The sequence below is a fragment of the Seonamhaeicola sp. ABD4_340 genome (genome assembly GCF_056312135.1).
Genome location: NZ_CM149981.1, coordinates 2,133,848 through 2,191,518 on the forward strand (window position 1 = coordinate 2,133,848; position 57,671 = coordinate 2,191,518).

Genomic DNA, 57,671 nt, shown 5'->3' on the forward strand with positions numbered 1-57,671 from the left:
TTTTCAAATGAAACTATAATTTATGTTTACTGGAGGTTGCCTAAAAACAGCTCAAAAATACACTATTTAATGCGTTTAATTTTTCTTGATTTCTTAATTTTCTCAAAAAAATAAACATCAAGGCTATTTTACAAGCTATTTTAGGTGTTTCTACCAATAATGTTATAAAAAATGGCTTATAATAAAAGTAAGCATCTATTTTTGTTTCTTTAAAAAAACAACTAGGTTACATGTTATCAAAAAACCAAATAAAATTAATAACGCGTTTAAAGCAAAAAAAATATAGATTAGAATTAGGTTTTTTTGTTGTTGAAGGTGTTAAAACAATAAAAGAGCTCCTGCATTCTAACCTAGAGCTATACATGTTATATACCAAACAAAGCTTCAACTTTAATGCCAAAAAAGAAGTGTTGATAACAGAAACTGAATTAAAAAAAATTAGTTTTTTAAAAACACCTAATACGGCATTAGCCATTTTTAAAATGCCTAAAGCAAAAGCTATTGATACCACGCAATTAATTGTGGCTTTAGATGATATTAGAGACCCTGGGAATTTAGGAACTATTATAAGACTTTGTGATTGGTTTGGTATTACAGATTTAGTGTGTAGTAACCAAACTGTAGACTGTTTTAACCCAAAGGTAATTCAGGCAACAATGGGTTCAATTACCCGTGTAAATATAAATTATGTAGATTTAGAAGCCTTTTTAAATAACGTTGAATTGCCAAAATATGGCGCTTTTATGGAAGGTGATGATGTTTACAAAGCTACTTTGCCAAATAAGGGTGTTTTAATAATGGGTAACGAAGCTAATGGTGTAAGTAAAACCATTGAAAATTTAGTAACCAATAAAATTTCAATACCAAGGTTTGGTAAATTACAAGCTACTGAAAGTTTAAATGTAGCAACCGCAACCGCTATTTTATTAAGTGAATTTAAAAGAGGTTAAATTTCTAACAAAACAACAATAATACATAAAGCATTGTTATGTTTATTGAAACGTAAAGTTTACAAAAACGCCTCTTGTTTTCATGCTGTTTATATTACTTGTCCAAGGGCTGTTAGGGTCTTCGTCTCTAACCAATTCGTCATTTAAACCAAATACACCGCGTATTGAAGGTGTAAATTTAAAGTTGTACAAATACAAATCAATACCAAAACCAAGTTCATAAAACAAAGCATTTTTTTTGGTTCTAAATTGGCCGTTACTATTATCTTCTGGGTTGTCTTCGTTACTAGATAAATTTAATGCAGTAGAAACCCCGCCAACAATAAAAGGCTTAAAATTGTTAATACGTTTAGTTGAAACTTTTAAAAGTAAAGGCACATGTATGTATGTAGATTTTATTTCTCTAACCAAATCGTTTTGGTTTATTGTCATACCTGTAAAGTAGGTTTGGCTGTAATGCAATTCTCTACTTGTAATAAACAAACCGGGTTCTAAACGTAAGTCTAAAAAGCTGTTAATACGTAAATTACCAATAAGTCCAACGTTAAAACCTGCATTACGTTTTACATAAATATCACGCAAATCTTGGTTGTAATCAAAATTAAAATCATACTGACTAAAACCTAAAAAATACCCCCAACGCAATAAATTATTATCTGTAGAGCCTCGGCCTTGGTTGGCATCATAGGTTACTTTTTCTTTTTTAAAAAGTTGTGCGTTAGTGGTTTGTATAACTAGTAAAAATGATATTAATGCAAAAAACTGCTTCATATTATTACTTAGATGATTTATAAATTGTTGCCACGCCAAATGTTTGCGGAAAATCTTCAACATTAATAAACCCCGTTTTACGTAAAATATTGTTTAAAGCTTCACCATAAGGAAAAACAGAGGCAGATTCGCTTAGGTATTTGTAAGCACTTCTGTCTTTTGAAAACATTTTGCCAATTAGTGGTAAAATATTTTTGGTGTACAGCTTATAGCCTTGTTTAAAAGGTGTTTTGGTAGGTACAGATGTTTCTAAAATAACAAATGTGCCATTAGGTTTAAGCACTCTGTGAATTTCTTTTAAGCCGTTTTCTAAATTTTCAAAATTCCTTACACCAAACGCTACCGTAATGGCATCAAAAGTATTATCATTAAAAGGCATATTTTCACTATCGCCTAAAACCATTTCAATTTTGGCATCTAAACCTTTAGTTTTTATCTTTTGCTTACCAATTTCTAGCATGCCGCTACTAATATCTAAACCAGTAATTTTTGAAGCATTGGTTTGTGCTAAATTTATAGCCAAATCGCCAGTGCCAGTGGCAATATCTAAAATAGAGTCTGGATTGGTACTTTTTATAATGTTAACAACTTTTTTTCGCCATTTAACATCAATTCCAAAAGATATAACACGGTTTAAGCCATCATAATCGCCAGAAATAGTGTCAAACATTTTGGTAACCTGTTCTTTTTTACCTAAATCGCTGTCTTTGTATGGTTTTATTTTTGACAAATCAATATTTTTTAGCAAACCTACATAATTTATTCTTACTATAAAACACTAGCAATGTAGAAGTAACTAAATATTATAATAATGTAATATTAATGCATCTGTGTATAAATTAATGTATATTTGCATCACTTTTTATGATTATTAAGAAATGAAAATAATTATTGCAGGAGCTGGTGAAGTAGGGTTTCATTTGGCCAAATTATTGTCTTACGAATCTCAAGAAATTACCTTAATAGACCCCAACAAAAAAAGTTTAGCATACGCTGATTCTCAATTAGATATTAGAGTTGTTAAAGGAGATGCCACGTCTATTTCAGTATTAAGAGACGCAAGAATAGACACTGCAGATTTACTTATTGCGGTAACATCAAGCGAAACTACAAATATTACCATTAGCGTATTATCAAAACAACTAGGAGCAAAAAAAACCATTGCCAGAATTTCAAATACAGAATTTATTAGGTATAAAGATGATGTTGGATTTACCAAATTTGGCATTGATGAGTTAATTTCACCCGAAGCATTAGCTGCTTCAGAGATTGAATTATCACTAAAACAATCATCATTTAAAGAAAATTATGAGTTTGAAAACGGTGCTTTAACCATGCGAGGTTTAACGCTTTCAAGTACAGCATCTTTTGTTGGTAAAACCGTAAAAGAAGCCGCTCAAATATTTCCAGAAATTCATTTTGTGCCCATAGCCATGCAACGTTTTGGCACACAAAACACCATAATTCCAAGAGGCGATACGCAGTTTAGAAGAGGTGATACCGTTGTTTTTGTAACATCTGAAGGTGGTGCCGATGAACTTTGCAGACTAACAGGAAAAGCAAAAGCCGATATTAAAAATGTAATGGTTTTAGGAGGTACAAAAATAGCCTACAAAACAGCCCGAAACTTAAGTGAAAACGGTATAAATGTTAAGCTTTTTGAAGGTAATAGAGATCGTGCTTTTGAAATAGCCGAAGAACTAGATAGAGTGTTGGTTATAAATAGCGATGGTAGAAATGTTGATGTTTTAGAAGAAGAAAACATAAGCGAAATGGATGCTTTTATAGCTGTTGGTCCAAACTCTGAAACCAACATTATGTCTTGTTTATTAGCCAAAACTAAAGAGGTTAAAAAAACCATAGCGCTTGTTGAAAATATGGATTATTTTGATTTATCACATTCCATAGGTATTGATACACTAATAAATAAAAAGCTACTAGCCGCCAACAATATTTTTAGATACATTAGGCGTGGCGAAGTTGTAGCAATGACCAAGCTTAGCAATTTAAATGCTGAATTACTTGAGTTTGAAGTGAAATCATGCTCGGCGGTGTGTAATAAATCAATTAAATCTATAGACTTTCCAAGAACAGCCATTATTGGTGGTGTGGTAAGAAATGGCGAAGGTATTATTGCATTAGGAGATTTTGTTATAAAAGAAGGAGACCGCGTAGTAGTTTGTAGTTTACTAAAATCTATTAAGCGTGTTGAAAAATTATTTTTATAACATAACTTCATGAAACTTAACTACAAAATTATATTTCAATTTTTAGGTTTATCAATGGTGTTTAATGGTGCTTTTATGCTATTATCTGCCTTGGTAAGTTTTATTTATAATGATGGTGTAACCAATCAAATACTTTTAGCAGGTCTATTAACTTCTGTTTTAGGTGGTATTGCAATGCTTGCTACTAGAAAGCATAAAAAAGAAATTAATAAAAGAGATGGTTATGTAGTTGTAACTTTTGGTTGGTTAGTGATGTCTTTTACAGGCGCAATGCCTTATGTTTTTACCCAAAGTATTCCAGATTTTACTAATGCTTTTTTTGAAACCATGAGTGGTTATACAACCACGGGTGCTTCTATTTTAAATGACATTGAAGCAGTGCCAAAAGGCGTGTTATTTTGGCGAAGTTTAACACACTGGATTGGAGGTATGGGCATAATTGTTTTAGCAATAGCTATTTTACCATTGTTAGGTATTGGTGGTATGCAGCTTTTTGCAGCCGAAGCACCTGGGCCTAGTGGAGATAAATTGCACCCTAGAATTACAGATACAGCCAAACGTTTGTGGCTTATTTATTTTGGTTATACTGCCGCCGAAACTATTTTGTTGCAAGTTGCAGGTATGTCTTTTTTTGATGCTATAAACCACGCACTTTGTACACTATCTACAGGAGGTTTTTCAACTAAAAATGCCAGTGTTGCCTATTGGAATGATAAACCAATAATTCAATACATTATTATTGTTTTTATGTTTTTAGCAGGAACCAATTTTGTTTTAAGTTACTTTGCTTTTAAAGGAAAGGTTCAAAAAATAATTCAAGACGAAGAGTTTAAACTTTATTTTAAATTTATAGCTACTTTTACAATAGTTGCTGCACTTTTAATTTATTTTAAAGCCGATGTTAGTAAATCTTCTATAGCACACCCAATGGTTTGGGGTAAAGCCGAAAGTGCTTTTAGGCATTCTCTATTTCAGGTATTAGCCATAGTAACAACTACAGGTTTTGTAACCGCAGACTATACACTATGGACACCCTTTTTGGTGGTGTTTTTCTTCGGGTTAATGTTTTTAGGTGGTTCAGCAGGTAGTACATCGGGTGGTGTAAAAGTAGTGCGTCATTTAATTTTAATTAGAAATGGGTTTTTAGAGTTTAAGCGTACATTGCACCCTAATGCAATAGTGCCTGTGCGTTATAATAATAAAGCTATTAACAGGTTTATTGTATTTAATGTATTAGCATTTTTTATTCTTTATATGCTATCATTTATAATTGGAGGCTTAGTGTTTTCAATGTTTGATATAGATTTTAAATCGGCTATAGGTTTAGCAGCATCTACTTTAGGAAATGTTGGTCCTGCTTTAGGTGAATTTGGGCCGGTTAATAACTACGCAGCATTACCACCTTTAGCTAAATGGTGGGCTTCTTTTTTAATGCTTATAGGCCGTTTAGAACTATTTACAGTACTTATTTTATTCACACCGTTTTTCTGGAGGAATAGATAATTTATATTAAATTAAACCTAATTTTTTAGCGCTTTTTACAAGGTTGAAACCATTGTTAGAGTCTTTGGTGTCTAACAATGTTTTTAGTTTATTTTTTCTAACCTCAATAGCACGCGTTGAAAGTGGGATAAATTTTGTTAAGTCTTTCGTTTTTTCTCCCATTGATAAATGGTAGAGTATTTGCCTATCAAAATCATCAATAATTGAATCATTAAATACAGCTTTACTCACATAGTTTTCAATGGTTTTACTGTAATATGTTTTATTGTTTACAACATTAATAACAGCTTCTTTTAATTCTTTAGATTCAATATCAGATTTTATCATAAAGCCTTCAGGATGTATTTCTTTTATAATGCTAGATATCCTGTTTTGATCTGTTAGAGATGTGAGTATAATTATTTTAGCATTTGGTAGTTTTTCTCTAATTAACAAACTTAAATCTTCACCAGATAAAAAACGTTCGTTTGTTGATATTGGTAATTGTAAGTCTAAAATAAAAAGATCATTTTGCTCTTTTGAAATTTTTGAAACGGCATCATCACAATTTGCCGCAAAAGTAAAACTGAAATTAATTTTGGGTATTTCAGTTAAAATATTTTTGTATGCTTGGGCTATAATTTGATGGTCTTCAATAATTAAAAGCTTAATACTTTGTTCCCTCATTAACTATTAATTTTCTCAGCTCTATTTGAATAAAAGATAAGCAAAAATATAGATTGTTTTACGGTTTTGCATTATCGTAAGAAAAATATGTGGTAAAACCACATAGTATGTACGCTTTTTAATTATTTCTTTGCAAATGGTTGTTTTTATTTATCAATAATTACATTAAACTGCTGTTTTAACAGCAAATAAGAGAGAGAGAAAGCCGCTTTTAGCGGCTTTTTTTTTATAAAACTTTTTAAGAAAGGTATACTATAAAGTTTACAGTTAATTATCATGAATACATTTTAAAATTTTATGAAACACTTCATTGTTTTCATACACACCAGTAAATAGGTGAGATTTTGGCCCGTAAGCAAAAATAGGAACCATGGTACCCGTATGATCATGCGTTGTGAAATCGCCTTCAATGGAATGGTTTTTTAAATTACCTTGCGGAATACTAAATCCTGATGTTTCATGGTCTGCCGTTATTATTACAAGTGTATCATGATGATTATCAGCATATTTTAAAGCTTCAGTTATAGCTCTATCAAAATCTATAGTTTCAGTAACAATGCCGGCAGTGTTGTTGGCATGACCAAATGAATCTATCTTAGCAGCTTCTACCATTAAAAAAAATGGCTGTTGTTTTTTATTAAAAAAGTTCAAACTATTTTTTGTGGTTTCAGATAGTAAGGTGCCTCTTCCATCAGTAATAGAGGGAACGCTACCACCTGTAAAAAACAACCCTATGTGATTACTGTTGGCTGAATTAATGGCTTTTATAGATTTTAGAATTTTAAAATTATTTTTTAAGCCAGAGTTTTTAAAAAACACGCCGCCGCCGCCGGCAAATAGGTTAAGTTTACTTGAAAGTAAATTTGTTGAAATACCATTGATATTTGATCTATCTACTTGGTGAGCGTAAAAAGACGCAGGAGTAGCACCTGTAATTAAATCGGTTGTAATACACCCTGTAAGGTATCCTTTATCGTGTAAAATTTCGGTTATATTTTTAATAGGTTGTCCATTTACATTAGTGCCAATTGCTCTATTATTAGTTTTTTCGCCTGTTGCTAAAGCAGTAGCAGCTGCGGCTGAGTCTGTTGTGAAATCATCAGCCGATTGTGTTTTTATTAAACCAATACTTTTAAGTTGCGTTAAAGATAATGCACCATTATTTGCAAGAACTGCTGAAGAAATTTGAGTTAATCCATTACCATCACCAATTAGTAGAATAATGTTTTTAACCTTTGTATTTTTTTGATCTGAAGCAAATGTAGGTTTATAAACTTCAGAAAATATTTTGTTAGTAAACACTCTGTTTTTTAATGATTTTGTATACTGAACACATTTTGAAGGAACATCTGTGTTTATAATATTAACACCCATATCAATAAATGCTTTCCAAGCTGTTTTAGAATCTGGTGTAGCCCAAAAACGAAATGGTTTTTTAAAGGTTTTGGCTTTGTTTATAACAGATTTTACGCGTTTAAAGTCCTCATGCGTTAATCTGCCTTTGCCATTCCATTGAGATAATTTTTTAAAACCAGTGCTAACCATAGCCACTTTGTTTAGGCTTTCTTTAGATAATGAAATGTCTAATTCTTGATGATCAAAGTAGATGAATTTTGGATATTTAGTGTAGTCTTCCGGCAAAGGTCTATTGCCCGATATTACTATTTTTATTTTAGGATGTTGAATGATTTTTGGATACTTTTTTAGAACTTTTATAAGTTTTTTTAAAGTAGAGTAAGCTTCTGTTTTTACATCAACTAGCAGTATAATATCTTGAAAATTAGCTTTCTTTAAATTAATAACATTTTGTAATGGATTAAGATATAGTACATCTATTGTGTTTTTTAATTCTATTTCTTTTTCCGTATGAGCTACAAAAAGTTTTTTGTTTTTTAAAAAAACATCTACTTCAATTGAATTAGCACCGTTTGAAAAGGCATTCCAAAAAGGAAAATTTTGTAAATAATCGTTATGCGAATGTATTAGTTGTTGGTTATTGTTTTGTGAAGCTATCTTGTTAATTGCTAATACAATTAATAGTATAGTTATAATTGATTTTATATTATTAAACATGTTTATAATATTATGTTTTAATGTAATTGATGGTTAATGTAAGTAGATAAATAAGGGAGTTAAACTTAACTCCCTTATAACTAATTGAAAAAACTAACTATCAATCAAACTCAAAAATGATGTTTTTACCAGCCTTTGTTTTGTGAAATTCCTGATGATTCTAAGGCTGTATTAGGTATTGGCCATACGTGGTTTACGTTTGGATCAAAATTTCTAGCGGGCCAAATAACTTCAGAATTATACGGAGAGTCTGGGTTGGCTCTATCAGTATGAATTCTACCATGTAACGGTTGGGCATAAACGGTTTGAGCATCACCCCAACGCACTAAATCAAAATGTCTGTTAGCAAATTCGCCTGCTAATTCTACGCGCCTTTCGTGTTTTAAATCATCAATAGTAGCATTAGATATTGGCGCTAAACCAGCTCTGTTTCTTACTAAGTTTAGTGGAGCATCACCGTTTTGTCCTTGCATAATTAAGGCTTCGGCTTTTATTAATAATATTTCGGCGTATCTTAGTAACGGAACATTGTATGCTGTTGTTGGGTTATCTCCGTTTGTGTTTACCGTTGTACCAATGGCGCCTGCTTCTCTAAATTCATACATGTATTTATTAAATTGAAAACCAGATAATGAGTTTTCAGATTGGTACCTTCTTGTTTCACCAAAATATTGAAACTCATCACCAAATTTTAAAATAGTTACAGCTCTTCTGGCATCGCCATCTTCAAATTCGTTATATAATTCTTCAGTTGGTTGGAAATAGCCCCAACCGTTGTAAGAACCCCAACCTTTGTTTTCTAACATAACACCAGTTAAAATACTACCGCCATCTGCACTAGAGTTAACAGACCATATATATTCACTGTCCCATTCTTTTACGGCACTGTGTAATAGTCTGTAGTCTTCTGCCGGATTATCTGTGTCAATTAAAGCTCTACCAGAGCCAGAGTTTGTTACAGCATCACAGTACGTTACGGCATCAGCGTATTTAGTGCTGTCATATTGTGCCCAGTATAGGTAGGTTTTAGCAATATATGCTAAAGCGGCATCTTTATGTGCTCTACCTTTATCTGCATCACCATAGGTTGAGAATAGAGGTAATAAATCGGCAGCAGCTTTTAAATCTTCAACTATTTGAGCATAGTTTTCTGTAACACTTGTAGGTCTTTCAAAGCTACCAGCTGGAGCATTCATGTTTTCAACAGTTACAATAGGTACACCACCGTTAGTGCCATTATCTCCATACATATGAGCTACCCAAAAAGCACTAAAACCACGCATAAAGTAGGCTTCTCCTAGAATTCTATTTTTTAAGTCTTCGTTTATATTCATGCTAGGTACATTAGCTAAAATAAAGTTGGCTCTTCTAATAACTTTATAGCAATCTCCATACATGTTTTTGTATGAACCTTCATCACCGTTCATTATAAAGTTTTTAGCATTATCAACATCGGCTCTAATTCTACCAGTAACCATGTCATCAGATACGTTTAAGTACCAAAAGAAGCCACGGCCAAATAGGTTTTGAGCTTGCATTTCATGATATAAACTATTTGAGGCTTGTACAGCGTCTGCTTCAGATTTCCAGAAGTTACCTGTAGATACACCTCCAATTGGTTCTAAATTAGTAAATTCATCTGAACATGAGTTTACGGTTAGCATTATACTAGTTGCTAGCAAAGTGCTTTTGGTTAATTTTATAATTGATTTTATCATTTTTTTAATTTTTGTTTTATAGTTTATACTATAATTTTAAAGATAAACCTGTTGTAAAGGTTCTAGATAATGGGTATCTGGCAACATCTAAACCATAGCCACCTACTTCTGGGTCTATACCGCTATAGTCTGTAATTGTAAATACGTTTTCAGCAGAAACATAAATTCTTAATTGTGAATTTTTAATAAGCTTGTTCATAGCGTTTGCAGGTACATTATAGCCTAATGTTATGTTTTTAAGTCTTAGGTATGACGCATCTTCTAAATACCAACTAGAGTTTGTGCCAAAATTGCTATTGTTGTCTTTGGTAGATACTCTAGGAATGTTGGTGTTTGTGTTAGTACTTGTCCATGCGTTTAACACTCTATTGTCTAGGTTGTAACCTTGAAGTGAAGCATTGTAAGTAGAGTATTTATATGCGTTAAACACTTCAGAGCCACTTACGCCTTGAAAAATCATGTTTAAATCAAACCCTTTATAATCTAGATTTAAACCAATGTTGTAAGTGAAATCTGGCTGATAGCTACCCATTAAAACTCTATCATCTGGTGTTATTTTACCATCATTATTGGTATCTGTAAATTTTAAATCACCAGGTACTGCATTAGGTTGAATTAAATTACCATTTAAGTTATGAGCATTAATTTCGTCTTGGTTTTGGAAAATACCTTCATAAGGTACCAAGTAATATGAAAATGGTTCTTGGCCAACCTGGGTTCTAAAAGGCCTAATTACTTGTCTTGCTGTGGTTTCATCAGTTTGAGGAATATTATAAACTTGTGTGTTGCCATTTAAGCTTACTAATTCATTTTTAAATAAAGAGAAAACGTTAGCATTAATATTAAAGTTAAGATCTCCTATGTTGTTTTTGTAGTTTAGGGCAATTTCAAAACCTGTATTTAAAACTTCGCCACCATTGATTACACCAGAGCTTAAGCCAATGTGTGTATCACCATCATCAGGTAAAAGCATGTCTTTTGTGCGTTTTTCAAAATAGTCTGCAATAACAGTTAAAGAGCTATTAAATAAAGCAAGATCAATACCAATGTTTGTAGACTCTGATGTTTCCCATGTTAAGTTTGGGTTAGATTTAATTCTCTCAAAAACAGATCTGTTTGTTCGGTCTCCGTTACTACCAATAATTTCTAAACCGCTACTTAAAGGAATATCAAAAGAGTAAGACTCTACAGAATTAATGTTTCCTAATTGCCCAAAGGAAGCCCTTAATTTTAAGTCGTTTATTACTTCGCTATTAAAAAAGTTTTCATTTGAAATTCTCCAAGCTAAAGAACCAGAGAAAAACTCATCTTTTTGGTTTGTTTTAAAGAGTCTTGAAGATTCATCTTGCCTATAACTAAAGCTTGCATAGTATTTACTATTGAAATTATACATAGCTCTACCAATAACAGATTTTAAAGCACGCTCAAAGGCGTTTGAAAATGGATTTCTAATAACAGATGCATTTTCTAAAAACTGATTGAATGGAGCTTCGCTACTAAATATTTCACCTCTTTGAGATAGAGATTCATACTTTTGATTTTGTGCAGAGTGTATGGCCGTTAAGTTTACATTATGGTTGCCAAAAGACTTAACGTAGGTTAATTGATTATCCCAAATCCAAGTTCTATTATTAGAGTTACTTTGGTCTAATGCGTTTGTTAGGTTTGTTCTTCCTAATTCTGGTCTTGTGGGTGTAAATGTTTTAGATTTATTATGCGTAGTTGCATAAGAAAAATTAGTTTTAAAGTTTAAACCTTCAATAATTTCATAATTTAAATAAGCATTTGCATTAATGTAAGTTGAAGGTCTAGTTCTTGTTGGGGCTAATAATAAAGCCATTGGGTTATAAACATCACCGTAAGCTCCAGCAAATTGAGCTAAGTTAAAAGGTACAACTCCATGAAAAAGACCGTTTTCATCCTTTACAGGGGCAGCAGAAGGCATGTAAATGGCGTTTATTATAGCTCCAGAATATCCGCTAGAAGTGTTTGTTCCTAATGCTTCGGTTTGAGAGAAATACACATTTTCGCCAATGGTTATTTTATCAGACAAATCAAAATCAGATTTCACTCTAAATGAATAACGTTCAGAACTTGTTCCTTGTAAAACACCTTCAGTAGTATTGTAGCTAAACGATGTTAAATAGTTATAGTTATTACCTGCACCACTAATGTTTGCGTTAACATTTGTTGTAGCTGCAGACCTAAAAATAGCATCTACCCAATTGGTTCTTGTTGTTTGGCCCCATGGGTTTTGGTCTGCATCATGGGCAGATTGTCTTGGGTCACCAGCATTATCTGTGGCTTGGTTATAAACAAACGCTTGTTGCTGTGCATTTAAAGCTGTTGGTAAATTGGTAGCTTTTTTAAATCCGGTGTAGGTGTCTATGTTAATTCTAGGTTTTCCTTTTTTTCCTTTTTTAGTTTGAATTACAATAACACCAGAGCTAGCAAGTGCACCATAAATAGAGGCTGCAGCACCATCTTTTAATACAGAAACAGATTCAATATCATTTGGGTTTATAGCGGGCCCATAGTATGGTACGCCATCAACTACAGTTAATACATTTTCAGAATTTGGATTAACAGAACCAATACCTCTAATAACTACCTTACCGCCACTTGTTGGGTCTCCGCCATTTTGTAAAACAGTAACACCAGGTACATTACCTTGTAAAAAATCGGTTAAATTGTTTACAGGGCGGCTAGCAATACTTTTAATGTTTTCAACTTTAGAAATTGCCGAAGTTAAATCGCCTTTTTTAGAAGAACCATAACCAATTAAAACAACTTCATCTAGAGTGCTAGCTTCTTCTTCTAAAGTAATTTGAATTGTTTGGCTACCATTATAATTAATTTCTTTAGTGGCGTAGCCTAAATAAGAAAATTTTAAAATACCTTTTTCTTGTTTTAAAGATAAGGTGAAGTTGCCATCAAAATCTGTACTTGTACCAGTGTTTGATTGGTTGTTAGCAACAATGGTTACACCAGGAATTGGTATGCCATCTGAAGCAGATTTTACAGTTCCTTTAATAGTTGTTTGAGCATTAGTAAAGGTTACAAAACCTATACTAAACAACAACAAAAAGTAAATTTTATTAATCATGTTTTTAATTTTTTGTTTGTGTTTCAAAACTATTTTAAAGGTGTTATTTTAGGGTGTAAAAATGTTTCGGTAGGGTGTGAAAATGTTTCAATTTTTGTGTTTTAATTTTGAAAAAAACACCACTTTTGTTACAGTAACAATAGGGTAACACTAGAGTAATCTGGCATTAACAGCTTGTTTAATTATTTTGTTTTTTGAATGCTTTAGGGCTAACGTTGTATGTTTTTTTAAATAAACGACTAAAATATTTTGGATCATTATAGCCACACTCAAAACTAACTTCAGATATGTTGAGGTTTTTATTTTTTAATAAATAACAGGCTTTTTCTAAGCGAAGTTTAATTATGATATCTGATGGAGACTGATTTAAATTTTCTTTAAACACTCGGTAACATTTTATTCTAGAAATTTCTAAAATGTTTATTAGTTTTTCAACGTTAAAACTGGTGTCGTGAAGATTGTTTTTTATAATCTGTAAACTTTTTTTAATTAATTTCTCATTAGGTGTATCCAGATCATTTTTATCGGTTAAAATTCTAAAAATTTGTTGTTGTAGCTTATTGTTATTTTTATTGCTTTTTTGATTTATAAAAGCAGATATTTTTTTGTTAATGTAGGTTTTAGTAGCAGGTAATTGAATAACAGTATCTATACCTAATTCAATAGATTGTTCTTGTAAATTATAATCTATAGTTTCAGAAATATATAACTTAGGAATGTTTTGCGAAGCTAAATCCTGTTTCAAGGTATTTAAAAAAGAAACTAATTTGCTGTTAATTGGGGTTTGGTAAAGTATTATGGTGCTAACAATAATATTTTTTGTAACAGCTAATGCGTTAGTTACTTCGTTTTCAAAAATTAAATTATAAGAATTGTTTGAAAGTAACTGGTTTGCAACATCAAAATTATTTTTATTGGTAAAAATAAGTATGTTGTTATCTTTTTCTAAAATAGTTTTAGAGGCTGCATTTAAGTGTTTCCATGATACTGTTTGTATTACTTGTGCATTAGTATCTACCTCAGTAACAGGTATGTTAATATAGTTTTTAAATAAATGCTCTGTGTTATGTGTTATGGTGGCGTTTAAATTTTTTATTAAGTTTTTTGAAGCTTTAAAGTATGGGCTGTAATGCTCAATATTGTACCAGTTATTTCTTAGCGTTTCACTGTTAGATTCTGTAATTATTGTTATGGCATTATTTTTATAACCAATAACTGTATTTAATTGCGTTTCAGCATCAGAGTATTTAATAATATCATGAAATATATACTTTAATAGTAGTTTAAAACGTAAAACATCTAATTCTACCCAAGGAATTTTTGAGTTTATTTCACAATTAAAATTAATGTTGTTTTTTTGAAGTAGAAGCTTTTGCTTTTCTATAAAACTTTCAATTAACGGCTGAATGTTTATTGATGTTCTTTTGGTTGGCCCTAAATCTTTTACGTGGTCTAGATAATGCCACTCAGAAATCAAGTTTATAAGTTTACTACTTTGTTTTAAAATGTTTTCTTTTATTTGAGGTAAGGCTGTTAAGTTTTGTGTGTTTTTTATTATTTCAGAAACCGGCTCTTTGAACTCTGATAATGCAAAACTTTTAAATTTTTCAATTTCAAAAGCTTCACTTTTTAAGTTATTGTGAAGCTTTAAAAGCTTTTCTTTTTGTAAGGATATTTCTTTGTTTTTTTCGTCTAATTTATTGTTTGCTAAAACTAAATGCTTTTTTTGCTGTTCAATTTCATGTGTTCTTAATGCTATTTGTTTTTCTAGTTTTTTGTTACGACGTTTAATATTTCTATGACGATTAAATGAGGTGTAGCCAATAATACCTAAGCATAAAAAAGCAATTAATATGTAAAAAGTAAAAGTATTATAAAACGGTTTATTTATTTTTAAAGTTAAAACTTTAGTTGCTTTAGCGTTTAAATTGCCTTTTTTTATTAGAAATTGATAGTAGCCAAACGGCAAGTTTTGGTATTTAATAGTGCTGTTTTTAAGTTTATGCCATGTACTATCTAGGTTGTTTAATTTATAGTAAATTGGAAAGTTAGAATTACTAGGAAATATTATGGAATTAACAGAAACATTTAAATTATTGTTGTAATAGGGTTTTACAAGGGTGTCACTGTTTACAGGTGAGTTATCAACTAGTATATTAATATTTGGCTCATTTTTATTGAATTTAATGGTATTTGGATGAAAAAAGTTTAAACCTCTAATACCACCAAAATAAATTAAGCCTTTGTTATCTTGGTAATAAGCACCTTCAGAAAACTCTGCAGCTTGCCAGCCTTCCTTAGGGTTGGTGGCATGTACTTTAAACGTGTTTTTATTAATAGCAGCAACACCTTTGGAGGTACTAACCCATATGTAATTAAGGTTATTTACCAAACTGTAAACCATGTGGCTTGGTAGGCCATTTAACTCTGTAATGTTGGTAATTATTCCTTTTTTTTGGTTGTAAACACTTACGCCACCCAAAGAGGCAAACCAGAAATTATTAGTTTTTTCATCAAAGTAAATTGAAAATATACTATTGCCAAGTATGCCATCTTTTGTAGTAATGGTTTTGTAAGTGCCACTTATAGTATTAAAAATAATAACGCCATTATTTTCTGTTGCAATAACTAAATTGTTGTTACTTATTACAACGTTTCTAATATTATAACCAGATAGTGATTTTTGGCTTTTAAAGGTTTCAAATTGTTTTGTTTTAAGGTTGAAATTTGCTAAACCGCCCCAACAAGCAATCCAAATATGGTTATTGTTTTCACAAAAATTATAATGTCTATTGTTAGGAATTTCAGGAATGTTTTCTGCTGTATATAGTGTATAATTATTGTTTGTAATTTTTATGATACCTGCATATGTGCCAACCCAAATAGAACCATCTGATGCTGTAAATAAAGCTCTTATTCTGTGCCAATTAGGGTTTTTTGTGGCTTCTTTTATTTCATATTCTAGGTAACAATTTGTTTTTTTGCTAAACTTATATAGTCCTTTGGTGTAGTAGCCTAACCAAATATTACCGTTATCATCTTTGGTAACAGCTCTAATGGTTTCATTGGGTAAGTGAGGGAACTTTTTAGGATGAAAAGCTACGGTTTTAATGTTTTCTGAATTTGAAAAAGCCATACTTAAGCCACCATCTTTATGCCCCAACCAAACATTTCCAAAAACATCTTTATGTAAAGTATTTATTTCATTACTTTTAAAACTATAGGTTGAATAAATATCACTTACGTAATGGTCAATTTTAGTATTATTAATATTTTCTGGAGTATTAGGTAGAATAAATAAGCCGTTTCTTCTTGTGGCATACCAAATATTACCGTTGTTATCTTTTAGAATATCATTTATAATAACATCAGGATGTTTTTTTAATAGAATTTCTCTAAAAGAAGATAAATTAGTGTTATTGTGTGGTTGTTGCTGAGTTGTTTTAAATGTATCCTTTTCAAAAATATATTTAGAATTGGCTGTTTTAACAATTATATTTTTTTTAGCATCTGTATATATGTTAAGTACAGGATTGGTAAAGGTGAAATTTTGAAAGATGCCATTACCTTTATATCTACCTATTTTATAGTCTTTGGTAAGCAGCCATAAACTATTGTTATTATCTTTAATTAGTTTAATGATGTCGTTACCTGGTAGTGAATTGGCATCATTTTTTTTATGTTTAAAAACAGTAAAGTTTTCACCATTGTAATAATTAAGTCCGTCCCATGTAGCAATCCATAACCCGCCGTTGGCATCATTTTCAATATCGGTTATGGAGTTATTTGATAAACCCGAGCTTGTTTCAAAAGTTTCAAATTTTAGATTTTGAGACCAATGAGATAAACTAAAAATAAGTAATGAGAGCGTGAATACTTTTTGTAACATTTTAATAAAAATAACTAGCAATATTAGCTGTAATTTTTTTTTCAAATGTTACTAATTAATTAACTATAGGTTACTGTTTTGTGGTTTTAAAGGCTTTTTTTAATAGTTGTGTAGGGAAATGTTTATATAAAAAAAGCCACTGTAATTACAGTGGCTTTTTTGATGTGTTTGTGCTAATGTTAGTATAATTTTAGCTAACAGCTTCCTTTATTCTTTTAATAGCTTCTTTTATTTGTTCTTGTGATGCAGCATAAGAAATTCTAATACAATTAGGGTTTCCAAAAGCATCACCAGTAACAGTTGCAACTAAGGCTTCTTCTAATAGGTATAGTGAAAAATCTGTAGCATTGTTAATAGTTTTACCTTTTAGTGTTTTTCCAAAGAAATAAGAAACATCTGGGAACACATAAAAAGCACCATCAGGTGTATTGGTTTTAAAGCCTTCAATATCATTTAATAAATTTAAAATCATATCTCTACGTACATTAAATTCATCAATCATGTATTTTATGCGTGAAGGCGATTCATTTAAAGCAGTAATTACTGCGCGTTGTGCAATACAGTTAGCGCCACTAGTTGTTTGCCCTTGTAATTTATTACATGCTCTTGCGATTTTTTCAGGAGCACCAATAAACCCAATACGCCATCCTGTCATAGCATAAGCTTTAGAAACGCCGTTTACGGTAATTGTTCTATCGTACATTTCATCAAACTCCGCAATACTTGTGTGGCCTTTTCCGTAGTTAATATGTTCGTAAATTTCATCTGAAACCACGTAAATATTTGGGTGTTTAGCTAAAACATCAACCAAAGCTTGCAGCTCTTCTTTACTGTAAACAGAGCCACTTGGGTTACATGGTGAGCTAAACCACATCATTTTGGTATTAGGTGTAATGGCTGCCTCTAGTTGTTCAGCAGTCATTTTAAAATCAGTATCAATAGAAGTTTTTACTTCAACAGGAACACCACCAAAAAGTTTTACAATATCGGCATAACTTACCCAGTATGGGCATGGTAAAATAACTTCATCGCCATCATTTAACATAACGCCAGCTACATTAAATAACGCTTGTTTAGCACCTGTTGAAACTACAACTTGAGAAGGTGTGTACGTTAAATTGTTATCGCGTTTAAATTTTGTTATGATGGCATCTTTTAAATCGGCATAACCATCAACAGGTGTGTATGAGTTGTAGCCTTCGTTAATGGCGTCAATTGCTGCATCTTTAACAAAATCTGGCACTTTAAAATCAGGCTCTCCAAGGCTTAAGCCAATAATGTCTTTGCCTTCGCCTCTTAATTCTCTTGCTTTTGCAGCCATGGCTAAAGTTGCAGAAGTAGCCATGTTTAAAATTCTATCAGATAGTAAGTTCATTCTTTAAGTTAATAGTGGTTGTTAGACTTGTAAAGCTGGTTTTACGCCCATTTCTTTTAAATGTTTAAAATGCGCTATTATGGCTTTACGTGTAGTTTTGTATTCGTTGTATGGTAAATTAAATTCTTTAGCAGTTTCTTTAACTATTTTTGAAATATTAGTGTAATGAATGTGGCTAATATGCGGAAAAATATGGTGTTCAACTTGATGGTTTAAGCCACCTGTAAACCAGTTTACAATACTGTTTTTTGTACTAAAATTAATTGTGGTTTTAAGTTGATGTACTGCCCAAGTGTTTTTCATGGTGCCATCTTTTTCGGGTAAAGGCATTTCGGCATCTTCCATTACATGTGCTAATTGAAAAACAACACTTAAAATTAGGCCAGCTGTATAGTGCATTACAAAGAAACCAATTAAAATTTTCCACCAAGCAATATCTAAAATAAGCATTGGTAAAACTATCCAAACAGATACGTATATTATTTTTGAAATAACAAGTTTACTCCAGTTCCAAACAGGATTTGGGTATTTGCCGTAAGATAATTTACGCTTCATGTAACGTCTCATTTGTTGCCAATCTGTAGTAATGGCCCAATTTATAGTTAGTAAACCGTATAATAAAATAGAGTAGTAGTGCTGAAATTTGTGGTACCATTTCCATTTAGAGTGTTTTGTAAAACGTAAAATTCTACCAGCATCTAAATCTTCATCGTGCCCATGAATATTTGTATACGTGTGGTGTAAAACATTATGTTGCACTTGCCAGTTATAAACGTTACCAGCCAATATGTAAATACTGCTTCCCATTAAACGGTTTATCCATTCTTTGTTAGAAAATGAACCATGGTTACCATCATGCATAACATTCATACCAACACCAGCCATACCAACACCCATAACAATGGTAAGTAAAAAGTTAACCCAATTAGGGAAATTAAGTGTTAAAATTAAAAAGTATGGCGCCAAAAATATTGAAAACATTACAATGGTTTTTACCCAAAGTTTCCAATTACCGGTACGTTTTATGTTATTGTCTTTAAAATAGCTGTTTACACGTTTGTTTAATGTTCTGAAAAATTTTGCAGAGTCTGTTCGTGAAAATGATAGCGTTTGTTTAGTCATAACTGTATTTTTCTTACTAAAAATTAGTTTAGTCTTTGCTTTTCAACGGGCAAAGATAGGCATAAACCTTATGAACTAATAACGATTTAATGTAAAAATATGTACATAAAAAGTATATTTTTGTTGAAAATTTAACAGATTTAAATAAGTGTGATAAAAAATTGAATTTTAAATGAATTCATTAACCTTCTTATTGTATTTATTTTTTTGAAAATGTAAAAATTAATGGAACTAATTTTAAAGTATTTCCCAAATTTAACTGAAGATCAAATAACTAAATTTGAGAAATTAGAGGCTTTATACCAAGATTGGAATTTGAAAATAAACGTGGTTTCTAGAAAAGATATTGATGAATTGTATTTGCGCCATGTTTTACACTCATTGGCCATAGCAAAACTTATAAATTTTAAAGATGGTACAAAAATTATGGATGTTGGTACTGGTGGCGGTTTTCCTGGTGTGCCATTAGCAATTATGTTTCCAAATTGTTCGTTTCATTTAGTAGATAGTATAGCTAAAAAATTAAAAGTAGTTAATGAGGTTGTTGATGGTTTAGGTATTACAAATGTGAAAACTACACATACACGCGTTGAAGAAATTAATGATACTTATGATTTTATTGTGAGTAGAGCCGTAGCAGCAATGCCAACTTTTGTACATTGGACTAAAGGTAAAATTGATAAAAAGCAAAATAACAGTTTAAAAAATGGCATTATTTATTTGAAAGGTGGCGATTTAACCGATGAGCTAAAAGAATATACAACGGCTAAAATTTATAACCTAACAGATTATTACACTGAAGATTTTTTTGAAACCAAGAAATTAGTGCATTTACCTCAAAAGTTTAAGGGTTAATTTTTTGTTGCTTTTTCTAAAGCGGTAATGTTATTTATAAAAAAATAATATTGGTTTTGCTGCCAGTACGTGTTTTCAAAAACTTCAGAAGGTAGTAAATCTTTATTAGGGTTTAGTATGCCTTTAGCTTTGTTAAGGCTTTCGGTAGCTTTTTCAAAATTGTTCATTTTAAAATAGGTTAAAGCCAAACCTAAAAGTGCGTCAAAATCTAAAGAATCTAAGGCTAGAGCATTATTAAAATCATCAACGGCATTTTCGTATTTACCAAGTAATAAAAACGAAGCGCCTCTATAAAAATGAGCAAAGGTATTATTACTATTTAGTCTTATAGATTTAGTTAAATCTCTATTTGCTTTTGCGTAATAGTTTATATCCATGTAAAATACACCACGGTTGTAAAATGTATTGGCATCTGGTGAAATATAAATGGCTAAAGAGTAATCTTCTAATGCTTTTTTAGGTTTGTCTAGCGCTTTGTAGCAAGCAGCTCTAAGCATATATACGTTAGGAAAATTTGGGGCTGCTTTTAAAATTTTATCAAAATCTGCTATGGCGTTTTTGTAATCTTCTAAATCATATTTTACACAAGCTAAACTGTAAAGGGCGTCAATAAAACTAGGGTCTAGTTCATAAGCTTTTTCATAGTCACTTTTGGCTCCAACAAGATCTTTCAGGCTAAACCTTGAGTTACCTCGATTAAAATAACTATCGGCATCAGGTTTGTTTAAAATTATTTTTGAATAATCTACAATAGCACCGCTATAATCGCCAATATCATTTTTAGTAATGGCTCTTAAAAAATAAGCATCTAAATGATTGGGGTCTAGTTTAATAACTTGGTCTAATAAATTTAGCTTTTCATTTAAGTCTGTGGCTCTTGCCGCTTGCCTGTATAGCTTGTTTGCTTGACTAAAAGAAAGCAATGGAACTATGGCGCAAAAGATTAATAGAAATTTTTTCATATGCTTGAAACAGCAAATAATATGCCGTAATTTTTAACCGAAAGATAATTAATTTTGAAAACATAAATGATGTCGTTTTTCAAAAAAAATATTGAAACAAAAAAGCGAGCTTGTTAAAAGCTCGCTTTTCAGTTTTATATAAAAAGAGTTGTTAGCCTAAAAACGGATATCTGTAATCTGTAGGTGTAACAAACGTTTCTTTTATTAGCCTTGGAGATACCCAACGTAATAAGTTTTGTGCGCTTCCTGCTTTGTCATTTGTTCCAGAGGCTCTTGCTCCACCAAATGGTTGTTGGCCAACTACGGCACCTGTTGGTTTATCATTAATATAAAAGTTACCAGCACTGTTTTGTAATAGTTTAGTGGCTTCAACAATTGCGTATCTGTCGGCAGCAAGAATAGCACCAGTTAAGGCGTATTCACTTGTATTATCAACAAGTTTTAAGGTTTCGGTGTAATCATCATCTTCATATACATAAATAGTTACTACAGGGCCAAAAAGCTCTGTACACATGGTTGTATATTTAGGGTTTTTGGTTACAATAACCGTTGGTTCAATAAAATAGCCTTTACTTTTATCGTAATTTCCGCCAGCAATAATTTCGGCATCATCATCGGCCTTAGCTTGGTCTATGTATTTTGCTAATTTATCAAAAGAACCTTCGTGAATAACAGCAGTGATAAAGTTGCTCATGTCTTCAGGTGACCCCATTTTAAACGATTTTAAATCTGCTAATAAATGGTTTTTAACGTCTTCCCAAATACCTTTTGCTACGTAAACTCTAGAAGCGGCGCTACATTTTTGACCTTGGAATTCAAAGGCACCACGAGTAATAGCGGTAGCAACTTGTTTAGCATTAGCTGTTTTGTGGGCAACAATAAAATCTTTTCCACCAGTTTCGCCAACAATTCGTGGGTATGTTTTATAGTTGTGAATGTTTTCTCCAATTTGTTTCCAAAGTTCTTTAAATACAAATGTTGAACCTGTAAAGTGTAACCCTGAAAAATCTGGACTTGCTAAAACGGTATTTGTAATCATTACCGGATCTCCAAACACAACATTAATAACACCGGCAGGAACGCCAGCTTCTTTAAACACATCCATAATTACTTTGGCAGAGTAAATTTGGCTATCGCTTGGTTTCCAAATAACAACGTTACCCATTAAAGCCATACAAGCAGGTAAGTTACCAGCAATAGCAGTAAAGTTAAATGGCGTTACAGCATAGGTGAAACCTTCTAATGGGCGGTATTCTACACGGTTCCAAGCATCACTTGTGCTTTCGGGCTGCTCCATGTAAATATCGCTCATAAATTGAACGTTAAAACGTAAAAAGTCTATTAATTCACAAGCCGAATCAATTTCTGCTTGGTGAATATTTTTAGACTGCGCAATCATTGTGGCAGCGTTAATTTTAGCTCTGTATGGGCCAGCAATAAGTTCGGCAGCTTTTAAAAATATAGCAGCACGTTGTTCCCAAGGTGTATTTGCCCAATTATTTCTTGCCTGTAAAGCTATTTCTATAGCGTCTTCAACATTATTTTGTTCAGCTAAATGATATGTTCCAACAATATGTTTATGATCATGAGGAGGTGATATTTGTCTAGTATTTCCTGTTGTTACATCTTCACCGTTAATATATAGAGGCACATCAACTTTACTGTTAAACATGTCTTTATAAGTTTTTAAAACTGCTTCGCGCTCCGGTGATCCTGGAGCGTAACTTTTTACGGGCTCGTTTACCGCAATTGGCACATTAAAAAAGCCTTTTCCCATGATTTTTTAGTTTTTATTAAAAATATTTCATTGAATTGGTCGCAAATTTAAGAATTATTAAATGATTTAGTTGAATATAGCTTTATAAAATAACGTTAATTTTTATTTATTTTTTGTAAGTTGCCCCTTTGTATTTAGACTACAATTTGCATGTGTACAGTTACCCTTATTCCTACTAGTAATACTAATTTTATTTTAACCTCTAATAGAGACGAAGCTCCTAACAGAACATCTTTAGCTCCAGAGTTTTACAGTTTTGATGGTGTGAAAACATTATTTCCAAAAGATGAACAATCTGGCGGAACATGGGTTGGTGCAAGCCAAAAGAACAGAGTAGTTTGTGTTTTGAATGGGGCATTGAAACCCCACCAAAGAAAACCGCAATACCGAAAGAGTAGAGGTTTAGTGGCTAAAGATTTTATGATTGCTGATGATATAGTAAACACCATTGAAAATTATAATTTAATAGACATTGAACCATTTACAATTGTTATAGCCGATTGGAATACAGGTTTGACATTTTTTGAATTAATTTGGGACGGTAACCAAAAGCATTTTAATAAATTACCATTAGTGCCTAAAATATGGTCTTCATCTACATTATATAATGATGTTATGAAACAAGAACGCCATACGTGGTTTGATAATTTTACAAAAACACATGCTTTAACTGCCGATAATTTGTTGGAGTTTCATAATGAAGCAGGTAAAAACAAGCCAAATTATGGTGTTGTAATGGATAGAGGGTTTGTTAAAACCACCAGTATTACTCAAATAGAAAAGCAGGACTCTATGTTGCATATGGCTTATGAAAACCTTCAAGATAAAACAGTAGCAAACCAAATATTTAATTTACCTTAAATGAGTAACACAGGTATAATTTTAACATTGGCTTACCCGGAAACTATTGTAATGGTGGCAGATGAGTGGTATTCGCCATTTTTAAAATATTTGGGAATTGGTAAAAAAAATTATTTACGAGCAGGACACGCTGCGTTGGTTTTAATTAATAAAGAAACAGGTGTTTTAGAATACCATGATTTTGGACGATACATTACTTCTGAACCTAACGGAAGAGTTAGAGGTGCAGATACCGATAATGAACTTCACTTTCCTGTAAATGCCATTATTAAAAATGACGAAATAAAAAACCTTAATGAAATTTTAAAATTTTTAGCAACTCACCCAAAGTTAACGCATGGCGATGGCAAATTAGTAGCCTCGGTTTGTAATGCTGTTAATTATGAAAAGGCTAGAGCACATATTAGCCAAATGCAAAACAAACAATTTATAAGGTATGCCGCATTTATTAAAAATGCTTGTAATTGCGCACGTTTTGTTACCGATAGTTTAATTGCTGGCGTTACCAATTTGCGAATTAAAAAAACGCTACAAAAATCTAAATGGTTTACACCAAGCACTGTTGGAAATGTGTTATTGGCAGATACAGAGAATTACCCTTATGAAGTGTCTGAAAATGGTGTAATTTCAAAGTTTACAGGTTCGCAAAAAAGTGAAAATTTACGTTGTTTTTTAGATAAACTTAAAAATCATGAGGTGAATTTAGTAGGAACTTTACAGCCCAAACCAGTTGATGTTACCTATGAAAATGCACAATGGTTATCTGGTATTGCTGCTGGGGCATGGTTTGAATTGCATGAAACTGAAAATTTTTCAGAATTTAAATTCAGACGAATTTCTCCTTACGGAAATATTGATTGTGATGCTATTTTTAAGGTTGAAAATAGTGCTTTTAATTTTAGTGAAGGTTATAAGTTTGTGCATTATTCTAATTGTAAATTTTTTCATGTTGAACAACGTGGTGTTGTTTACAGGTTTGATAGAATTTAAATGTTTGCTGCGTTTGCGTTAGGGATTGAGGCGGCATCCTTTTTGAGGCACGAGAAAAGATATAGCTGAAAGCCCGACCCGATAGGGAAACGCCCAAAAAAAAATTAATTTATGGCAAACGGTGCGCTTAATTTAAATGTGGGGATTTCTACTGTAAATTTTTGTGTAGTTGTGAAGTTTACCATGGTGTAATGGCCATACATGGCACCAAATGGCGATGTTAAAAGGCATCCTGATGTGTAGGTGTGAGATTCACCTGGTTTTAAAACGGGTTTTTGGCCTATAACGCCTTCGCCATCAACTACTTCGGTGTTGTTTAAGGCGTCTAGTATTTGCCAGTGGCGCCATTGTAGTTGTACAGAGTCTTTGCTTTGGTTTTCAATGGTAATTTTATAACCAAAAGCATACTGTATTTTGTAGTTTCTGAAATAAGAGCCTTCAAAAGTAGTTTCAACCGAAATTTTTATGCCTTTTGTTACTTGTTGTACCATATTAAGTGCTTGTAAACAATGTGTTTATACTGCAAAAATAGTGATTTTTTAAATGATGTTTAAAAAAAGTGGTTAAAATGCGTGTTTTAGTTACTAATGTTTATTGAGCTTGTTTCGCCTAAACCTATTATTTTATCGTAACGAGCACCTAAATCTCTGTAGTAAACTAACACTTTATAGTTGTTTTCTGTTTGGTAGAAGTTGCCACTTATGGCGCCTTCGTTTACCATATCATTTTGTAATGTTACAAATTTATAGTTGTAAAAACCTTGTTTTAAAAGTATACTAGCGGTGTAAATGCCTTTGCTTTCATTAAAAACCATTTTGTTGGTTTGGTTTAATGCGTAGTTGTTATAATTACCGTATACAAAAACGGTTGTATTGGTATTGAATGATGGGTTTGGTTTTAATGAGAAATGTACCCAAACGTAATCTGATTCTATACTAACATCTCCATTATTTACATTGGTTATAAGGTATGTGCCGTTAATATCTGGGTTGTAAGTATAGGGTGTTTTACTACGTTGAATATTTGTGTATAAATAATTGTGATATAATGTTTGTAAATCTATGCTTTGTACACCCGTGCTAGCGGCTCTAGCATCTTTGTTTTCAAAATAAAAATACTCATTACCGCCCCAAAAACTAGCTTCGATGTCATATTTGTAAATTAATTGATTGCCAACTGTGTACTGTGGTTTTAGGTTGTTAATGGCAGTATTTAAGTTGTTGTTTTGTACTATTAGTGTTTTTACGGTTTGTGTTGGGTTGTTTAGTTGTAAACTTTTGGAGTCAATTATAATTTCAACACGTTGCTTTTGGTTTATAAATTTAATATCTCTTGAGCGTTTTATGCTAAGGCCAACGTTGGCTTTGTTTTCATAAATCATAAATTTTCTTGAAAACACAAGTTCATCATAACTGTTGTAAATACCCATTATATAATTACCAGATTTTTTTAAGCCTCTTGTAAATTGATTGGGTATTGTTAGTTTGTAGTTGGAAAATATTTGAAGGGTGTTGTATGAGTTTTCGTAATTACGTATGCGTTGGTTATCAAAACCGTTTAAATATTCAGATTTTGCTAAAACTGAAGGTGTCCAATCAAAATTACAGTGTTGTATTTTGTAGTAGTAATCATCTTCATTGCCATTTAAAACATCAAACTCAAGTATAAGCGGCGTTCCTAATTTTATAATAGGTAGCTGTGTTTCGGGTGTGCTGCTTTTAAAATTTATGGTTTTAATGTATTCGGGTGGATTTACTTCAGTAATTTGACCAGAGACCGATAATGTAAAGGTTAAAAAAATAAATAAGAAACTAAACTTTGTTAACATATAGCGTTGTTTTGGGTAAATATAAACAAAATTAATGCCTAAGTGATTTTAGCTATTTAGAATTAGTATAAATAATATAACGTTAACTAAATTAAATTAAGAAATGTGTTATTAATTTGTACTTTTGCCTCGATTTTTAGACAACTAATTTCAATAAAAAAAATATGTCAAACGACATTCGTATTAAAAAAGGTCTAGACATAAAACTAAAAGGTGCTGCTGTAAAAACTCTAGATACAGCAATTGTAAGCAATTTTAGCACTATTAGACCTGAGGACTTCCACGGCGTTATACCAAAATTGATATTAAAAGTTGGATCTAAAGTAAAGGCAGGTGAAGCTGTTTTTTATGATAAATCTAACGAAAATGTAAAATTTGCTTCTCCTGTTTCTGGTGAAATAGTTGAGATTGTTCGTGGTGAAAAGAGAAAAATTTTAGCAATTAAAATTCAGGCAGACAAAACGCAAGAATACCAAGATTTTGGTAAGTTTGATGTTGATGCTGCAAAAGCAGAAGATGTGAAAACACATTTATTAGCTGCAGGTTGCTGGCCATTTGTAAAGCAACGTCCTTATGACGTTATTGCAAAACCAGAAAAAACACCAAAAGCTATTTTTATTTCTGCCTATGCAAGTGCTCCTTTGGCTGCAGATTTAGATTTTACATTGCAAGGAAAAGAAGCTGAGTTACAAGCTGCAATTACTGCACTTGGAAAACTTACCGATGGAAAGGTTCATATTTCCGTAGGTAAAAATTCTAACTCTCCGCTAGCTTCTGTTTCTGGAGCAACAATTCACAAGGTTTCAGGGCCGCATCCATCAGGGAATGTTGGTACGCAAATAAATAAAATAGATCCCATAAACAAAGGTGAAGTAGTGTGGACGGTAAGTGCACAAGACCTTGTTATTATAGGTGAATTATTATTAACAGGTAAATTTAATGCAGAACGCATTGTAGCCATGGCAGGTTCATCAGTTGAATCACCAAGATATTTTAAAACTAAAATAGGAAGCGAAATATCTACAATGGTTTATGATAAAGGCATTGCTAAAAATGCTAATGTGCGTATTATTTCTGGAAATGTACTTTCTGGTAAAGAAGTGAAACCAGACGGCGAACTTGGTTATTACAATAACGTAATTACAGTGATTCCAGAAGGTGATGATTATGAATTTTTTGGTTGGAATAAGCCAGTTTTCAATAAAGTGTCAACTTCAAGAGCTTTAACATTTTCTTGGTTAAACCCTAAAAAAGAATACTATTTAGATACAAATACTAACGGTGAGCACAGAGCATTTGTGGTTACTGGTGGTTATGAAGAAGTATTTCCTTTAGATATTTATCCGCTACAAACCTTAAAAGCTTGTATGTATAAAGATTTAGATGAAATGGAAGCTTTAGGTATGTACGAAGTAGCTCCTGAAGATTTTGCGCTAACAGAATTTGTTTGTGTTTCTAAACAACCACATCAAAAAATAATTAGAGAAGGATTAGACTTAATGCTTAAAGAGATAGGATAATGGGTTTAAAACAAAATTTACATAATTTTAAAGAGAAGAATAAAGATAAAAAGTGGCTTCCAGGATTTAATGCCCTTTTTACCTTCTTATACATGCCAAATGAAACCACGCACAATGGTACACATATAAAAGCGGCAGATGATTTAAAACGTACCATGAACACAGTAATTATTGCATTAATACCGTGTTTAATATTTGGTATGTTTAATGCAGGTTACCAACACTACTTAGCGCAAGGTTTAATAGAATCTGCAAACGGATTTTTAGGAGCCTCTTTCTGGACTTGGGATAACCTAGTTATTGGTCTGTGGCAAGTGTTACCACTTGTTGTAGTGTCTTATGGAGTTGGTCTTGCTGTAGAATTTATTTTTGCAATTATTAAAGGGCATGAGGTTGAAGAAGGTTACCTAGTAACAGGTATGTTAGTGCCATTAATTGTTCCTGTTGATATTCCACTTTGGATGTTAGCTGTAGCAGTAATTTTTGGTGTAGTAATTGGTAAAGAGGTGTTTGGTGGTACAGGTATGAACATACTTAACCCAGCACTAACAATACGTGCATTTTTATTCTTTGCATACCCAACATGGATGTCTGGAGATAAAGTATGGGTACACGGTGCGGTAGAGCGTGCAGAAGAAATTGCTGGCGGAGCTAATTTAGATGCCATTTCTGGTGAGACTTTATTAGGCGCATATGCACAAAATAGCTCTTTAGCTGGTATTGATTATTGGGATATGTTTTGGGGCCTAATACCCGGCTCGGTAGGTGAGACTTCAAAATTTCTAATTATCATAGGCGCTTTGTTTTTAATTTTCACCAAAATAGGTAGTTGGAGAATTATGTTAAGCACCGTGGTTGGGGCTTTAGTAATGGGCTTAATTTTTAATGGCGTTGTAGATGCAGGTTGGATTGGTGAATCTAGTAAGTTTTATGGCTTAATGAGTGTACCTTTCTGGCAACATTTAATTATAGGTAGTATTTTATTTGGTGCGGTTTATATGGCAACAGATCCTGTTACTGCTGCACAAACCAATAAAGGAAAATGGATTTACGGGTTTTTAATTGGTTTCATTTCAATAATGATTCGTGTATTTAACCCGGCCTACCCTGAAGGTGTATTTTTAGCTATTCTATTAATGAACGTATTTGCACCAACAATAGATCATTACGTGGTACAAGGAAACGTTAAGAAAAGAATGAAACGTTTAAAAGTAAAAACAGCTTAAAAAGATGAGTAATAAAACAGATAGTAACGTATACACTATATTATTTGCCATAGGAATGGTAGTAGTAGTAGGCGCCTTATTAGCTTTTACAGCAGCGTCTTTAAAGCCAAATATTGCAGAAAATGTACGTTTAGAAAAGCAACAAAACATTTTATATGCTATGGGTGTTAATGAAAACGATGAAAGTTCAGCCGTTTTTGTTGATAAAGCCGAAGCTCCAGAATTGTTTAAAAAATACATTACTAAACAATTAGTAATTAAAGGTGGTGATGTTTCTGAAAATAACGAAGCTTACCTTATAGACATTAAAAAGCAAAAAGTAATTGGTAATGATAACCCAAGCGAGCGTAAGTTACCTTTATTTGTTGGTGAAAAAAATGGTAAAACATTTTACGTAGTGCCAATTTACGGTAAAGGTTTATGGGATGCCATTTGGGGGTACGTGTCTTTAAATAAAGATATGGTAGTTCAAGGTGCTTATTTTGACCATAAAGGTGAAACACCAGGTTTAGGTGCTAACATTAAAGAACGTTTTTTTATGGACGATTTTATTGGTGAGCATTTACTAGATGAAAGTGGATATTTTAAAGGTATTGATGTTGCCAAGGGTAATGCAGACCCAAAAAATGAAAATAAAACCGATAACGAGGTTGATGCTATTGCAGGAGCAACTATTACAGGTAATGGTGTAACTGCAATGATTAAGAGCGATCTTAAATTGTACAAGCCTTATTTCGATAATCTTAAAAACAATTAAACATATGGGACTTTTATCAAAAAAAGATGCCAAGTTAATAACAGACCCGTTAGCAGATAACAACCCAATTACTATTCAAGTATTAGGTATTTGTTCTGCACTAGCAATTACTGCAGAGCTTAAAGCATCTATTGTAATGGCTATATCGGTATTATTTGTATTAGGTGTTGGTAACGTTGTGATTTCTTTAATGCGAAATATTATTCCATCAAAAATCAGGATTATCGTTCAGCTTACAGTAGTTGCTGCTTTAGTAATTATTGTAGATCAAGTACTAAAAGCATTCGCTTATGAGCTAAGTAAAACATTATCAGTTTTTGTAGGTTTAATCATTACAAACTGTATCATTATGGGACGTTTTGAAGCTTTTGCCTTAGGTAATGGCCCATGGAAATCGTTTTTAGATGGTATTGGTAACGCTTTAGGTTACGGTGTTATACTTATAATAGTAGGTTTCTTTAGAGAATTATTAGGTTCTGGTACTTTATTAGGATTTAAAGTTTTAGGAGATCCTATTGAAAAAACAGGTTTGTACGCCATAGGGTATGAAAACAATGGTTTTATGCTATTATCACCAATGGCATTAATTGTTGTAGGTATCATTATTTGGGTGCAACGTAGTAGAAATAAAGACTTAATAGAAGACTAAGAAAAATGGAACATTTAGAATTATTTTTCAAATCAATATTTATAGATAACATGGTATTTGCTACATTCTTAGGAATGTGTTCTTACCTAGCAGTATCTAAAAAAGTAAGTACAGCCGTAGGTTTAGGTGCTGCAGTAGTTTTTGTACTAGCAGTAACAGTACCAGTTAACTGGTTGTTAGATCAATACATTCTTCAACCAGGAGCATTACAATGGCTAGGTGAAGAATATGCAGATTATGATTTAAGTTTCTTATCATTCATCATGTTTATTGCAACCATTGCAACCATGGTACAATTAGTAGAAATTATTGTTGAAAAATTTGCACCTGCATTATATAATTCACTAGGTATATTTTTACCACTAATTGCCGTAAACTGTGCAATTTTAGGAGGCTCACTATTTATGCAATCTCGCGAAATTCAAACTATTGGTTTAGCCTTTAACTATGGTATTTCTTCTGGTATTGGGTGGTTTTTAGCAATTTTAGCTATCGCAGCAATACGCGAAAAAATCCGCTATTCAAATGTGCCAGCACCTTTAAGAGGTTTAGGTATTACTTTCATTATTACAGGTTTAATGGCCATTGGTTTTATGAGTTTTGGTGGTATGCTAACAGGTGGTGATGATGAGAAAAAAGAAGAAAAAACAGCTAAGGTAGAAGAAGATAAAGCAAGCAAAGAAATAGCTGATAACACAATAAAAGCAGTAAAATAACATGGTATTTTTAGCAGCTAGTACAACAGGAACAATTATAGCAACTGTAGCAGCGTTTTTAGTTTTAACACTTGCTTTAGTTGGCTTACTATTATTTGTAAAGCAAAAATTAGCACCGTCTGGTCCTGTAAAAATTAAGATAAACGGTGAAAAAGAAATTGAAGTACCATCAGGAGGTAGCTTACTATCTACTTTAGGAAATCAAAAAATATTTTTACCATCAGCTTGTGGTGGTGGTGGTACATGTATTCAATGTGAGTGTCATGTATTAGAAGGAGGAGGCGAAGCACTTCCAACTGAAACACCTCATTTTACACGTAAAGAATTACAACACGGTGCACGTTTAGCTTGTCAAGTAAAAGTTAAACAAGACATGAATATTACCATTCCTGAAGAAGTTTTTGGTATTAAAAAGTGGGAAGCTGAAGTTGTACGTAACTACAACGTAGCATCGTTTATTAAAGAATTCGTTGTTCGCATTCCTGAAGATATGAATTACAAAGCTGGTGGATATATTCAAATTGAAATTCCTAAATGCGAAATTAAATATGCTGATATTGATATAACAGCTCACCCTGAAGAGCACGAAACACCAGATAAATTTCAAGCAGAATGGGATAAGTTTGGTTTATGGCCTTTAGTAATGAAAAATGATGAGATTGTAGAGCGTGCTTATTCTATGGCTTCTTATCCAGCAGAGGGAAGAGATATTATGCTTAACGTACGTATTGCAACTCCACCATGGGATAGAAATAAAAATGGTTGGATGGATGTAAACCCAGGTGTTGCGTCATCATACATTTTTTCTAGAAAACAAGGAGATAAAGTAACCATTTCTGGTCCTTACGGAGAATTTTTTATTAATGAAAGTGATGCTGAAATGTTATACGTTGGTGGTGGTGCAGGTATGGCGCCAATGCGTTCACATTTATACCACTTATTTAAAACATTAGAAACAGGAAGAACTGTTACCTATTGGTACGGCGGACGTTCAAAACGTGAGTTATTTTACCTAGAGCATTTCTATGAATTAGAACGTAAATTTCCTAACTTTAAATTTTTCTTAGCATTATCTGAGCCTTTACCAGAAGATAACTGGAAAGTTAAAAAAGATATTCATGATGAAGAAGGTGATGGTTTTGTTGGGTTTATTCACAACTGTGTAATTGATAATTACTTAAACCATCATGAATCTCCAGAAGATATTGAATTATATTTCTGCGGACCACCATTAATGAACCAAGCTGTTCAAAAAATGGGCGAAGATTTTGGTATTCCAGATGAAAACATCAGATTTGATGACTTTGGTGGATAAAAACTAAATATTATTTTATACTATATCTTTTAGTATTATAAAAACAAAACCAACGCATTGCGTTGGTTTTTGTTTTATACATATTGTTGTTGTAATATGTTTTCTTTTTTTTGCATGAACAGTACTTTATAATCCATAACATTATTAATATTATCTAGCTTACATAATAGCTCAATAACATCACTTAAACCATTAAAAAGCACATAATTATCTGTTGGGTTTTCAGGTCTTTTATTTTTATAATGTAACGGTAATTCATAACCACATGCTTTTAAAAACACACGTTCTATTTTTAGTAGTTCATTTGGTGTATAGCCATTAAATTTTCTTCCCAATTTTTGGTGTACCTTTCCAACATAATTTAAATTTAAAGCACCGTGGTTATCGGTTAAATGTTTCCAACTATCCGTATTATCCAAAATATTTCCAACCGCACACTGCTTACAACATTCAGGGTTTAATGTTTTGTTATAAAAAGCAATGTATAATTTTTTAATAGCAGCATCAAATCGAGGTGTAGTTTTCATAATTCAAATTATTTTTTTAAGCATTATAAAGTTAAACAAATTTTATGCAACGTCATAAAACTGTAAATTTGCAGTATGAGTAAACCACTTTCACAACAAGAATTACATAACTTAGCCATGAACCATGTTGGCAAAGATTTAGAAAATAGAGGTTTTGAGTTTGTAGCCATAAATAGCCAGTTAAAAAAACATCCGCAGTTTGTTTGTATTGATAAAAATAGCCAATACTATTTTGTAATTGTTAAAGCTGTTTTATTACCAGACAACCCTAATAACTATGATGTAGTTTGGATGGAAACCTTCAAAAAACATGCACGCGATAAAAATGCCAAAGTATTGTATGCAGGTGTTGGTTTAGGAAACCCTAACGACGAAAGTTTACCTGTCTATTTAAATCAGGAATATTTAATTGAGTATAACGGCATACAAGTAGTAGAAACCAATTTAAATTAACTTATGAAAAAACTACTTATTTTATGTTTCGTAATAACTATTTACAGTTGCAAAAAAAATAGTGTAAATACCAAGCTAACAGGTACGGTTTTTGGTACGTCGTACACGTTTATTTATGATTCTAATAAAAATTATAAAAAAGAGTTCGATAGTGTTTTTAAGGTATTAAACACATCATTATCAACATACCAACGAGATTCTGATATTTCTAAAATAAATAGAAACGAACCTGTTAAAGTAGATAATCATTTCATTAACGTTTATAAAACAGCAAAAACTATTTTTAATGAAACAGAAGGCGCTTTTGATCCTACAATAGGCAATATTGTAAATGCATGGAGTTTTGGGGCAGAAAGGGCTATAAAAAACATTGATAGTGTTAAAATAGATAGTTTAATGCAGTATGTAGGTTTTAATAAAACCCAATTAAATGGTAACATTATTAAAAAAGATAACCCTAATGTTTATTTAGAATTTAATGCGCTTGCTAAAGGATATGGTGTTGATGTTATATCCCAATTTTTAGAGCAAAAAGGTATTCATAACTATTTAGTTGAAATTGGTGGAGAAATTCGAGTTAAGGGAATGAATATTGAAAAGCAAGCGCCATGGAAAGTAGGGGTAGAAGAGCCACATTTTGATGGTAAACAATCAATTTTAAAAGCTATTGTTTTAAACGAAGGAGCAATGGCAACTTCAGGCACTTATAGAAAATTTAAACGTGATGAAAACGGCAATAGATTTTCGCATATAATTGATACCAAAACAGGCTATTCTAGCAAAACCAACTTATTAAGTATTTCTGTTATAGCTAAAGATTGTATGACAGCCGATGCTTATGCAACAGCTTTTAAAGCTATGGGAATAGAAAAAGTTAAAGCGTTTTTAAAAAAACACCCTGAATTAAAAGTGTTTTTAATTTTTGAAAATGATGAAAGCACTTTTGAAACACTTGCTTTGAACGGTTTTCCTGAATAAAATATTATAGTATGTGACCTATCAAAAAAAATTGTGTCTTATAAGTGCTATTAATCACATTTGATTAAAAAAAGTCGTGCCTTTGTTCGTTTATGGTACGGCTTTTTTTGTGCTTTATAAACTTATACTAGCATTTTAGAAATAATTTATAACACTTGAATAATAATTAATAACCAACCCGCAACAAATAGAAGCCCACCAATAGGAGTAATAGGCCCAAGAAATTTTAGTTTTTTGCCTTTTGCATCACTTAAAACCAAACCGTAAATACTAAACGAAAAAAGAATTATACCTAAAGTGAAGCACCAATACATTGCAGAGGTTGAAAACTGAAAGTTAAAGCCTAAAACTAATAAAACAATAGCATGATACATTTGATATTTCACACCAGTTTCAAAACTTTTTAATTGATCTTCAGAAAGTATTTTCTTTAATGCATGTGCACCAAACGCACCAAAAATTATGGCTAACATTCCGAATAAAGCACCTGTAATAATAAAAACTTGTTGTGTCATGTTGGTTTATTTTTTTCTAACTAAAGGAATAATTTCGCCTTTAGCTAATCGATATTTATCAATTTCAGAATCTGATAATTTAGCGGTATAATCTATCTCTTCAACTGTAAAACCAATACGTCTCAGTTTGTTAAAATAATCTCTACCATAAACACGAACGTGATCATATTGCCCAAATATTTTAGCACGCTCAGCCTTATCTGTTATTGTATCATCTTCAAACGTAAATTCTCGATTTAAATCTTGAGGTATTTGAAATATTCCAAATCCTCCAGGTTTCATAACACGATATAGTTCTTGCATAGCCTTTGTATCATCTGGTATATGTTCTAACACATGATTGCAAAAAATAACGTCGTAACTATTTTCTTCAAAAGGAAGATTACAAATATCAGCCTTTACATCTGCAATGGGCGATAATAAATCTGTAGTAGTATAATCTAAATTTTTAAGTTCTCTAAAACGTTTTAAAAAACATTGCTCTGGTGCAAAATGAAGGACTTTAAAATTGTTTGAAAAAAAATCGGTTTCATTTTTTAAATATAACCAAAGCAGCCTGTGGCGTTCTAAACTTAAGGTAGAAGGCGATAAAATATTGTCGCGTTGTGTTACATAGCCATACGATAAAAACGATTTAAAGCTTTTACCATCAATTGGGTCTGTGTATGTGTTTCCTTTTAAAAAAAAAGCTAAAATTGGTCTTACGATGTAACTTAACCTAATTAAAAGCGGTCTTGGAACTAAGTTTAATATGAATTTAAAAAGTTGTTTCAAGTTAATCAAACGTCAGCTGTTTTGTGACACTCTATTAAATTATAAATACCATCCCAAAGTGCTATTCTATGCTGCAAAGCTAATTTAGAAACTTCTAAAGTTTCCTCCCATTTTTGAGAATCATTACCACATAAATCTTCAATCATTTTTAAAGATAAAGGCCCGTGCTCATCGCCATCTAGCTCTATATGTCTTTGTAAATAATAGCTTAATTTACTGTAGTTTTTACCGTTTGTTTCAGCTTTATTTATAATTTCAAAAAACATATCAGGTATAATATCTTCTCTTCCAAAAGTAAAGGCGGCTGCAATTTTGTGGGGTTGGTTTGTAGCTATAGTATTAAATGTGAAATTTACAAATTTGGTAATGTACGCTGGTGTTTGGCTTTTGTGCAAACTTGCTTCTATAGAATAACCATGAGATAAAAATTCTAAAAAATTACCAATGCCACTAGTGCTAGCACCAACTTGTTGCATAGCATCAATATACATTTCATAATGACTTTTAGGCTGCCCCAATTCATTAACATCGCTTTCTTCACCTAATACAATTTCATTAATAAAACGTGCAGTAGCTGGGTTTTTTGCAGGCATCCAAGGCAAATTAGTGCATGTTAAACTATTTTGAAGTGCTTTTAATAACGACATAAAATCCCAAACGGCAAACACATGTGCCTCCATAAAAGTTTTTATATCATCAATAGTTTTTAAATGGCTGTATAATTTATGATTGTTGAGTTGATTACGCAGTTGGCTTAACTGGTTTTCTATAGTTTGTATTTGTGTCATGTGTGTTTAAAGAACTAAAGCATTTTGTCTAAAAGCGTTTTCTTCATCACTTGTAATACCTAAAGCTTCATGAACATAAGCAAAGGTTGAAAGAATTTCAGGTTTTCCGTCAACTAAAGCTACATCATGTTCAAAATGTACACTTGGTTTACCATCGCGCGTAACAATAGTCCAACCATCTTTAAGCTGTTTAATTCTGTGTGTACCCATATTTATCATAGGTTCAATAGCCACAACCATACCTTCAATAAATTTTTTGCCTCTGCCACGCTTACCGTAGTTTGGCATTTCAGGGTCTTCGTGCATTTTTTTTCCTAAACCATGTCCAACAAGCTCTCTAACAACACCGTAGCCTTGGTTTTCGCAATATTGTTGTATGGCATAACCAACATCGCCCACACGGTTGCCATGTTTAAATTGAGCTATACCAACGTATAAAGATTCTTTGGTAGTTTGTATAAGTTTTTTAGTGTCTTCAGCAACGTTTCCTATTTCAAAAGTATAGGCGTGGTCACCGTAAAACTCGTTCATTAAAGCGCCACAGTCAATAGATACAATATCGCCATCTTTTAAAGGTATATCAGTAGGTAAGCCATGTACAACGGCATCATTTACACTACAAAGTAATGTAGATGGGCAGTCATAAAGCCCTTTAAAACCAGGCAAAGCACCATGGTCTCTGATAAATTCTTCAGCAATGGTATCTAAATAATTTGTGGTAACACCTTCTTTAACTTCGGTGGCTAGCATACCTAAAGTTTTAGATACTATAAGCGCACTTTGGCGCATTAATTCAATTTCTTCTTTTGTTTTTACTACTATCATACCTAAAAAATATTGGCAAAGATACTAAATAGAAAACAAGAATACTTTAAAAAGCCAAAAGTGTTGATGGTGGTTATTTAAAAAGTCCGAAAAGGCCTTTTTTCTTTTCAATTTTAGGTGGTTGGCTATTGGTTAGCTCTTGGTAAATTTCTCCCCAACCAGGAAAGCCGCCAAAGTTTCTATCATCAATAAAAATATCGGCATTAATTTTTCTACTGGCATCATTATTAAATTCTTCTTCCGGAAAACTGTTATTAACTGCATAAAAAACAACACCATTTTCTTTACAAAAATTTACGGCTTCATCTAATTTGTTGCCAAATCTGTAGGTCCATAAAATAAGTCTATGCCCTTTGTCTTGTAACATTTTTAAGGTATCAAAAGCAAACATTTGAGGTTTGCCAATTTTTGGATAAGCATCTTCAACAATGGTACCATCAAAATCAACAGCAATTACTAAAGTATCATTAAAATTCATATGTTTTTACAGACTTGAGTTTGTACAAAAATACACTATTTTTTTAGGTAAACAATTAGGGCGTTACCCTAAAGGGTCGGGCTTTACGTTATATCTTTTTCTCGTGCCTCAAAAAAGGATGTCACTACAATCCCTAACGCAAAAAAGCCTGCTTTGGGCAGGCTTTTTTTAAAGACTATTTATTTTATACTAAAGAGTGTTGCGTCATAGCTTTTGGCTGTTCAACACCAATTAATTTAAGTATTGTTGGTGCAACATCACCAAGAACACCACTTTCAATATTTTTTAATTCGTTATCAATTAAAATAACAGGCACGGGGTTTGTGGTGTGTGCTGTATGGGGTGAACCATCTGGGTTTATCATGGTTTCACAGTTACCGTGGTCTGCAATTAAAAGGGTGGTGTAACCGTTTTCTAAACCAGTTGTAATAACATCTTTGGCGCAGGCATCAACAGCTTCACAAGCTTTAATAGCAGCTTCCATAACGCCTGTATGCCCAACCATATCACCGTTTGCAAAGTTTAAGCAAACAAAATCTGCTTCACCTTTTTGTAATTCAGGCACTAAAGCATCGCGCAACTCGTAGGCGCTCATTTCAGGTTTTAAATCGTAAGTAGCAACTTTGGGCGAATTTTTCAAAATTCTAGACTCACCTTCAAACGGAGTTTCTTGTCCGCCAGAAAAGAAAAATGTAACGTGTGGGTATTTTTCAGTTTCGGCAATTCTAATTTGTTTTTTTCCGTTTTTTGCTAAAACTTCACCTAAAGTTTCAGAGATGTTATCTTTATTAAATATAACTTTAACACCTTCAAAATCATCGCTGTAATTTGTAATAGTAACGTAGTATAAGTCTAGTTTTTTAGTGTTGTACTCAGCAAAATCTTTTTGATTTAACATTTCTGTTAACTCACGGCCTCTATCGGTTCTAAAGTTGTAAAAAATAACAACATCATCTTTTTGTACTTTGGCAATAGGTTCTCCGTTATCATTAGTTACAATAAGTGGTTTTATAAACTCATCAGTAACATCATTATCATAATTAGTTTGTACAGCCGCTGTAGGATTTGTGGTTTTTGTACCTTCGCCGTTTACAATGGCATTGTAGGCTAGTTGTACGCGTTCCCAACGTTTATCTCTGTCCATGGCGTAATAGCGGCCAGTAACAGTAGCTAGTTTGGTATTAGTGCCAGCAATGTGTTTTTCTAAATCTTCAATATAACCTTTGCCAGATTTTGGATCTACATCTCTACCATCAGTAAATGCGTGTACATATGAATTAACGCCCGCATTATTGGCAGCATCAATAAAACCTTTTAGGTGGCTAGTGTGTGCATGAACACCGCCATTACTTAAAAGACCTAAAAAATGAACATTTTTATTGCTATCGGCAGCATATTTTAATGCATCAACTAATACTTTTTCATCTTTTAAAGTATCTTTTTCAATAGCTAAATTAATTTTTGCTAAATCTTGGTATACAATTCTACCTGCACCTAAATTCATGTGGCCAACTTCACTATTTCCCATTTGGCCTTCGGGCAAACCTACGTGTAAACCATCGGTTCTAAGGGTTGCAAAAGGGTATTTTTTGTATAGTGAATCTATGAAAGGTGTGTTTGCATGGTCTATAGCCGAAACTTTTGGGTCTGGAGAGTTTCCCCAACCATCAAGTATCATTAAGATGACTTTTTTGTTCATTTTTTTTAATTTTTTGTACTAAGCAAATATAGGTAAGTTTACTAAAATATGAGCAATAAAAACCGCCGAAATACCTTGTTTTTTAAGGTGTTTTGCGTCGTTTTTTTGAGAAAACGTTTTCGTTAATGGTTTGTGAAATAAATGTTAAAAGTGTGTTATATAAATTTTTTGATGTAACAATTTAAAAATATTGTCGTCTCTTTAGTATATCAAAAAACGTAACATAATTATCAATTAATCAAATAAATCAAACTTAAATTCTTTCATCATGAAAAAAACAATCATTACAACCGCAATTGCATTATGTGTATCTGTAGTATCAATTAATGCTTTACCAGCTACTTCAACTAGTAATACTGCTGCATCAGAGTATTATTTTAAAGTAAATTCATTTTGTGTATCTATTGCCAAAGGCGATTTTGATACTGTAAAAAAATTAATTGAAAGAGGTGCCGATGTTAATGCGCGCTCAAATGGTATGACACCAGCTATGTATGCTGCTAAATTTAACAGAACTGAAATTTTAGAACTTTTAATTGCTGAAGGTGCAAATTTAAAATTAAGATGTTCAAACAAAAGTTACACAGCCGCTAAATATGCACAATTACATGGTGCCAATGAAGCAGCTGCTATTATTAAAGATGCTTTAAAGAAAAAGAAAAAAAAATAATTATAATAATTTTTAAAAATAATTATTTTGAGTTAGTCTGAAAAAGCCTCGCATTGCGAGGCTTTTTCTATAGGTTTCTATATTTATTAATGGCTTCTTTTATTTTTTCAATACGGTTGTCAGGGTCTGGGTGTGTACTTTGAAATTCAGGCACTCTATTAGGGCCAGCAGCCGCTTTTAAAATTTGCATTACACCAATCATTTCTTCGGGATTGTAACCCGCTTTAATCATAAATTTAACACCTAAATCATCACTTTCAAGTTCATCATCACGTCCGTTAGTCAATAACTTTTGCTGGCCAATACCACTAACCACACCACCCATATCTGCACCAACAGAACCAGCAGTTGCAAGCCCTTGCCAATATTCACTTTCGGCAATACGTTCTGCACTATGTCTTCCTAATACATGTCCAATTTCATGACCTAAAACACCAGCAAGCTGATCTTCATTTTCCAATTTTGAAAATAGGGCAAAGGTTATAAATATTTGTCCGCCAGGTAAAGCAAAAGCGTTAATAGTATTAGGGTCGTTTAGTAAATGAAATTCATATTTGTAAGGTGTTTCATTAGCTATACTGTTGTTAATTAGTTTGTTGCCTACATTGTCAATCAATGCTTGGTATTGATTGTTTGGGTGTAAACCACCATGCTGTTGGGCCATTTGCGGAGCGCTTTGTAAACCAATGGCTATTTCTTTATCGGGTGTCATTGAAATAGTTTGCGTTCTGCCAGTATATGGGTTAACTTCTTGTTGGCTGCAGCGTTTAAAAACAAAAAATAGTGCAATAGCTACACCAATTAATAGTCTGAATTTTAAATTCTTTCCTCTCATTTGGTTATAAATTAGGGTTTTAATTTACAAAATAATGTTGTTCAAAAGTGTTACAATTTATAATTATGACACATTTTTTAAGTAAAGTCACTTATTTTTACAGTGTAATTACAAAGCAAAAAGTAATGAGTTTTACATTTAAAATATTAGAAAAGAAAGATATAGATTTAATTATACCATTGGTTTACAAGTTAAATAATAAAAACATTGATAAGGCGCTTTTAAAATTGCGCTTTAATGAAATGGTAACTTATAAAAATTATGAATGTGCTGTAATTTATGATAATGATAAAATTGTAGGGGTAAGCGGTTTATGGTTTTGTACAAGGCATTACTCTGGTAAAAGTGTAGAGCCCGATCATGTTTTTATTGATGAAAGTTACAGAGGAAAAGGCTTAGGTAAACAATTTTTTAATTGGATTTATAGTTACGCAAAAGCAAAAGGTTTTGAAGCCGTAGAGTTGAATACTTATGTGGCAAATGCGGCATCACATAAATTCTATTTTAACGAAGATTTTAAAATTTTAGGCTTTCATTTTTTAAAAAAGCTGTAAAAAGTGTTGCACAAATAAAAATAGGTTTTATATTTGCATCCGCTAATGCGGGAGTAGCTCAGTTGGTAGAGCGTCAGCCTTCCAAGCTGAATGTCGCCGGTTCGAACCCGGTCTCCCGCTCAAAAAGCCTCACATATATTGTGGGGCTTTTTTATTTTAAAGCATTAAGCTCAGTGCCAGTTTTTACTTCGTATGGGGTTTTGCTAGCTTCAAATATTCTAGCAGATAAATTCCCTTTTAAAGTAATGGTATTGTTTTTTACTTGTAACCAACTCCCTTCTCTTAAACCAACAACAGGTTGTGTGTTAAATTTATGAAATTCTTTTATTCTGGTTTCTCGGGTTTCACCCATGTGTTTACTTTTGGTATCAGGATCTAAATAATGCGGATTTATATTAAAAGGCACCAACTTTAAAGCATCAAAACTAGGCGGATACACAATAGGCATATCATTTGTAGTGCGTATGGTAAGTCCGCAAATATTACTGCCAGCACTTGTGCCTAAATAAGGTGTGCCATTAGTAACCACTTGGTTTAAAACATTAGTAAGTTTGTTTTTATAAAGCATGTTAGTTAATACAAAAGTATTACCACCACCCACAAAAATACCTTGTGCGTTTTGTACTGCTTCAACAGGGTTTTTATAACTATGTAATCCTACAACACGTTTATTAATTTTTGAAAAAGCTTTTTTAGCAATTTCGGTGTAAGCATCATGAGTAATACCACTTGGTCTTGCATAGGGTATAAATAAAATTTCTTCAGTATCTTTATATAAATGAGTTAATTCATCTAGAATATATTCTAAATAACCACTGCCATGTATTGTTGAAGTGCTTGCAATAATAATGTTTTTCATAATAAACAAAATAATTAATGGTTGGTAAAAGTATATAAATTGATGTTTTAACAAAAGTTTAAAATGTTATTTCATTTTAATTAAGATTATAAAACCGAACTTTAAATTTTAAAACCAACCTTATGAAAACTCATGTGCTTTTATTTCAATTTTTATTTGTTATTACGGCTGTACAAGCGCAGTTTGTAGACAGAATTTCAGTAAAAGGAACCATTTACGCGCTTGCAAATGATGTTGAAGGTGTTACTATTTTTAATGCGTCATCAAACCAAGGCACTATTACAGATGAGAACGGAACATTTACACTTGATGTAGCTGAAAATGATATTATTCAAATTTCGGCATTACAGTTTCAACCGCTTTCAGTAACTGTAACAAAAGATGTTATAAAATCCAGACAACTAAAAATTCATTTAGTAGAACAAATACATAAGCTAGATGCGGTTTTACTATCATCTGGTTTAACAGGAAATATTAATACAGATGTAGAAAATGTAGCCTATATAAAACCCATAATTTTAGATATGGGAAGCATGAATGTAGATTATGAATATAATGATGAAAAGCCTTTTGATGAAAAATCTGTTGCATACGATTTAAAATCTAGAATTAGTAAAGGCGAACTTTATAATGGTTTTGATTTAGGTAAAATATCGCAATTAATTTTTGGTAAAAAGAACAAAAAATATAAAAAACCAGAATACATAACTGTAGAAAAACCTTTTGAATTGGTTGATTTATACTCGCCGCAATACATAAGCGAAATGTTTAATATTCCTTTAACCAAAGTAGATGCGTTTATAGCCTATGTTGATACCCAAAATTTAGATGCAGAGTTACTTGAAAAGGGTAATGAAATTAAATGTTTACAATTTTTATATGAAAAAAGTGAGCAGTTTTTAAACATACAAAATGCCAAAAATTAACAACTATTTTATTATAATAGTTACTTTTTTTACCATTAAAACCGTATCACAAACTGTTGAAATTTCGGGGCGCGTTATAAGTAAAACCGATGTTGAAAACATTCATGTAATTAACAAAACCGCAAAAGTATTTACTATTACAAATGCTAAAGGGAATTTTACAATTACGGCTAAGGTTAACGATACACTTCAGTTTTCATCTATTTTACATGGTGTAAAAGATGTAAAAGTGTCACAAGGCACCATTATTTCAAAAACCATCCTTGTTAATTTAGATGCGCAAGTAAACCAATTAGAAAAAGTAATTGTTGGAAAAGTGCTTACAGGTAATTTAATGTCAGATATTGAAAACGCAAAAAAAGACCGCCCAATTAATTTTTATGATGTTGGCATACCCGGTTACACCGGAAAAATAGCCACACAAAGTGAACGCCGTTTAAGTGAAGCATCTAGTTTAAGCCCATCAATAGGTATTGGTGGTTCAGTAAGTTTTACACCTTTAATTAATGCTATTACAGGCAGAACAAAAATGCTAAAGCAACGTGTTAAGTTAGAAGAAAAAGACCGTTTAATGCATAGTATAAAAAGTAAATTAGCAAAAGATTTTTTAATGTCTAACCCATTAGAAAATGATGAGGTTAACGATTTTTTTTATTTCTGTTCAGAAGATGAGAATTTTTTAAAACATTGTAAAAATCAATCAGATTTTAAAATTTTAATCTTTTTACGAATGAAATACAAACAATACCAAGCCAATAAACAAACTACAGATAATTAAGCTTTTTTTGGAATACTTTTTGAAATAACATTTACTTTAGCAAAAAAATTACATGAAGTATACAAAACTAGTACTGTTTTTTTTAATTCTGCCAACACTTGCTTTTACAAGTTTACATAAATATTATATTAGTGTAACACAAATTGAGTATGTACCAGAACAACAATCTGTTCAAATAATTTCAAGACTTTTTTTAGATGATTTTGAAAATGTTTTAAAACAACGTTATAACGAAAAAATTACACTAGATGAAGCTTTTGAAATACCTAGTACAAACAGTTATATAACCAAATATCTTACTGATAAACTGCAAATTAACATAAATGGTAAGCCAGCAACGTTTCAATTTATAGGTAAAAAATACGATTTAGATGTAATGAAATGCTACCTTGAAATAAAAGGCATTCAAAACATTGAAAGTATTGAGATTAGCAATAAAATTCTGTTTGATATGTTTCCAGATCAGCAAAATATCATCAAAACAAAAATAAATTCTAAACAAAAAAGCTTTATCCAAACAGTGCAAAATGCTAAGTCATTGTTAAATTTTAATGAAAATTAAGTTAAAGCTACATTAAAATCATTATTTTCGTTCAGTTTTTAATAAAAAGCTAATGGTTTGTTATAATCAGTAAGCTAATATTTGATAAAATCTAAAATTTGAAAATGAATAAACTAAAGTACTGCGTTCTATCTATAATTTTTATTTCCGCTGCCGCAATTGCACAAGAAAAAACCGAGCAAACGGTTAAAAAAGGTCATACAAATACAAACAAATTTAAACAATTGTATGATGAGTTTTCTACACCAAATATGTACAGAGCAGCCTCTGGTGCTCCCGGTAGTGCATACTATCAGCAGCAAGCAGATTATAAAATGGATATTGTTTTAGATGATAAAAAAGCTAAAATATCGGGTTATGAAACCATTACATATACTAACAATTCTCCAGATGTTTTAAAATATTTATGGGTGCAGTTAGATCAAAACCAAAGAGCCAAAGACTCTAAATCGCCTTTAATAGAAACCAGCGGTTTACAGCCTGTAATGAGGCCAAATGAGTTTGCTTCAAAATTTATGAAAGAATCTTTAGAACGAGGTTTTAATATTCTAGAAGTTACTGATGTTAATGGTAAAGATTTAACCTACATGATTAACAGAACCATGATGCGTATTGAGTTACCTAAACCAATGGCAACTGGTGATAAGTTTTCATTTTCAATAAAATGGTGGTACAATATTAATGATCATGTTAACGAAGGCGGGCGCTCAGGCTACGAATATTTTGCAAAAGACGGAAACAGAGCTTATGTAATAGCACAATTTTACCCAAGAATGGCTGTTTATAATGATGTTGAAGGTTGGCAAAATTCGCAATTTTGGGGGCGCGATGAGTTTGCATTACCATTTGGAGATTTTGATGTAGATATTACAGTACCTGCAGATCATATTTTAGATGGTACAGGTGAGCTTATAAACCGTAAAGACGTTTACACTAAAGACATGCTTAAACGTTACGAGTCTGCAAAAAAATCATATAAAACACCTGTTGTAATTGTAACAGAAGAAGAAGCTGAAGCTGCTGAAAAAGGATTCTCAAAAGACACCAAAACTTGGAAACTACGAGCAAAAAATGTACGAGATTTTGGTTTTGCAACATCACGTAAGTTTATTTTAGACATGATGGCCGTAAAAATAGGCAGTAAAGATGTTATGGCTGTATCATTATACCCTAAAGAAGGAAATCCGTTATGGGAAGAATGGTCAACCAAAGCCGTAGCAAGTACTTTAGAATCTTATTCTAGAATGACGTTTGATTATCCTTACCATAAAGCCATTTCCGTTCACGCTAAAAGACAAGGTATGGAATACCCAATGATATGCTGGAACTACGGAAGACCAAGAGAAGATGGTGTTTACAGTGACCGTGTTAAATACGGCATGATGGGAGTTATAATACATGAAGTTGGGCACAATTTCTTCCCAATGATTGTAAACAGTGATGAGCGCCAATGGACGTGGATGGATGAAGGCTTAAATACCTTTGTACAATACGTAGCAGAGCAAGATTTTGGCGAAAAATATCCTGAAGCTCTATCAGCCGAACATACGCATTTCCCATCAGACAGAGGACCTGCTAAGCTAATAGTACCTTACATGAGCGGTAATCAAGATTATATAGCACCAATTATGACCAAAGGTTTAAACACCTATCAATTTGGTAATAATGCCTACGGAAAACCAGCTACAGCATTAAATATTTTAAGAGAAACCATTATGGGGCGTGAGCTTTTTGATTATGCCTTTAAAGAATATTCTAAACGTTGGATGTTTAAACACCCAACACCCGAAGATTTCTTCAGAACCATGGAAGATGCCTCTGCAATGGATTTAGATTGGTACTGGCGCGGTTGGTTTTACACCACAGACTGGGTAGATATAGGTATAAAAGATGTTAAAAAACTATACGTATCATCTAAACCAAATAAATTTGTTAGAGATTTAGCAGCCCAAAGAGGTATGAGAGTTGAAGATTTACCACCTTTAGTATATTTAGTTGAAGAAGATAGTGATGATTATACACCAGAATTAAAAGCAAAATCACTTTTAGAAAATTCAAAGTCTTTAAAAGAGTATATCATGGATAACTTCACACCACAAGAGCAAAAACAAATTAAAGAACCCAAGTTTTTTTACAACATTACATTTAACAAACCAGGAGGTTTAGTAATGCCAATAATTGTTGAATATACTTATGCTGATGGTACAAAGAAAACAGAAACATATCCGGCACAAATATGGCGTTTAAATGATAATGAAATATCAAAAGCCATAGCATCAAATAAAGAAATTGTAAGTATAACAATAGACCCTAACCTTGAAACCGCCGATGTTGATACAAGCAACAATTCATGGCCGCAAAAAGCAACCGTTAGCGAGTTTGATGCATTTAAAAATAAAACAAAGAACTAAAAATTTTAACCGACTTTTTTAAAGTCGGTTTTTTTTATTCTCTATATTTGCATCGTGATGTATCAAACAACATTTTTATTTATAAGTGGCCCAGAAATAGTACTCATTCTATTTGTGGTAGTAATGGTTTTTGGCGCAGATAAGCTGCCAGAAATAGCACGAGGTTTAGGCAAAGGCATGCGCACACTTAAAGATGCCACCAATGATATTAAGCACGAAATAACAAAAAGTGCAGAAAATCATGGCTTAGATACCAGCGTAACCAACGATGTAAAAAAAGAATTAAACAAAGTAAAAGACGAATTAGAAGATTTTACCGGTTCTATAAAACGTAAACTTTAATTTATAATATAATTTTTGATTATATGAAATATGAAAAATCCAAGCTAACAAAAAGTTAACTTGGATTTTTTTAATCATTATAAAATTAGTTATTTTTCGATATTAATTGGGTTTACCATTACCGCTTTTTTATTTGGCATTTCTACCTTGTAAGTTGTGCCGTAATTATTAGTTTCTTGATAATAATCGGTAGAAATAACTTGAGCGCCACTAGAAAAAGCAGCTTTTGCTCTTGAGTAATCATTTACTTTGGCTTCATAAGTTTCTATATCCGAACGTGTACGCACCATATACCCTTGTTTTACATAACTTTTTATGTCTTCTTGCCTTATTATAGAATTATCTAACAATAAAAATCCAGAATGTGCTTCTCCTGCATTGGCTTTTACAAACATGATTCTGTTTTTTAAAGATTCATGGTTTTCTACATAAGCACTTTCACTGGTTAATCCTGCTCCTCCAGGTAATAATAAAAAGATAAACTTACCTTGTGACGCTTCAACCGTTGGCCAGTTTTTGGCTAAAACAGCTTCGTTTAGAGTTTTATAATCACCACGTACATCATCTGGAGTAATGATTTTTTCTCTTCCTAAAATACTTAGTAAAGTTTGGTCTAACTCATCGTAAATTTCACTGCTAAATGGCGTTACTTTAGCCGAGTTTGGAAAAATAGGGAAGCCTTTGTCTTTAGCTTCAATCATAATATAAACAGGAGCGTGTGTTGGGTTTTTATCCGACCATGTTTTTAAATCGGTTAAAGCCGCTTCAAAAGTGTTGTAATGTGATAAAAAATCTACATCTGCCATATGCATTACTTTAAACCCTGGTGTTTCAAGTCCAGTAGCGTCAAACGGTTGGTAGTTCGTAATTCCTTTCGCTTCCATAGCCTCGTAAACTGCAGGTTTAGAAAAGGTGCCACCTACAGGATCATAAACAATGTCAATAGCTAAAGAACGTAATCCAGCATTTAACTGTGCTTTAAAGTCTGGAAAGCTATAAGAAATCATTTCTTTAAATGTAAGCTCTTTTAAGTTAGGATGAAATTCTTTCCATTGCTTTTGTCCTTCAGCATCCATATTTTTGGTAAAATTCTGAAATAAATTGGTTAGTATAGGATCTACAAAATCCATCATAACAGAATCTCGTTTTTTTGCATAACTATTGTGCGTACCTAAAACTTGTATTTGATTGATTTTTAAATCTTTTGGTATTTCAACTGTACCGTTTTCAATAGTAATGGTTGTTTTTTGAGCGTTGCAAGTTGTAATAAATACTAGTAATACAACTAATGTTGATTGAATAGTTTTCATGTTATTTTTTTGAGTTGATTGGATTTAATTGTACAGGTTTTCCGTTTGGCATTTTTACGTAATAATTCGTTCCGTAAGAATTGCCTGGTCTAAAAAAGTCGGTTGAAATTACTTGAGCTCCACTTTCAAAAGCAGCTTTTGCTCTAGAGTAGTCGTTTACTTTTGCTTCGTAAGTTTCAATGTCTGATCGTGTACGAACCAAGTAACCTTTTTTAACTGCTTCTTGTATATCTGACTTTCTTACAATGGAATTGTCTAAAAGTAAAAAAGCTGCATGCGGTCGACCAATTTTAGAGCGAACAAACATCACTCTACCGTCTAAGTTTGGATGATTTTCTACATACACATCTTCATCAAAAACACCTCCAGAACCTGGTAAAAGCATAAACACAAATTTTCCAAGTGAAGCTTCAACCGTTGGCCAGTTGTTGGCTAAAACAGCTTCTTCTAATGTGTCATAATCCCCTTTTACGTCGCTTGGAGTAATTAATTTATCACGCCCCAAAATATTTACAACCTCTGCATCTAATGCATCATATACTTCTGCTGTATATGGTAAGATTTCTGATGGGTTTGGAAAAATAGCCATCCCTTTATCTTTTGCTTCTACCATAATAAAAATAGGTGTATGTGTTGGGTTGGTATTAGACCAATTTTTTAATGCCGTTAAAGCATCTTTAAAAGAAGTGTAGTGCGAACGAAAATCAACATCTGGAAAGTGCATTACCTTAAATCCTGGTTTTGCTAAACCTAAACTATCAAACGAAGCTAAATTGGTTTCGCCTTGTTCTTTAAGAATTTGATAAGATGGTGGATTGTTAAATCGATTTCCTGTAGGATCGTGATACACATCTATTTCTAAACTTCTTAATCCTGCATCTAACTGTGCATCAAAATCTGGATGCTCGTAGGCTAAACCTTCTTTAAAGTTAATACCATTTGGATGATTCTCATCCATTTGCTTTTGTTGTTCTGGAGTTAACCCCTTTAAAAATTTAGCTCCTAATTTTCTAATAATAGGATCTGTCATATCTAAAACTCTAGGATCAACAGGTTTAGCATAACTGTTGTGCGTACCTAAAACTTGTATTTGATTAATTTTAGTTTCGGCAGGTAGACTTACAGTGTTATTTTCTAAAGAAATTTCTTTTTGTTCTTGCTTACAGCTTATTACACAAAAGAGTGTAATAAGGCTTGTAAGCATATAAATATTGTTTATTTTTTTCGATTTTTTCATTGTGTTTTATCTTAATGTGTAACTTAATCCTATTTGTCCTCTAATTCCAGACCAACCTGCTTGTTCTGGTCTATTTGAATCACCATGATAATAGCGGTTTGGTGCATTAGTAATATTGTTTACTTCAATAAAGGCTCTTAAATTATTGTTGATGTTGTAAGCTCCAGAAAAGTCTACAGTAAAGTTATCGTCGAACCAACGGTAGTGCTCAGGACCAGCTATGGTACGAATTTGGTTTAAGTATTTACCTTTTAAATTACCTGCTGCTCTAAGCATTAACTTATCGTTTTCAAAAACTAGAATGGCATTTCCAATATGGCTAGCTTGTTCAGGTAAAGACGTTTTGTAGCTTCCTGTTTGTTCGCCTGCTGTAAAAGTTGGAATTTCAACTTCAGAATCGATATACGAGTAGTTTAATTCTATACCAATATTTTTAAGAAAGTTTTCTGCATTTTCAAAACGCTTTACAATACCTAATTCAATTCCCCATAACCAAGCGCTATCTAAGTTATCTGGTCTAGAAAGTACATAGTTTTCGTTGTTATATTGAACAATACTTTGGTCGTCATAAATATAATTTGAAAGATTTTTGTAATAGGCACCTGCAGAAATTAAACCAACACCGGCTGGATAAAACTCGAACATGGCATCAAAGTTTGTTGAAAATGTAGGGTCTAGCTGCGTATTACCTTCTGTAATGGTACGATTAAAGGTGTTAATTTGAGTACCAGGATTTAAGCGATTAAAAGTTGGTCTTGCATAGGTTCTGGTTACTGCGGTTCTTAATATTGTTTTATCAGAAAATTTAGTTTTTAAATGTACCATTGGTAAAAAGGCATTGTAGTCTTTACTTACTGTAACATCTTCAATAGTAGTTCCGTCGTCACTGGTAGTTACTCTTTTACCTGTAAATTCAATATGGTTAGCTTCGTTTCTAATACCTCCAATTAATTCTACTTTGTCACTTAGTTTGTAAGTAGCCATAGCATAACCAGAATAGACGGTTTCTTTAGCTGTATATGATAAGGCTGCGTTTGATGGGCTATCTTTATCTACCAAAGTCATTAAACCGTGTTCTTCTGCAAATTCATCAGAAAACATTGCATCAATTTGATTGTTTGTTACGGTTTTGTAGTTTACAACATCATAAACATCTCCAATTTCGTTTATAAACGAACCATCGAATGGTGCTTTTTGTGTATCTAACTGACTTAAAGTTACAATGTCTGGAGAGTTTGGTACGCCTAATAAGGCAGCCTGCATTTTTACAAGGTTGTAACTATTATAATCTCTATCTAATAAAGCAAATTTACTACCAAATTTTACATCTAATTTATTGTTTGCATTGTAATTAAAATCGAATTTACCGACGTATTGAGTTTCATCTTTTTTAAGGCTTGAAAGAATAACTTGATTTAAAATGGTTTGATTTGGATCAATATCTGAAGTTAAATTAGGTGTAATATTATCGATAGAACCTCCCACGCCATTTGGTGAATCCATGGCTAAGTATTTTAAACCATCAGATGACAACCCTTCGTAATTCATTTGCTGTACAAAGTTTACAATTGGGTAACCTCTTTCACTTTCTGGTAAGTTATCTGGTGAGTCTAATTTAAATTTTGAGTTAGAATATTGCCCTAAAACATCTAAATTTAATTTGTCACTTAATTTAAATTCTCCACCTAATTGTATAGACGCTAAATCGGTAACATAATCGGCATGTCTTGCCTGATATTGTATGTTATTGTTGTAAAAATTAAAATACGTTTCTCTTACGTCTTGTTGGTCTAAATATTGAGAGTATAAACCTTTAAAAAAGATTTTGCTATTATCATTAATTTCATAATCCATACCAAGATTAAAACCAGCCGTTCTACGTCTAGCTAAATAATCTCTTAATTGTAAGGTGTTAATGGCAAATGCTTGCGTTTCGTCTTCGTTTGTAAAATCATAATCCACTTGGTAACGGTCTATACCTGCTTGTCTGTCCCAAATAACACCAGAAGCAATAAAGCCAAACTTCTCTCCAATTCTGTCTCCATAAACCAAAGATGCGTTGTACGAAGGATCGTCTGCTCTGGTATTATAACCGCCAGCAACAGTAGCGCTAATTGTACGTTTTAAAGGCGCAGATTTGGTAATGAAGTTTAAAGCTCCACCAATAGCATCACCATCGGTGTCTGGTGTTAATGCTTTATTAAGTTGCACATATTGAATTAATTCTGAAGGAAATACATCTAATTGCGTGTAACGTTCATCACTTGCTCCACCGGCACTAGGTAAGCGATTGCCGTTAAGAAGTGTAGATGTCCAGTGTGTTGGCGCACCTCTAACTACCACTCTGCGTCCTTCTCCCATATCTCTTTCAATAGATACGCCTTGCATACGTTGTACAGCTTCGGCAGCATTACGGTCTGGTAATTTACCAATGGCATCGGCAGCTAAAACTTCGGTAATAGCTAAACCGTTTTTCTTGATATTAAGCGCTCTTACCTGTGATGGGTAGTAAGTACCTTTTACTACTACTTGATCAAGCGTGTTTAAAGATTCTGTAAGAGAGATTGTACCTAAATTTAGTGTTGTACCACTTTCAATTGTTAAAGGTTTCTCTAATGTTTCATAACCTACATAGGAAATAATCATAATAACATCTCCTGAAGAGATATTATTTAATGTGAAATTTCCATCAAAATCTGTAGTTGTTCCAAGTTGCGTGTTTTTAATATAAACTGAAGCTCCTGGAAGTCCGCCAATGTTGTCAACAATAGTTCCTGTAACAGTACTATTTTGAGCAAAAGCAAATTGACCTGTTACCAAAATAAAAAATAGTAATGATAACTTGTTAAGTAATTTTGTTTTCATTTTATAATTGAATTAATTTAATTTTTATGCAAATAAAGCATAGAAAAAAAGTTTGGGAGTTCAGCCTAAGTAATTCGAACCATGAAAAGTAGTGTATAAGTGGGATGAACCCATAAGTATCTAAATAACAGGTGTTTGATCTTTGTTAAGTTAAGGTTATTAGTGTGTAAATGCTAAAAAAAACCTTTTTTAAAGAAGTTATTTTATCTGTTTACGATATTCAGAAGGTGTAATTCCTTCTATTTGTTTAAAATATTTTATGAAAGTTGTTTTTGAATTGAACCCAGAAAAGTATGCTATATTTTGGAGTTTCTCTTTACTGTTTTCTTTCATAATTTTTTTTGCTTCTTCAATTTTATATTCATTAACAAACAAAAAGAAGTTTTTTTGAAGTGAAGTATTTAAAATTTCGGTTATATGATGTTTAGAAATATTAACTTGTTTAGAAAGCTTGCTAAGAGAAAACTCACTGTCTAAAAATGGTTTTTTAGTTTTCATATGAGTTTGCAAAACATTTAAAATGTTACTGGAGTCTTGTGTTTTTAAAGATGATTTTTCATATTTAGCTATTTTTGGTTTTTTTGTATTAGTTTTAACAGCTTCACTAATCTTAGCTTGATATTTTATTTTAAGAAAAATAATTAGAAAATAAATGAATCCAATTAAGTTAAAAATCATGAAAAAGTTAATGTCTATTAACTTGAAAGCTTTGTTTAAAAAACCACAAATATTACCTGTAACCCAAAAAAATAATGGAACAATTAACCATTTTAATGTTTTGTTATTGTTTTTAACCGATGTATAAATTAAATAAAAACATAGAGGGTGATATATTAAAAATGAAGTGAAAAAAACAATATTATAGCTTTTTTTATAGGGTTGTACATAACTATAATTGTTGAAAAAATACATAAAAATACCAACTATAATAAAAGCTATAGTAAGAAAAATTGTTGGTGTGAAATGTAAAATATGTTTAAAGTTAAAACTCGTAGTGTTAGTTAGTTCATTTTTAACGTAAAAATATAGCAAAGGAGCAATTGCAATGCTTATTGCTGGAGAGTACATTTGGTAAAGCGTATTTTTGTTTAATGATAAAAATACAAATTTTAAAGTAATAACAGTAAAGGTAATGGCAAGTATAAACCAAATGTACCGTTCGTTACTTTTTTTTAAAATGTCCTTATTAAAAAGGAGGAATATAATAATGATTTGAGTGAGTATTGCTATTAATAAATAACCCATCATAATAGTTTTAGGCTTTGCAAATTTAATTTAAAACATAAAACTTATTATCACAACCCTAATGGTTTAAAGAAAAAGTAATAAATAAATAAAGATTACTTTACACAGTTAATAGATATTGTTTGTTTTTTGTCTTGTGAGTACTAGTTATGATTTTAGTAATCTACTTATAGTTAGGCCATCTCTAATAGGTAAAATAACAGTTTCTAATCTAGTATCTTCTTTTAATAATTTGTTATACTCTAATAACGCTTTTGTTGATGTATCTTTAGCATCTAAGGTTTCAATTACCTTTCCGCTCCAAAGCACATTATCAGATAAAATAACACCGCCACTATTCAATTTGTCAACAATAATATTGTAATAATTAGGGTAGTTATCCTTATCAGCATCAATAAAAACTAAATCAAACATAACATCCAACTCAGGAATAATGTTTAAAGCATTACCTAAATGTTGTATAATTTGGTTTCCATAACCCGATTTGTCAAAGTATTTACGCTGAAAATCAACAAGTTCTTCATTAACATCAATAGTATGTAAAACACCATTTTTTTGCATGCCTTCAGCTAAACATAACGCAGAATAACCAGTATAGGTGCCAATTTCCAAAATATTTACAGGGTTTATAAGTTTAGAAATCATACTTAACACCCGCCCTTGGTAATGCCCACTAAGCATACGTGGTTGCAATATTTTTTGATATGTTTCTCTATGTAATTGTTGTAGTAATTCTGGCTCATTTTCAGAGTGTGCAACTACATAATTGTCTAAGGCTTCTGGTAAAAAGTGCATTAGTTTAATATTCTATTAATAAGTTTTTCTTTTTCTGTTTCATCATTTCCAAATAACCATTGTAAAACATTGTCTTGCCAGATGGCATCATATTCATTTTGATTTAAAATATTACGTTCCATAGCTAAATCTAATATTTTACCAGGATATGATGATTGTTTGTGGCTTTCCATTTCACCAAGCGGATATGGGTCATCTAGCCCCATTACAACCTGTTTACTGCCGTGGTTACGTATAAGTAATTCTAAACCACCTGTATCGTGCACAAGTGTATCAAAAAATATGTTTTTATGGCCAACGGCTTTTCTTGGGTGTTGTTTGCCTTCAAACAAATCTGGTCTGCCATCAAAACCTTGAATGCGCCTGCCTAAATTTATTTGTGATAATTGGCTGCCGTGAGCAAAACAAGTACGCATATTTGGGTATTTTTCTTGGTAGCCGTTAAGGGTTAAAAAGTGATAAGCATCGGCGCATTGGGCCAGCATCCAAATAAGGTGAAAACGCCATGCGGTATTTTCTAAATTTATAAACTTTTCACCGTCATATGGGTGAATTTCTACTGCTAAATTGTATTTGTTGGCAAGTTCAAAAATAGGTTCGTTTTCTTCATCATAAATACAACGCCATGTACCAATGGTATCCATGTAATGGGTTGGTAAACATAGTAAACGTAAACCTAATTGTTCAACACAACGCTCAATTTCCCAACAGGCACTACGCAAAAAACCTGGATGAACTACAAAGCCACAGGTGAATTTACTAGGGTGATCATGCTGAATTCTAGCATTAAAATCATTTTGAAAGCGTAAAGCTTTTTTCATTTCTTCAACGCGTAAACCATTGCCGTATAGTTGAGATAAGTTAAGTACAACGGCATGGTCTATTTTATTGCGTGCCATCCAATCTAACTTTTCATGCAGAAAAAAACTAGAATCTGTTACCGGCCTTTTCCAGCCCTTTTGCAACATGAATTTTTTGTCTTTATCAACCCAAAAAATACCTTTTTCGCGCATGTAATCTGGTATTTCTTCGGGGTAAGGAAGTAAGTGTGAATGTCCGTTAATTCTAAGTTTACGCTGTGTCATTGTGGCTTGTGTTTACAAAAATTAAGCTAATAGAATCTGTTTTATTCAGAAACTATTTTTTTAGGAGGCTCCATGACTGTTCCGCAATTATTACAAGTGCGTTTGTTTTCGCTGCTATAAAATTTATCAAAAATTACAGGCATATCAACTTCAATATCATCTAATTTAAACTTTTTACGGTATAATAAGTTTCCGCAGTTTTCACAATACCACTCTAAAGCATCTTTCATTTTTTTTGAACGCGGATATTCAATAACCAAACCAACAGTATTGGCCTTACGTTGGGGTGAGTGTGGTACTTTTGCAGGTAGTAAATAAATATCGCCTTCGTTTATGTGTACATCTTCGGGTTTACCATCATTATTAATAATTTTGAGCACCATATTGCCTTCAACTTGATAGAAAAACTCGGGTGTTTCATTGTAATGATAATCTTTACGGTTGTTTGGGCCGCCCACAACCATAACTATGTATTCGCCATCTTTCCAAACACATTTATTACCAACTGGTGGTTTTAAAAGGTGTCTGTTTTCATCAATCCAAGCTTTAAAATTTATGGGTTTTACTAATTTACTTTTGCTCATATTGTAAGTTTTAAAAGCGTTATTTTAATATATTAACACGCTTATTATGTCTTTTTAAAGTTACAAACTTTTTGTTCTTCCACCATCAACAGGAATGTTAATTCCGTTAATGTAAGCAGCATTTTCACTAGCTAAAAATACTACGGCGCTAGCAACTTCTTAGGGCTTTGCAAAGTGTTTTGCAGGTGTGTAGTTTTTCATTATTTCTGCCATTGCTTCGGGTGATTTATTTTCAATGTTAGCTTTGGTTTTTATAATGTCGTAAAGTCTTTCAGTTTCAGTAAAACCAGGTAAAACGTTATTAACTGTAATACCAAAAGCAGCCACTTCAATAGACAGTGTTTTGCTCCAATTACCAACAGCACCTCTAATGGTGTTACTAACACCTAACATGGGAATGGGTTCTTTAACAGAGGTTGAAATAATATTTACAATTCTGCCAAAACCTTCAGTTTTCATAAAAGGAATAATAGCTTGCGCTAACACTTGGTTGCATTTAACGTGCATGTTGAAGGCTTTTTCAAATTCAGTTAAACTAGCGCTTAAAATATCACCACTTTTTGGGCCGCCTGTGTTATTTACTAATATATGAAACCCTTGGTTGTTGTTTATATAACTAGTTATTTTGTGTTGTAAAATTTCCGGATTTTCAAAATCTGCAACAATGTAATCATGGCTTCGTTGTTGCGGTAATTCTTTTAAAACAGCTTTAAGTTTTT

51 protein-coding genes, 1 tRNA gene and 1 pseudogene (2 of these 53 running past the window's edge) are annotated in these 57,671 nt (G+C 32.2%); 22 read left to right on the top strand and 31 right to left on the bottom strand.

Annotated features, from left to right (window positions below; genetic code table 11):
• A protein-coding gene (gene tamL / locus ACYX4H_RS09160) for a translocation and assembly module lipoprotein TamL (RefSeq protein WP_476235961.1) crosses the window boundary here: on the bottom strand, positions 1-7 show its 5' end (the start). Its footprint begins 2,534 nt before the window's first position; only the first 7 of its 2,541 coding nucleotides appear in the window; it begins with the start codon at positions 5-7; its stop codon lies off the left edge, out of view.
• 223 nt (positions 8-230) lie between these two features.
• On the opposite strand from tamL, the gene ACYX4H_RS09165 reads away from it, so the two are divergent.
• Entirely contained in the window at positions 231-950 is a 720-nt protein-coding gene (locus tag ACYX4H_RS09165) for a TrmH family RNA methyltransferase (protein ID WP_476235962.1), read from the top strand.
• A 42-nt stretch (positions 951-992) separates the two neighbouring features.
• Here the strand turns inward: ACYX4H_RS09165 and porT are convergent, their stop codons facing one another.
• Positions 993-1,721 carry a type IX secretion/gliding motility protein PorT/SprT gene (gene porT, locus ACYX4H_RS09170; RefSeq protein WP_476235963.1) on the bottom strand — a complete coding sequence of 243 codons (729 nt, stop codon included), beginning with the start codon at positions 1,719-1,721 and terminating at the stop codon, positions 993-995.
• Between the two features lie 4 nt (positions 1,722-1,725).
• On the bottom strand, positions 1,726-2,451 hold the full coding sequence (gene ubiE, locus ACYX4H_RS09175; protein WP_476235965.1) for a bifunctional demethylmenaquinone methyltransferase/2-methoxy-6-polyprenyl-1,4-benzoquinol methylase UbiE: 726 nt from the start codon (positions 2,449-2,451) through the stop codon (positions 1,726-1,728).
• Between the two features lie 148 nt (positions 2,452-2,599).
• Between ubiE and trkA the strand changes: the two genes are divergently transcribed.
• The gene (trkA, locus tag ACYX4H_RS09180) at positions 2,600-3,949 is read left to right on the top strand and encodes a Trk system potassium transporter TrkA (protein ID WP_476235966.1); all 1,350 of its coding nucleotides are present in this window, start codon (positions 2,600-2,602) and stop codon (positions 3,947-3,949) included.
• Between the two features lie 9 nt (positions 3,950-3,958).
• The gene (locus ACYX4H_RS09185; RefSeq protein WP_476235967.1) at positions 3,959-5,452 is read left to right on the top strand and encodes a TrkH family potassium uptake protein; all 1,494 of its coding nucleotides are present in this window, start codon (positions 3,959-3,961) and stop codon (positions 5,450-5,452) included.
• Between the two features lie 6 nt (positions 5,453-5,458).
• Here the strand turns inward: ACYX4H_RS09185 and ACYX4H_RS09190 are convergent, their stop codons facing one another.
• The 7 genes from ACYX4H_RS09190 to ACYX4H_RS09220 form a co-directional block, all read right to left on the bottom strand.
• On the bottom strand, positions 5,459-6,118 hold the full coding sequence (locus ACYX4H_RS09190) for a response regulator (protein ID WP_476235968.1): 660 nt from the start codon (positions 6,116-6,118) through the stop codon (positions 5,459-5,461).
• A 267-nt stretch (positions 6,119-6,385) separates the two neighbouring features.
• Entirely contained in the window at positions 6,386-8,191 is a 1,806-nt protein-coding gene (locus ACYX4H_RS09195; protein WP_476235969.1) for an alkaline phosphatase, read from the bottom strand.
• A 125-nt stretch (positions 8,192-8,316) separates the two neighbouring features.
• Complete coding sequence (locus ACYX4H_RS09200) at positions 8,317-9,909, bottom strand: RagB/SusD family nutrient uptake outer membrane protein (RefSeq protein ID WP_476235970.1); 1,593 nt, start codon at positions 9,907-9,909, stop codon at positions 8,317-8,319.
• A 28-nt stretch (positions 9,910-9,937) separates the two neighbouring features.
• A complete protein-coding gene (locus ACYX4H_RS09205) occupies positions 9,938-13,015 on the bottom strand; it encodes a SusC/RagA family TonB-linked outer membrane protein (protein WP_476235971.1) in 3,078 nt (1,025 codons plus the stop codon).
• A gap of 178 nt (positions 13,016-13,193) precedes the next feature.
• A complete protein-coding gene (locus ACYX4H_RS09210; RefSeq protein WP_476235972.1) occupies positions 13,194-16,904 on the bottom strand; it encodes a two-component regulator propeller domain-containing protein in 3,711 nt (1,236 codons plus the stop codon).
• A 190-nt stretch (positions 16,905-17,094) separates the two neighbouring features.
• Positions 17,095-18,279 carry a pyridoxal phosphate-dependent aminotransferase gene (locus ACYX4H_RS09215; RefSeq protein ID WP_475294330.1) on the bottom strand — a complete coding sequence of 395 codons (1,185 nt, stop codon included), beginning with the start codon at positions 18,277-18,279 and terminating at the stop codon, positions 17,095-17,097.
• 21 nt (positions 18,280-18,300) lie between these two features.
• Complete coding sequence (locus ACYX4H_RS09220) at positions 18,301-19,401, bottom strand: fatty acid desaturase family protein (RefSeq protein ID WP_475294329.1); 1,101 nt, start codon at positions 19,399-19,401, stop codon at positions 18,301-18,303.
• A 225-nt stretch (positions 19,402-19,626) separates the two neighbouring features.
• Here ACYX4H_RS09220 and rsmG point away from each other — a divergent pair, with 225 nt between their 5' ends.
• Positions 19,627-20,256 (top strand): 16S rRNA (guanine(527)-N(7))-methyltransferase RsmG, encoded by a 630-nt coding sequence (rsmG, locus tag ACYX4H_RS09225; RefSeq protein WP_476235973.1) that lies wholly within the window; start codon positions 19,627-19,629, stop codon positions 20,254-20,256.
• Here the strand turns inward: rsmG and ACYX4H_RS09230 are convergent.
• Positions 20,253-21,218 (bottom strand): tetratricopeptide repeat protein, encoded by a 966-nt coding sequence (locus ACYX4H_RS09230; RefSeq protein WP_476235975.1) that lies wholly within the window; start codon positions 21,216-21,218, stop codon positions 20,253-20,255. The two genes, rsmG and ACYX4H_RS09230, sit on opposite strands and share 4 nt — an antisense overlap.
• A gap of 151 nt (positions 21,219-21,369) precedes the next feature.
• Positions 21,370-22,995 (bottom strand): L-glutamate gamma-semialdehyde dehydrogenase, encoded by a 1,626-nt coding sequence (gene pruA / locus ACYX4H_RS09235; RefSeq protein WP_476235976.1) that lies wholly within the window; start codon positions 22,993-22,995, stop codon positions 21,370-21,372.
• Between the two features lie 150 nt (positions 22,996-23,145).
• Here pruA and ACYX4H_RS09240 point away from each other — a divergent pair, with 150 nt between their 5' ends.
• The gene (locus ACYX4H_RS09240) at positions 23,146-23,856 is read left to right on the top strand and encodes an NRDE family protein (protein ID WP_476235977.1); all 711 of its coding nucleotides are present in this window, start codon (positions 23,146-23,148) and stop codon (positions 23,854-23,856) included.
• Positions 23,857-24,846: a DUF6695 family protein gene (locus tag ACYX4H_RS09245; protein WP_476235978.1), complete on the top strand. Its 990-nt coding sequence runs from the start codon at positions 23,857-23,859 to the stop codon at positions 24,844-24,846. It abuts the gene before it with no gap.
• A 104-nt stretch (positions 24,847-24,950) separates the two neighbouring features.
• Here ACYX4H_RS09245 and apaG read toward each other — a convergent pair whose 3' ends face one another.
• Together apaG and ACYX4H_RS09255 are read right to left on the bottom strand one after the other, a co-directional pair.
• On the bottom strand, positions 24,951-25,337 hold the full coding sequence (gene apaG, locus ACYX4H_RS09250) for a Co2+/Mg2+ efflux protein ApaG (protein WP_476235979.1): 387 nt from the start codon (positions 25,335-25,337) through the stop codon (positions 24,951-24,953).
• An 86-nt stretch (positions 25,338-25,423) separates the two neighbouring features.
• Positions 25,424-26,674 (bottom strand): type IX secretion system plug protein, encoded by a 1,251-nt coding sequence (locus ACYX4H_RS09255; RefSeq protein ID WP_476235981.1) that lies wholly within the window; start codon positions 26,672-26,674, stop codon positions 25,424-25,426.
• Between the two features lie 164 nt (positions 26,675-26,838).
• Here ACYX4H_RS09255 and ACYX4H_RS09260 point away from each other — a divergent pair, with 164 nt between their 5' ends.
• Genes ACYX4H_RS09260 through nqrF form a run of 6 tightly spaced genes read left to right on the top strand, consistent with a single transcriptional unit; the run spans position 26,839 to position 32,857 of the window.
• Positions 26,839-28,194 (top strand): Na(+)-translocating NADH-quinone reductase subunit A, encoded by a 1,356-nt coding sequence (locus tag ACYX4H_RS09260; protein ID WP_476235982.1) that lies wholly within the window; start codon positions 26,839-26,841, stop codon positions 28,192-28,194.
• Complete coding sequence (locus tag ACYX4H_RS09265) at positions 28,194-29,420, top strand: NADH:ubiquinone reductase (Na(+)-transporting) subunit B (protein ID WP_475294320.1); 1,227 nt, start codon at positions 28,194-28,196, stop codon at positions 29,418-29,420. The genes ACYX4H_RS09260 and ACYX4H_RS09265 overlap by 1 nt, the downstream gene beginning before the upstream one ends.
• A 4-nt stretch (positions 29,421-29,424) precedes the next feature.
• A complete protein-coding gene (locus ACYX4H_RS09270; protein WP_476235984.1) occupies positions 29,425-30,177 on the top strand; it encodes a Na(+)-translocating NADH-quinone reductase subunit C in 753 nt (250 codons plus the stop codon).
• 4 nt (positions 30,178-30,181) lie between these two features.
• Positions 30,182-30,826: an NADH:ubiquinone reductase (Na(+)-transporting) subunit D gene (locus ACYX4H_RS09275; protein WP_475294318.1), complete on the top strand. Its 645-nt coding sequence runs from the start codon at positions 30,182-30,184 to the stop codon at positions 30,824-30,826.
• 5 nt (positions 30,827-30,831) lie between these two features.
• Positions 30,832-31,542: an NADH:ubiquinone reductase (Na(+)-transporting) subunit E gene (gene nqrE, locus ACYX4H_RS09280; RefSeq protein WP_475294317.1), complete on the top strand. Its 711-nt coding sequence runs from the start codon at positions 30,832-30,834 to the stop codon at positions 31,540-31,542.
• Position 31,543: 1 nt separating this feature from the next.
• Entirely contained in the window at positions 31,544-32,857 is a 1,314-nt protein-coding gene (gene nqrF / locus ACYX4H_RS09285) for an NADH:ubiquinone reductase (Na(+)-transporting) subunit F (RefSeq protein WP_476235986.1), read from the top strand.
• A gap of 74 nt (positions 32,858-32,931) precedes the next feature.
• Here nqrF and ACYX4H_RS09290 read toward each other — a convergent pair whose 3' ends face one another.
• A complete protein-coding gene (locus ACYX4H_RS09290; RefSeq protein ID WP_476235988.1) occupies positions 32,932-33,384 on the bottom strand; it encodes a Na(+)-translocating NADH-quinone reductase subunit F in 453 nt (150 codons plus the stop codon).
• A 75-nt stretch (positions 33,385-33,459) separates the two neighbouring features.
• On the opposite strand from ACYX4H_RS09290, the gene ACYX4H_RS09295 reads away from it, so the two are divergent.
• Complete coding sequence (locus ACYX4H_RS09295; protein WP_476235990.1) at positions 33,460-33,837, top strand: Na(+)-translocating NADH-quinone reductase subunit F; 378 nt, start codon at positions 33,460-33,462, stop codon at positions 33,835-33,837.
• A 3-nt stretch (positions 33,838-33,840) separates the two neighbouring features.
• Positions 33,841-34,815 (top strand): FAD:protein FMN transferase, encoded by a 975-nt coding sequence (locus ACYX4H_RS09300; protein WP_476235991.1) that lies wholly within the window; start codon positions 33,841-33,843, stop codon positions 34,813-34,815.
• 146 nt (positions 34,816-34,961) lie between these two features.
• Here ACYX4H_RS09300 and ACYX4H_RS09305 read toward each other — a convergent pair whose 3' ends face one another.
• The 6 genes from ACYX4H_RS09305 to gpmI all read right to left on the bottom strand — a co-directional run bounded on the left by ACYX4H_RS09305 (position 34,962) and on the right by gpmI (position 39,894).
• Positions 34,962-35,330 (bottom strand): DUF423 domain-containing protein, encoded by a 369-nt coding sequence (locus ACYX4H_RS09305; protein WP_476235993.1) that lies wholly within the window; start codon positions 35,328-35,330, stop codon positions 34,962-34,964.
• Between the two features lie 6 nt (positions 35,331-35,336).
• On the bottom strand, positions 35,337-36,104 hold the full coding sequence (locus ACYX4H_RS09310) for a class I SAM-dependent methyltransferase (RefSeq protein WP_476235994.1): 768 nt from the start codon (positions 36,102-36,104) through the stop codon (positions 35,337-35,339).
• A gap of 5 nt (positions 36,105-36,109) precedes the next feature.
• Complete coding sequence (locus tag ACYX4H_RS09315; RefSeq protein WP_476235995.1) at positions 36,110-36,892, bottom strand: DUF3050 domain-containing protein; 783 nt, start codon at positions 36,890-36,892, stop codon at positions 36,110-36,112.
• Positions 36,893-36,898: 6 nt separating this feature from the next.
• Positions 36,899-37,717 carry a type I methionyl aminopeptidase gene (map, locus tag ACYX4H_RS09320; RefSeq protein ID WP_475294309.1) on the bottom strand — a complete coding sequence of 273 codons (819 nt, stop codon included), beginning with the start codon at positions 37,715-37,717 and terminating at the stop codon, positions 36,899-36,901.
• 73 nt (positions 37,718-37,790) lie between these two features.
• Positions 37,791-38,195, bottom strand: a complete 405-nt coding sequence (locus ACYX4H_RS09325) for a BT0820 family HAD-type phosphatase (protein ID WP_475294308.1) — start codon at positions 38,193-38,195, stop codon at positions 37,791-37,793.
• Between the two features lie 184 nt (positions 38,196-38,379).
• Positions 38,380-39,894, bottom strand: a complete 1,515-nt coding sequence (gene gpmI / locus ACYX4H_RS09330; protein WP_476235996.1) for a 2,3-bisphosphoglycerate-independent phosphoglycerate mutase — start codon at positions 39,892-39,894, stop codon at positions 38,380-38,382.
• 268 nt (positions 39,895-40,162) lie between these two features.
• On the opposite strand from gpmI, the gene ACYX4H_RS09335 reads away from it, so the two are divergent.
• Positions 40,163-40,564, top strand: coding sequence for an ankyrin repeat domain-containing protein (locus ACYX4H_RS09335; protein ID WP_475294306.1), 402 nt, complete (start codon positions 40,163-40,165; stop codon positions 40,562-40,564).
• Positions 40,565-40,631: 67 nt separating this feature from the next.
• Here the strand turns inward: ACYX4H_RS09335 and ACYX4H_RS09340 are convergent, their stop codons facing one another.
• Entirely contained in the window at positions 40,632-41,399 is a 768-nt protein-coding gene (locus ACYX4H_RS09340; protein WP_476235997.1) for a M48 family metalloprotease, read from the bottom strand.
• 65 nt (positions 41,400-41,464) lie between these two features.
• Between ACYX4H_RS09340 and ACYX4H_RS09345 the strand changes: the two genes are divergently transcribed.
• Both ACYX4H_RS09345 and ACYX4H_RS09350 read left to right on the top strand, forming a co-directional pair.
• Positions 41,465-41,953, top strand: coding sequence for a GNAT family N-acetyltransferase (locus ACYX4H_RS09345; protein ID WP_476235998.1), 489 nt, complete (start codon positions 41,465-41,467; stop codon positions 41,951-41,953).
• Between the two features lie 47 nt (positions 41,954-42,000).
• Positions 42,001-42,073: transfer RNA gene (locus ACYX4H_RS09350), tRNA-Gly, on the top strand.
• 31 nt (positions 42,074-42,104) lie between these two features.
• Here the strand turns inward: ACYX4H_RS09350 and pepE are convergent.
• A complete protein-coding gene (gene pepE, locus ACYX4H_RS09355) occupies positions 42,105-42,812 on the bottom strand; it encodes a dipeptidase PepE (RefSeq protein WP_476235999.1) in 708 nt (235 codons plus the stop codon).
• Between the two features lie 122 nt (positions 42,813-42,934).
• On the opposite strand from pepE, the gene ACYX4H_RS09360 reads away from it, so the two are divergent.
• The 5 genes from ACYX4H_RS09360 (at position 42,935) to ACYX4H_RS09380 (ending at position 47,831) form a co-directional block, all read left to right on the top strand.
• The gene (locus ACYX4H_RS09360; RefSeq protein WP_476236000.1) at positions 42,935-43,738 is read left to right on the top strand and encodes a carboxypeptidase-like regulatory domain-containing protein; all 804 of its coding nucleotides are present in this window, start codon (positions 42,935-42,937) and stop codon (positions 43,736-43,738) included.
• Positions 43,725-44,516 carry a hypothetical protein gene (locus ACYX4H_RS09365; RefSeq protein ID WP_476236002.1) on the top strand — a complete coding sequence of 264 codons (792 nt, stop codon included), beginning with the start codon at positions 43,725-43,727 and terminating at the stop codon, positions 44,514-44,516. The genes ACYX4H_RS09360 and ACYX4H_RS09365 overlap by 14 nt, the downstream gene beginning before the upstream one ends.
• Before the next feature lie 52 nt (positions 44,517-44,568).
• Positions 44,569-45,078: a DUF6702 family protein gene (locus tag ACYX4H_RS09370; protein WP_476236003.1), complete on the top strand. Its 510-nt coding sequence runs from the start codon at positions 44,569-44,571 to the stop codon at positions 45,076-45,078.
• A gap of 104 nt (positions 45,079-45,182) precedes the next feature.
• On the top strand, positions 45,183-47,489 hold the full coding sequence (locus ACYX4H_RS09375; RefSeq protein ID WP_476236004.1) for a M1 family metallopeptidase: 2,307 nt from the start codon (positions 45,183-45,185) through the stop codon (positions 47,487-47,489).
• A gap of 57 nt (positions 47,490-47,546) precedes the next feature.
• Positions 47,547-47,831 carry a Sec-independent protein translocase subunit TatA/TatB gene (locus ACYX4H_RS09380; RefSeq protein WP_476238654.1) on the top strand — a complete coding sequence of 95 codons (285 nt, stop codon included), beginning with the start codon at positions 47,547-47,549 and terminating at the stop codon, positions 47,829-47,831.
• A gap of 89 nt (positions 47,832-47,920) precedes the next feature.
• On the opposite strand, the gene ACYX4H_RS09385 is transcribed toward ACYX4H_RS09380, so the two are convergent.
• The 8 genes and pseudogenes from ACYX4H_RS09385 to ACYX4H_RS09420 all read right to left on the bottom strand — a co-directional run.
• Positions 47,921-49,141 (bottom strand): Ca2+-dependent phosphoinositide-specific phospholipase C, encoded by a 1,221-nt coding sequence (locus ACYX4H_RS09385; RefSeq protein WP_476236005.1) that lies wholly within the window; start codon positions 49,139-49,141, stop codon positions 47,921-47,923.
• A gap of 1 nt (position 49,142) precedes the next feature.
• Positions 49,143-50,378: a Ca2+-dependent phosphoinositide-specific phospholipase C gene (locus ACYX4H_RS09390; RefSeq protein ID WP_476236006.1), complete on the bottom strand. Its 1,236-nt coding sequence runs from the start codon at positions 50,376-50,378 to the stop codon at positions 49,143-49,145.
• Between the two features lie 6 nt (positions 50,379-50,384).
• Positions 50,385-53,243, bottom strand: a complete 2,859-nt coding sequence (locus tag ACYX4H_RS09395) for a TonB-dependent receptor (RefSeq protein WP_476236007.1) — start codon at positions 53,241-53,243, stop codon at positions 50,385-50,387.
• A 198-nt stretch (positions 53,244-53,441) separates the two neighbouring features.
• Positions 53,442-53,921 carry a helix-turn-helix domain-containing protein gene (locus ACYX4H_RS09400; protein WP_476236008.1) on the bottom strand — a complete coding sequence of 160 codons (480 nt, stop codon included), beginning with the start codon at positions 53,919-53,921 and terminating at the stop codon, positions 53,442-53,444.
• Positions 53,922-54,635: 714 nt separating this feature from the next.
• Positions 54,636-55,283 (bottom strand): O-methyltransferase, encoded by a 648-nt coding sequence (locus tag ACYX4H_RS09405; RefSeq protein ID WP_476236009.1) that lies wholly within the window; start codon positions 55,281-55,283, stop codon positions 54,636-54,638.
• Positions 55,283-56,368, bottom strand: coding sequence for an amidohydrolase family protein (locus ACYX4H_RS09410; RefSeq protein WP_476236010.1), 1,086 nt, complete (start codon positions 56,366-56,368; stop codon positions 55,283-55,285). The genes ACYX4H_RS09405 and ACYX4H_RS09410 overlap by 1 nt, the downstream gene beginning before the upstream one ends.
• Before the next feature lie 41 nt (positions 56,369-56,409).
• The gene (locus ACYX4H_RS09415) at positions 56,410-56,952 is read right to left on the bottom strand and encodes a 3-hydroxyanthranilate 3,4-dioxygenase (RefSeq protein WP_476236011.1); all 543 of its coding nucleotides are present in this window, start codon (positions 56,950-56,952) and stop codon (positions 56,410-56,412) included.
• A gap of 60 nt (positions 56,953-57,012) precedes the next feature.
• Positions 57,013-57,671: pseudogene (locus tag ACYX4H_RS09420) on the bottom strand (SDR family oxidoreductase) (it continues 124 nt past the right edge of the window).

Coding starts and splice junctions, on each gene's coding strand:
- ACYX4H_RS09375 (WP_476236004.1), top strand. CDS start 45,183: ATGAATAAACTAAAGTACTGCGTTCTATCTATAATTTTTATTTCCGCT.
- ACYX4H_RS09325 (WP_475294308.1), bottom strand. CDS start 38,195: ATGAATTTTAATGATACTTTAGTAATTGCTGTTGATTTTGATGGTACC.
- ACYX4H_RS09410 (WP_476236010.1), bottom strand. CDS start 56,368: ATGACACAGCGTAAACTTAGAATTAACGGACATTCACACTTACTTCCT.
- nqrF (WP_476235986.1), top strand. CDS start 31,544: ATGGTATTTTTAGCAGCTAGTACAACAGGAACAATTATAGCAACTGTA.
- ACYX4H_RS09295 (WP_476235990.1), top strand. CDS start 33,460: ATGAGTAAACCACTTTCACAACAAGAATTACATAACTTAGCCATGAAC.
- pruA (WP_476235976.1), bottom strand. CDS start 22,995: ATGGGAAAAGGCTTTTTTAATGTGCCAATTGCGGTAAACGAGCCCGTA.
- ACYX4H_RS09165 (WP_476235962.1), top strand. CDS start 231: ATGTTATCAAAAAACCAAATAAAATTAATAACGCGTTTAAAGCAAAAA.
- ACYX4H_RS09305 (WP_476235993.1), bottom strand. CDS start 35,330: ATGACACAACAAGTTTTTATTATTACAGGTGCTTTATTCGGAATGTTA.
- ACYX4H_RS09360 (WP_476236000.1), top strand. CDS start 42,935: ATGAAAACTCATGTGCTTTTATTTCAATTTTTATTTGTTATTACGGCT.
- nqrE (WP_475294317.1), top strand. CDS start 30,832: ATGGAACATTTAGAATTATTTTTCAAATCAATATTTATAGATAACATG.
- rsmG (WP_476235973.1), top strand. CDS start 19,627: ATGGAACTAATTTTAAAGTATTTCCCAAATTTAACTGAAGATCAAATA.
- ACYX4H_RS09290 (WP_476235988.1), bottom strand. CDS start 33,384: ATGAAAACTACACCTCGATTTGATGCTGCTATTAAAAAATTATACATT.
- ACYX4H_RS09255 (WP_476235981.1), bottom strand. CDS start 26,674: ATGTTAACAAAGTTTAGTTTCTTATTTATTTTTTTAACCTTTACATTA.
- ACYX4H_RS09240 (WP_476235977.1), top strand. CDS start 23,146: ATGTGTACAGTTACCCTTATTCCTACTAGTAATACTAATTTTATTTTA.
- ACYX4H_RS09190 (WP_476235968.1), bottom strand. CDS start 6,118: ATGAGGGAACAAAGTATTAAGCTTTTAATTATTGAAGACCATCAAATT.
- ACYX4H_RS09220 (WP_475294329.1), bottom strand. CDS start 19,401: ATGACTAAACAAACGCTATCATTTTCACGAACAGACTCTGCAAAATTT.
- ACYX4H_RS09385 (WP_476236005.1), bottom strand. CDS start 49,141: ATGAAAACTATTCAATCAACATTAGTTGTATTACTAGTATTTATTACA.
- ACYX4H_RS09400 (WP_476236008.1), bottom strand. CDS start 53,921: ATGATTTTTAACTTAATTGGATTCATTTATTTTCTAATTATTTTTCTT.
- ACYX4H_RS09335 (WP_475294306.1), top strand. CDS start 40,163: ATGAAAAAAACAATCATTACAACCGCAATTGCATTATGTGTATCTGTA.
- ACYX4H_RS09205 (WP_476235971.1), bottom strand. CDS start 13,015: ATGATTAATAAAATTTACTTTTTGTTGTTGTTTAGTATAGGTTTTGTA.
- ACYX4H_RS09265 (WP_475294320.1), top strand. CDS start 28,194: ATGGGTTTAAAACAAAATTTACATAATTTTAAAGAGAAGAATAAAGAT.
- ACYX4H_RS09185 (WP_476235967.1), top strand. CDS start 3,959: ATGAAACTTAACTACAAAATTATATTTCAATTTTTAGGTTTATCAATG.
- ACYX4H_RS09275 (WP_475294318.1), top strand. CDS start 30,182: ATGGGACTTTTATCAAAAAAAGATGCCAAGTTAATAACAGACCCGTTA.
- ACYX4H_RS09270 (WP_476235984.1), top strand. CDS start 29,425: ATGAGTAATAAAACAGATAGTAACGTATACACTATATTATTTGCCATA.
- ACYX4H_RS09260 (WP_476235982.1), top strand. CDS start 26,839: ATGTCAAACGACATTCGTATTAAAAAAGGTCTAGACATAAAACTAAAA.
- map (WP_475294309.1), bottom strand. CDS start 37,717: ATGATAGTAGTAAAAACAAAAGAAGAAATTGAATTAATGCGCCAAAGT.
- ACYX4H_RS09415 (WP_476236011.1), bottom strand. CDS start 56,952: ATGAGCAAAAGTAAATTAGTAAAACCCATAAATTTTAAAGCTTGGATT.
- ACYX4H_RS09390 (WP_476236006.1), bottom strand. CDS start 50,378: ATGAAAAAATCGAAAAAAATAAACAATATTTATATGCTTACAAGCCTT.
- ACYX4H_RS09405 (WP_476236009.1), bottom strand. CDS start 55,283: ATGCACTTTTTACCAGAAGCCTTAGACAATTATGTAGTTGCACACTCT.
- ACYX4H_RS09380 (WP_476238654.1), top strand. CDS start 47,547: ATGTATCAAACAACATTTTTATTTATAAGTGGCCCAGAAATAGTACTC.
- ACYX4H_RS09230 (WP_476235975.1), bottom strand. CDS start 21,218: ATGAAAAAATTTCTATTAATCTTTTGCGCCATAGTTCCATTGCTTTCT.
- ACYX4H_RS09300 (WP_476235991.1), top strand. CDS start 33,841: ATGAAAAAACTACTTATTTTATGTTTCGTAATAACTATTTACAGTTGC.
- trkA (WP_476235966.1), top strand. CDS start 2,600: ATGAAAATAATTATTGCAGGAGCTGGTGAAGTAGGGTTTCATTTGGCC.
- ACYX4H_RS09340 (WP_476235997.1), bottom strand. CDS start 41,399: ATGAGAGGAAAGAATTTAAAATTCAGACTATTAATTGGTGTAGCTATT.
- ACYX4H_RS09365 (WP_476236002.1), top strand. CDS start 43,725: ATGCCAAAAATTAACAACTATTTTATTATAATAGTTACTTTTTTTACC.
- apaG (WP_476235979.1), bottom strand. CDS start 25,337: ATGGTACAACAAGTAACAAAAGGCATAAAAATTTCGGTTGAAACTACT.
- ACYX4H_RS09370 (WP_476236003.1), top strand. CDS start 44,569: ATGAAGTATACAAAACTAGTACTGTTTTTTTTAATTCTGCCAACACTT.
- gpmI (WP_476235996.1), bottom strand. CDS start 39,894: ATGAACAAAAAAGTCATCTTAATGATACTTGATGGTTGGGGAAACTCT.
- pepE (WP_476235999.1), bottom strand. CDS start 42,812: ATGAAAAACATTATTATTGCAAGCACTTCAACAATACATGGCAGTGGT.
- ACYX4H_RS09195 (WP_476235969.1), bottom strand. CDS start 8,191: ATGTTTAATAATATAAAATCAATTATAACTATACTATTAATTGTATTA.
- ACYX4H_RS09345 (WP_476235998.1), top strand. CDS start 41,465: ATGACACATTTTTTAAGTAAAGTCACTTATTTTTACAGTGTAATTACA.
- ACYX4H_RS09200 (WP_476235970.1), bottom strand. CDS start 9,909: ATGATAAAATCAATTATAAAATTAACCAAAAGCACTTTGCTAGCAACT.
- ACYX4H_RS09215 (WP_475294330.1), bottom strand. CDS start 18,279: ATGAACTTACTATCTGATAGAATTTTAAACATGGCTACTTCTGCAACT.
- ACYX4H_RS09315 (WP_476235995.1), bottom strand. CDS start 36,892: ATGACACAAATACAAACTATAGAAAACCAGTTAAGCCAACTGCGTAAT.
- porT (WP_476235963.1), bottom strand. CDS start 1,721: ATGAAGCAGTTTTTTGCATTAATATCATTTTTACTAGTTATACAAACC.
- ACYX4H_RS09210 (WP_476235972.1), bottom strand. CDS start 16,904: ATGTTACAAAAAGTATTCACGCTCTCATTACTTATTTTTAGTTTATCT.
- ACYX4H_RS09395 (WP_476236007.1), bottom strand. CDS start 53,243: ATGAAAACAAAATTACTTAACAAGTTATCATTACTATTTTTTATTTTG.
- ACYX4H_RS09245 (WP_476235978.1), top strand. CDS start 23,857: ATGAGTAACACAGGTATAATTTTAACATTGGCTTACCCGGAAACTATT.